This is a genomic window from Aneurinibacillus tyrosinisolvens (assembly GCF_001015055.1).
GTDB classification, from domain to species: Bacteria; Bacillota; Bacilli; order Aneurinibacillales; family Aneurinibacillaceae; genus Aneurinibacillus_A; species Aneurinibacillus_A tyrosinisolvens.
Genome location: NZ_BBWZ01000041.1, coordinates 1 through 40,851, shown reverse-complemented (window position 1 = coordinate 40,851; position 40,851 = coordinate 1). Strand labels below are relative to the sequence as shown.

Annotated in this window: 43 protein-coding genes and 2 pseudogenes; 6 read left to right on the top strand and 39 right to left on the bottom strand. The window is 47.4% G+C overall.

What is annotated here, in order from left to right:
- Positions 1-343 precede the first annotated feature (343 nt).
- The 6 genes from MBEAL2_RS23495 to MBEAL2_RS23470 form a co-directional block, all read right to left on the bottom strand.
- On the bottom strand, positions 344-1,213 hold the full coding sequence (locus MBEAL2_RS23495) for an alpha/beta fold hydrolase (protein WP_047154666.1): 870 nt from the start codon (positions 1,211-1,213) through the stop codon (positions 344-346).
- 202 nt (positions 1,214-1,415) lie between these two features.
- Positions 1,416-1,625, bottom strand: a complete 210-nt coding sequence (locus MBEAL2_RS23490; protein ID WP_047154665.1) for a hypothetical protein — start codon at positions 1,623-1,625, stop codon at positions 1,416-1,418.
- 120 nt (positions 1,626-1,745) lie between these two features.
- On the bottom strand, positions 1,746-2,591 hold the full coding sequence (locus tag MBEAL2_RS29670; protein ID WP_052947950.1) for a cell wall hydrolase: 846 nt from the start codon (positions 2,589-2,591) through the stop codon (positions 1,746-1,748).
- A gap of 69 nt (positions 2,592-2,660) precedes the next feature.
- Complete coding sequence (locus MBEAL2_RS23480; RefSeq protein ID WP_047154664.1) at positions 2,661-3,437, bottom strand: DUF4931 domain-containing protein; 777 nt, start codon at positions 3,435-3,437, stop codon at positions 2,661-2,663.
- Between the two features lie 48 nt (positions 3,438-3,485).
- The gene (locus tag MBEAL2_RS23475; protein ID WP_047154663.1) at positions 3,486-4,262 is read right to left on the bottom strand and encodes an SGNH/GDSL hydrolase family protein; all 777 of its coding nucleotides are present in this window, start codon (positions 4,260-4,262) and stop codon (positions 3,486-3,488) included.
- A gap of 39 nt (positions 4,263-4,301) precedes the next feature.
- Positions 4,302-5,357 carry a DNA polymerase Y family protein gene (locus MBEAL2_RS23470; protein ID WP_052947949.1) on the bottom strand — a complete coding sequence of 352 codons (1,056 nt, stop codon included), beginning with the start codon at positions 5,355-5,357 and terminating at the stop codon, positions 4,302-4,304.
- Positions 5,358-5,509: 152 nt separating this feature from the next.
- Here MBEAL2_RS23470 and MBEAL2_RS23465 point away from each other — a divergent pair, with 152 nt between their 5' ends.
- On the top strand, positions 5,510-6,106 hold the full coding sequence (locus MBEAL2_RS23465; RefSeq protein ID WP_047154662.1) for a DedA family protein: 597 nt from the start codon (positions 5,510-5,512) through the stop codon (positions 6,104-6,106).
- Positions 6,107-6,234: 128 nt separating this feature from the next.
- Here MBEAL2_RS23465 and MBEAL2_RS23460 read toward each other — a convergent pair whose 3' ends face one another.
- Both MBEAL2_RS23460 and MBEAL2_RS23455 read right to left on the bottom strand, forming a co-directional pair.
- Complete coding sequence (locus MBEAL2_RS23460; protein WP_047154661.1) at positions 6,235-6,597, bottom strand: cytochrome-c oxidase; 363 nt, start codon at positions 6,595-6,597, stop codon at positions 6,235-6,237.
- Between the two features lie 141 nt (positions 6,598-6,738).
- On the bottom strand, positions 6,739-7,461 hold the full coding sequence (locus MBEAL2_RS23455) for an SIMPL domain-containing protein (RefSeq protein ID WP_236692991.1): 723 nt from the start codon (positions 7,459-7,461) through the stop codon (positions 6,739-6,741).
- A gap of 158 nt (positions 7,462-7,619) precedes the next feature.
- Here MBEAL2_RS23455 and MBEAL2_RS23450 point away from each other — a divergent pair, with 158 nt between their 5' ends.
- Both MBEAL2_RS23450 and MBEAL2_RS23445 read left to right on the top strand, forming a co-directional pair.
- The gene (locus MBEAL2_RS23450; RefSeq protein WP_047154659.1) at positions 7,620-8,165 is read left to right on the top strand and encodes a 5' nucleotidase, NT5C type; all 546 of its coding nucleotides are present in this window, start codon (positions 7,620-7,622) and stop codon (positions 8,163-8,165) included.
- Positions 8,166-8,239: 74 nt separating this feature from the next.
- On the top strand, positions 8,240-8,413 hold the full coding sequence (locus tag MBEAL2_RS23445; protein ID WP_236692990.1) for a hypothetical protein: 174 nt from the start codon (positions 8,240-8,242) through the stop codon (positions 8,411-8,413).
- Between the two features lie 121 nt (positions 8,414-8,534).
- Here MBEAL2_RS23445 and flgM read toward each other — a convergent pair whose 3' ends face one another.
- The 9 genes from flgM to MBEAL2_RS23400 form a co-directional block, all read right to left on the bottom strand.
- Positions 8,535-8,792, bottom strand: a complete 258-nt coding sequence (flgM, locus tag MBEAL2_RS23440; RefSeq protein ID WP_047154657.1) for a flagellar biosynthesis anti-sigma factor FlgM — start codon at positions 8,790-8,792, stop codon at positions 8,535-8,537.
- A gap of 75 nt (positions 8,793-8,867) precedes the next feature.
- Positions 8,868-9,680, bottom strand: coding sequence for a metal-dependent hydrolase (locus MBEAL2_RS29665; protein WP_269082513.1), 813 nt, complete (start codon positions 9,678-9,680; stop codon positions 8,868-8,870).
- 1,064 nt (positions 9,681-10,744) lie between these two features.
- Positions 10,745-11,155, bottom strand: a complete 411-nt coding sequence (locus MBEAL2_RS33200) for a hypothetical protein (RefSeq protein ID WP_236692989.1) — start codon at positions 11,153-11,155, stop codon at positions 10,745-10,747.
- Positions 11,156-11,329: 174 nt separating this feature from the next.
- On the bottom strand, positions 11,330-12,262 hold the full coding sequence (rbsB, locus tag MBEAL2_RS23425) for a ribose ABC transporter substrate-binding protein RbsB (protein ID WP_047154656.1): 933 nt from the start codon (positions 12,260-12,262) through the stop codon (positions 11,330-11,332).
- A gap of 46 nt (positions 12,263-12,308) precedes the next feature.
- On the bottom strand, positions 12,309-13,250 hold the full coding sequence (locus MBEAL2_RS23420; protein WP_047154655.1) for an ABC transporter permease subunit: 942 nt from the start codon (positions 13,248-13,250) through the stop codon (positions 12,309-12,311).
- Between the two features lie 2 nt (positions 13,251-13,252).
- Positions 13,253-14,743: a sugar ABC transporter ATP-binding protein gene (locus MBEAL2_RS23415; RefSeq protein ID WP_047154654.1), complete on the bottom strand. Its 1,491-nt coding sequence runs from the start codon at positions 14,741-14,743 to the stop codon at positions 13,253-13,255.
- Between the two features lie 18 nt (positions 14,744-14,761).
- Positions 14,762-15,157 carry a D-ribose pyranase gene (gene rbsD / locus MBEAL2_RS23410; RefSeq protein WP_047154653.1) on the bottom strand — a complete coding sequence of 132 codons (396 nt, stop codon included), beginning with the start codon at positions 15,155-15,157 and terminating at the stop codon, positions 14,762-14,764.
- Positions 15,154-16,077 carry a ribokinase gene (gene rbsK, locus MBEAL2_RS23405; protein WP_047154652.1) on the bottom strand — a complete coding sequence of 308 codons (924 nt, stop codon included), beginning with the start codon at positions 16,075-16,077 and terminating at the stop codon, positions 15,154-15,156. Before rbsK ends, rbsD begins: the two co-directional genes overlap by 4 nt.
- 3 nt (positions 16,078-16,080) lie before the next feature.
- Positions 16,081-17,064, bottom strand: a complete 984-nt coding sequence (locus tag MBEAL2_RS23400) for a LacI family DNA-binding transcriptional regulator (protein ID WP_047154651.1) — start codon at positions 17,062-17,064, stop codon at positions 16,081-16,083.
- Between the two features lie 222 nt (positions 17,065-17,286).
- On the opposite strand from MBEAL2_RS23400, the gene MBEAL2_RS23395 reads away from it, so the two are divergent.
- Positions 17,287-17,475, top strand: coding sequence for a hypothetical protein (locus MBEAL2_RS23395; RefSeq protein WP_047154650.1), 189 nt, complete (start codon positions 17,287-17,289; stop codon positions 17,473-17,475).
- Between the two features lie 223 nt (positions 17,476-17,698).
- On the opposite strand, the gene rarD is transcribed toward MBEAL2_RS23395, so the two are convergent.
- Complete coding sequence (gene rarD / locus MBEAL2_RS23390; RefSeq protein ID WP_082130127.1) at positions 17,699-18,652, bottom strand: EamA family transporter RarD; 954 nt, start codon at positions 18,650-18,652, stop codon at positions 17,699-17,701.
- Between the two features lie 141 nt (positions 18,653-18,793).
- On the opposite strand from rarD, the gene MBEAL2_RS23385 reads away from it, so the two are divergent.
- Complete coding sequence (locus MBEAL2_RS23385) at positions 18,794-19,132, top strand: ankyrin repeat domain-containing protein (RefSeq protein WP_052947947.1); 339 nt, start codon at positions 18,794-18,796, stop codon at positions 19,130-19,132.
- Between the two features lie 59 nt (positions 19,133-19,191).
- On the opposite strand, the gene MBEAL2_RS23380 is transcribed toward MBEAL2_RS23385, so the two are convergent.
- The 4 genes from MBEAL2_RS23380 to MBEAL2_RS23370 all read right to left on the bottom strand — a co-directional run bounded on the left by MBEAL2_RS23380 (position 19,192) and on the right by MBEAL2_RS23370 (position 21,755).
- Positions 19,192-19,656: a CD3072 family TudS-related putative desulfidase gene (locus MBEAL2_RS23380; protein WP_047154649.1), complete on the bottom strand. Its 465-nt coding sequence runs from the start codon at positions 19,654-19,656 to the stop codon at positions 19,192-19,194.
- Entirely contained in the window at positions 19,646-19,912 is a 267-nt protein-coding gene (locus tag MBEAL2_RS32505; protein WP_201780847.1) for a hypothetical protein, read from the bottom strand. Before MBEAL2_RS32505 ends, MBEAL2_RS23380 begins: the two co-directional genes overlap by 11 nt.
- A gap of 34 nt (positions 19,913-19,946) precedes the next feature.
- On the bottom strand, positions 19,947-20,228 hold the full coding sequence (locus MBEAL2_RS32500) for an ECF transporter S component family protein (protein WP_201780846.1): 282 nt from the start codon (positions 20,226-20,228) through the stop codon (positions 19,947-19,949).
- A gap of 201 nt (positions 20,229-20,429) precedes the next feature.
- Positions 20,430-21,755, bottom strand: a complete 1,326-nt coding sequence (locus tag MBEAL2_RS23370) for an amino acid permease (protein WP_047154648.1) — start codon at positions 21,753-21,755, stop codon at positions 20,430-20,432.
- Between the two features lie 516 nt (positions 21,756-22,271).
- Here MBEAL2_RS23370 and MBEAL2_RS23365 point away from each other — a divergent pair.
- A complete protein-coding gene (locus MBEAL2_RS23365; protein WP_152667904.1) occupies positions 22,272-22,643 on the top strand; it encodes a hypothetical protein in 372 nt (123 codons plus the stop codon).
- Positions 22,644-22,903: 260 nt separating this feature from the next.
- Here MBEAL2_RS23365 and MBEAL2_RS23360 read toward each other — a convergent pair.
- From MBEAL2_RS23360 to infB, 17 genes and pseudogenes are all read right to left on the bottom strand, one after another.
- A pseudogene (locus MBEAL2_RS23360) lies at positions 22,904-24,573 on the bottom strand (ribonuclease J).
- Between the two features lie 190 nt (positions 24,574-24,763).
- Positions 24,764-25,633 carry a 4-hydroxy-tetrahydrodipicolinate synthase gene (gene dapA / locus MBEAL2_RS23355; RefSeq protein ID WP_082130126.1) on the bottom strand — a complete coding sequence of 290 codons (870 nt, stop codon included), beginning with the start codon at positions 25,631-25,633 and terminating at the stop codon, positions 24,764-24,766.
- An 11-nt stretch (positions 25,634-25,644) separates the two neighbouring features.
- Entirely contained in the window at positions 25,645-26,871 is a 1,227-nt protein-coding gene (gene dapG, locus MBEAL2_RS23350) for an aspartate kinase (RefSeq protein WP_047154647.1), read from the bottom strand.
- 10 nt (positions 26,872-26,881) lie between these two features.
- Entirely contained in the window at positions 26,882-27,931 is a 1,050-nt protein-coding gene (locus MBEAL2_RS23345; RefSeq protein WP_047154646.1) for an aspartate-semialdehyde dehydrogenase, read from the bottom strand.
- A gap of 73 nt (positions 27,932-28,004) precedes the next feature.
- Positions 28,005-28,603, bottom strand: a pseudogene (locus MBEAL2_RS23340) (dipicolinate synthase subunit B).
- Positions 28,600-29,499, bottom strand: a complete 900-nt coding sequence (gene dpsA / locus MBEAL2_RS23335; RefSeq protein WP_047154645.1) for a dipicolinate synthase subunit DpsA — start codon at positions 29,497-29,499, stop codon at positions 28,600-28,602. Before dpsA ends, MBEAL2_RS23340 begins: the two are co-directional and overlap by 4 nt.
- Positions 29,500-29,682: 183 nt before the next feature.
- A complete protein-coding gene (locus MBEAL2_RS23330; protein WP_047154644.1) occupies positions 29,683-29,937 on the bottom strand; it encodes a YlmC/YmxH family sporulation protein in 255 nt (84 codons plus the stop codon).
- A 177-nt stretch (positions 29,938-30,114) separates the two neighbouring features.
- Positions 30,115-30,561: a dUTP diphosphatase gene (gene dut / locus MBEAL2_RS23325; protein WP_047154643.1), complete on the bottom strand. Its 447-nt coding sequence runs from the start codon at positions 30,559-30,561 to the stop codon at positions 30,115-30,117.
- The gene (locus MBEAL2_RS23320; protein ID WP_047154642.1) at positions 30,551-31,813 is read right to left on the bottom strand and encodes a M16 family metallopeptidase; all 1,263 of its coding nucleotides are present in this window, start codon (positions 31,811-31,813) and stop codon (positions 30,551-30,553) included. Before MBEAL2_RS23320 ends, dut begins: the two co-directional genes overlap by 11 nt.
- Positions 31,814-31,872: 59 nt before the next feature.
- A complete protein-coding gene (locus tag MBEAL2_RS23315) occupies positions 31,873-32,826 on the bottom strand; it encodes a polysaccharide deacetylase family protein (protein ID WP_047154641.1) in 954 nt (317 codons plus the stop codon).
- Between the two features lie 142 nt (positions 32,827-32,968).
- Positions 32,969-35,077, bottom strand: a complete 2,109-nt coding sequence (locus MBEAL2_RS23310; protein ID WP_047154640.1) for a polyribonucleotide nucleotidyltransferase — start codon at positions 35,075-35,077, stop codon at positions 32,969-32,971.
- 135 nt (positions 35,078-35,212) lie between these two features.
- The gene (rpsO, locus tag MBEAL2_RS23305) at positions 35,213-35,482 is read right to left on the bottom strand and encodes a 30S ribosomal protein S15 (protein WP_047154639.1); all 270 of its coding nucleotides are present in this window, start codon (positions 35,480-35,482) and stop codon (positions 35,213-35,215) included.
- A gap of 129 nt (positions 35,483-35,611) precedes the next feature.
- Complete coding sequence (locus tag MBEAL2_RS23300; RefSeq protein ID WP_047154638.1) at positions 35,612-36,556, bottom strand: bifunctional riboflavin kinase/FAD synthetase; 945 nt, start codon at positions 36,554-36,556, stop codon at positions 35,612-35,614.
- On the bottom strand, positions 36,557-37,492 hold the full coding sequence (truB, locus tag MBEAL2_RS23295) for a tRNA pseudouridine(55) synthase TruB (protein ID WP_047154637.1): 936 nt from the start codon (positions 37,490-37,492) through the stop codon (positions 36,557-36,559).
- Positions 37,489-38,487 (bottom strand): DHH family phosphoesterase, encoded by a 999-nt coding sequence (locus tag MBEAL2_RS23290; RefSeq protein ID WP_047154636.1) that lies wholly within the window; start codon positions 38,485-38,487, stop codon positions 37,489-37,491. Before MBEAL2_RS23290 ends, truB begins: the two co-directional genes overlap by 4 nt.
- The gene (gene rbfA, locus MBEAL2_RS23285; protein WP_047154635.1) at positions 38,484-38,846 is read right to left on the bottom strand and encodes a 30S ribosome-binding factor RbfA; all 363 of its coding nucleotides are present in this window, start codon (positions 38,844-38,846) and stop codon (positions 38,484-38,486) included. The genes MBEAL2_RS23290 and rbfA overlap by 4 nt, the downstream gene beginning before the upstream one ends.
- Before the next feature lie 28 nt (positions 38,847-38,874).
- The coding region (infB, locus tag MBEAL2_RS23280; RefSeq protein WP_152667903.1) for a translation initiation factor IF-2 at positions 38,875-40,851 on the bottom strand (1,977 nt) is incomplete at its 5' end.

Here is a 40,851-nt window from a genome sequence, read left to right as displayed (position 1 = left end):
CTGTTGCCGGATAAAAATATAACTCGCACACATTCGAAGTTTCACTGTTCAGTTTTCAAGGAACTGTTGTTTCAGCGTCATCCGCTCGTTCAAGCGGCGACTTAACTATCTTATCAAATCACCAGGCAGATTGCAAGTACTTATTTTTCCCAGCATTTCTTTCTTTCATACAAAGTATTTTTTCTCTGCTTGGCGACAGAAATAAATTATAACATAAAACCAAGAATGTATCAACATTTATTTTTTAATTACATTCTGTCAAAACTTTTATCTCTTAAAGCGACAAGTAATAATGTACCATAGACATAAGAAACGTTCCACAGGTAAAATCATCCTATTAGTCCTAATCTGATAAACCCAGCAAGAAATGAAGAATATAGCCGTTAACCTCTCGCCATTTCTCTTCATGAACAAAATGCCCGCCGTCCGGTATTGTTATTAAAACCGAATTTTTTATTTCTTCGTGCAGTCGCTTGGTGTCCGTGAGAGGAATGATCCGATCCTGCTCCCCTCCAATAATTAGCGTCTGGTGTCTAATCTTGCTGTAATTTGCTTTTTCAAAACCAAAATCGAACTGTCTGAACAATGCCATATAAGCGTCTTCCGTTCCTAACAAGAATACAGGGCATAAACAATCCCGGACTTCTTCATCGGATATGGCTTCCTGATTATAATACGCCTGCCTTACAATCGGGAAAAGTATCTCATCTTGCAAAAATTTTTTCCTTATATATTGCCGTACAAAAGGAAAATACATCAGATAGGCAAGAATACGTAAGGAGGAAGCAAGATTGTCCCGGTACCCGGAACTGGAAATGAGCACAAGCTTCTTTAACCGCTCCGGATACTGCAACGCCAAACGAAGGCCAATTTCTCCTCCCATAGAGCTCCCTGCATAATCAACGCTGTTCAGCCCCATCGTATCCAGAAAACGGGCAACCATCTTTGCATGGGATGAGAGAGAGTAGTTTCCCTTTTGCGGCTTTTCCGAAAGCCCAAAGCCTTTTAAGTCCAAGGCATATACCTTAAAATGCCGGGCCAGCTCATCTATATTGTACCTCCATGTATATGAATAAGCGCCCAAACCGTGGACAAGGAGCAAAGGGGGGCCTTCCCCTTTCACTATGTAATGAAGGCGGACTCCGTCAACTTCAATAAATTCACCTATGGTTATTCCCGGCCGTAACATACTGCGTTCTATTTTGTGGCGCATAGCAGCTACCTCCTCTACAAACATCGGTTTTCTTGCCACGTTTCATTATTATAATCTCCGTTTTTGGTTTACCACGGAATCAGCAAAGAAACCATTCTAAAATATGCTCAAGAGGGGGCAAATGACCTCTCTGTCAAAGCCAGCCTCCCGCGCCGTAGACAGAGAGGTTTTCTTTATGCGGGCCGCAATCGGCTCCCTTTCCTCATTGCCAGTATAAAAATGTATACTCTTCCCCCTCTTCTTTCTGCTCCTCCGCTATTTCACTCATATACCTGTTTTCCCCTGGTGAGAAGCTTTCCGTAATTCGAGGGTCCTGCTCCTGCAAATCGGTGTTCTCGCCGGGGGAAAAAGTAGCTTCCTGAAGTGTAGGCACTGCCTCCCGCTTCTTTTTTTCCACTCGCACTCTGGGCATTTTTCTCTCCTCCTTTCCTACTCGTAGGTTTCCCCGTACGGTAGGGTTCATACTGACCCACCCACTCATACATACATACGAAAAAACCCGGACAGTAAGCCTGTCCGGGTATAGCATACATTATTTTGCAAACACATGCTGGCCGATCGTAACCGTTACTTCATGGTCACGGACCCACTGGTTCGCGGTTTTCACGGGATTGTAGAAAATAATCGCATTGCGGCTCGGATCCTGCCCGCCCAACGCTTCTCTTACAGCCGCCTTCGTATCTTCCGAAGGGGTTACGCTGTAAATCCGCTTATCCTGAACAGGTGAGTACTGGTAATAATCCGTCCCCTTCAGATGGTAAACCTGGAAAATGACGCCCTTGATTGTTTTTGGCCAATCCGGACTCTTTACCCTGTTAAGCACAGAAGCAGCTACGGCGACTTTACCTGCATGCGGCTGATCGCCCGATTCCGCTTCGGTCAATTGATACAACCAGTACACATTATCATCGTTTTGCGCAATGCCTGCACTTTTTGGTGCGGTCTGAATCGTACAAATTGAGGCTGATTCATCCCAGGACACTTTTGCTCCAAGCTTCTCCGCCACATAGCGAAGTGAAACGTATGTACCATCGGCGCGATCTGTTGTCACCACGGAAAAATAATCACGCTGCCACTTTCCTGATTGGGGTGTGTAATAATCTGCATAATTTTTCCCTGACGGCACGGCGATCAACAATCCATCTTTACTGAAAGTAACTGCTTGATATTTCTCGCTCCAATTCACAACAGCTCCCATGTTCCTAAAAAACAAAGCAGGTACAAGCACACTCTGCTGTTGTCTTATGGTCTGTGTCTGAACAGCTTTCCCGTCAACGCTTACTGTAGTGGCAGCGCTCGAATAAGCAAGCACCATCCCCGGTATTGCCATCAAGACAAGCAGAATAGATAATAATACTACTGCAGTTCTTTTTTTCATTATTTCCCCTCCCTTACCTAGATTGTAATGGAGAGGGTATATTTTTATCTATTATGAATATGCACCAGTTCAGGTTATATTTGTAAAATAAATAGACTGGACGCGCTGTACAACATCTTCCAGGTTGTTTGGAACCTGCACAATGGAATACCCCATAAGATACGGGGATCCCGGAGCCCGCAGGACGATTTTTGCCATCACTTTTCCTGCAAGGCGGTAGAAGAAAATATTATAGCTCTGAAACCTTTTGTTCATATGATTTAAGATGAAATGAATGGCAACCTGTATGTAATCCGCCATAGAATCGATTGCGCCCATGTCGGAAAGCACGATATTGAACTCCGTAAACGCTGCCCGAGGATACTTTGATAAGTTAAATTCAACACCCGGCTGCCGGTGGATGGTGTATCCCTCAAAATCCTGCTCTGTCACATGCTCCCGGTAGTCAACGTCGTTTAGCCCGACGATTTGCATATGAGCATGTTGAATTGAGCCTCCGGAGTGAACCCCGTGGTTTTTAAAAAGGATAACCGAGCGGTATTTCCTGCTCTTCTCAATTTCTTCCCACTGGCCGATAGCAAACCGCAGCAACGCATGCAAATGCTCTTTGCCGTACGTTGACAAATCTTCGTCACACGCATCGGTTTCAATTAATACCATCTGATATGCATGATCTAAAGTTTGAAATTTATTTTCAATTAATAGGAAAGGGTCCTCCTGACGTATCACGACCCCTTCCCGGAAGATGGTTTCCCTGTCACAGAACGGGCATGCTGAATCTCCTCCCCCGTTCGTCATTGGTTTTCCTCTTGCAATATTTGTTCGAAAGGTCATGTATGTTTTCATGTCAGCATCCTCGTATTCGTTCATGATTTGTTTACGGTACTTTTTATTTTACCCATTTCGCTGTTTGTGGAAAATTTCCTGCTGCATTGCCTTCCAGGCTTCGCCCGCCATGACTTTATACCCTTCCGGTCCGGGATGAATGTCCTCAGGATTCGGGATATATACATCCGCATGCCTGCGGATTGAGGCTGCTGTCGGCACAAAGGTTATTTTTTTATCCTGCGCCGTTTTTTGAAGAATGCCGTTCAGGGTTCCAATCAACGGCTCTATCTGCGCCTGTGCCTCTTTAACTATATGAGGGAACGGCTGGTAGTAGCCGATAAGGTATACTTTTGCCTGCGGATTTAACGTATGAAGCGTGTCCAGGATTTTCCCGGTATTTACTTGTATCGTTTGTAAAGCAGCAAGCACTTTAAATAAATCAGGTACCGCTTTCTGTTCCTGTATACTAAAATTAATATTGCGCAAAATATCATTCGCACCCACATCAAGTGTAATGACCTGGGACTGGGCAACTGCAGCCTTGATTCCATTCTTATTTGAAAGAAGATCATTCAAAACATCGGACGTTGTGTACCCGGAGACGGCGTACTTTTTATTAAAGGAACCAAGCAGGCCTGCTTTTTGAAGGTCTGCCGCTATATAATCCGCATAGCCTTTGTCCCACTGGCGGTAAGGAGTTTGTCCGGCAGCGAGAGAATCGCCGAGCGCCAGATAATTTATTTTTTTGCCTTTAGCTAGATACGCAGGGGAGATAAGGGCAATAAGAAGTATAAAAAACAGGCACCATACGGCTGTTTTTTTCTTGATGAATAAAGTACGCACCGGTTGTTTACCTTCTTTCTTTGTTAGTATTAAGTAGTATTAAAAAGAAAACTTTAACTGCTCAAACTCTAACTCTACCAGGTTGTTGAGCCGGACCCCAAGCAGGCGGACCGGACGCTCGGAAAAATACTCCGAATATAAATACATAGCAATCCGGTACATCTCTTCCGCATCGTCAGTCGCTTCTTCCAGGCTGATACTCCGGGATAATGTCTGGCGGTAATCAAACTTCACTTCGATCGACACGGTTTTTGCTTTCTTCTCCTTCTTCCGTAACGTTGCCGCGAGTCTCTCACAGAACTCCTGCACTGTTTGTTTAATTAGCGTCGTTTCTGTTACATCAAATGGAAACGTACGGGATGCGCCAATGCTCTTCTCCCCTTTTTTTCGTTCCGGATTGACGCGGGAGTAATACATACCATTAGCAGCAAGATGCAAATATTCCCCTTTCTTGCCATATAAAGCTTTTAATTGCCCGTCAGGCACAGCAGCCAGCTGGCCGATCGTATGAATGCCTCTTGCTTTGAGCCTCGCTGCTGTCTTTTCTCCGCACCCATGAAGCTTCGATACGGCCTGCGGCCAGAAATAAGACTGGAACTGCCTGGTTCCCATCTGAACGAATCCCCTGGGTTTTTTTACGTCCGCACACATTTTGGCAATCACCTTATTCGGGCCTGCCCCGATGCTGCACGGGATAAGCAGTTCGTGCTCCAGCTTTCGCTGGATGTAGGCAGCCACTTCTTTAGGCGGATGCCCTTTCTCTACGAGGCTGGTTATATCAAGATAGGCCTCATCAACAGAAGCAACTTCGCATGGCGCAATCCGGGATAGAAAACGCATGATCGTTTCCGAATAACGGCGGTACATGATGTGGTTTGGAGGAACGAAAATAGCATCAGGGCAGCTTTTTTTCGCTTCATAATATCTCATTGTTGTATAGACGCCCTTTGCTTTTGCTTCGTAACTGGCCGCCACTACGATCCCTCTGCGTTTCGCGGGGTCTCCGGCTACGATGACCGGCTTTCCCCGCAGCGCTGGATCCTGGCTTTGGTGTACAGAAGCAAAGAAGGAATTCATATCACATAGTAGAATCATCGCTTTCACCCTGCTATACTGCTAGAATAGTAGTTTTAGTTTACCTATCTTATTCTAACATGGCAATCGCGATCCCAGCGTTTTTTCCCTGGTGAAACATTTAGCCGCTGTGTACCGTTTAAATGATGGACAAATCTTTATGGGGGTATGGAATGAACGTTGATACGCTTGTCTCTTTAGTTAATCAGTATGGCTATGCAGCTCTTTTCTTCTGTTTATGGCTCGGCATCGTTGGGATGCCGATTCCTGATGAAGTGGTGGTGATGACCGGCGGTTTTGTTGTGTCCGCCGGCCTTCTGGATCCCGTTCCAGCCTTTCTCCTCACGTACCTTGGAGTCGTATCCGGCCTGTCGCTCGGATATTTTCTTGGCCGCTGGATGGGACCGCCTGTGTTAAAAAAGCTGCATAAAAAGAAAAACATAGAGAAATATCTGAATAAGTCGTATGGCCTTATTAACCGATTTGGATCCTATTCGTTATGCATCAGTTATTTCTTTCCGATTGTCCGGCATCTGGTGCCTTATCTTGTAGGGATCGGCAAGGTGTCGTTCAGCCGCTATGCCTGCTTCTCCTATTCAACCGGATTTATCTGGACGCTCTGCTATTTTACGATAGGGCGCCTGTTCGGCAAGCATATCGAAAAGATCGGGGCGGCAGTGCACGATTATGGACTCTGGGCGCTTGGGGTCTTCGTAATAGCAGGCGGATTGTTTTGGCTTGCAAACCAGATCCGGAGCAGGGTTGTTTAAAAAAAGGGGGACACGGTTTCCCGTGTCCCAAAGTTTATATTATAAAGGGGGTCAATTACTTATCTTTATTGTACCCCCCTTATGTTTCGAGAATGTTACAGCGATATGAAAAAAGTATTACCATTTCCTTACGACACATTTTTGAATACATTGACCGTAAAAAGAAGAACGCCAACAATAGTGACAATCGCTCCGATGGCAATGACCGCTTCGAAGGCAGGGTTTCCCAGTGTTAAACCCAAAAGGCCGATCATCATAACCGGCAGCCCGACATTATGAAGCCAGAAGTGCAGTGTTCCAAGACGGTGCTGCGCAGCAGCAGGAAACAGATGATAAATAAGGCCTGCAATCGCCAGCGAGGCCCAGCCCAGGAGTGCCAGGTGCGCATGGATTCCTTTGAATTCGAAATGCTGTGTCATCGACATGTACATTCCGAAGAGAACGGCGATAAGAAAGTAGACGGCAGCAATTTTGATTAATCGAACGCCCATCCTCTATTCCTCCCTTCCTTTAAAATCACTTTCACTAATCTCTATGACAAAATTTCATCAAATAGTCGAATCTTTTTGGCATACAGTAAAAGGAACCGGCCACAAAAAATGCCAGGGAATTATTCTCCCTGGCTCGTAATTTTAATACGAATACGTTACCGTCACGTAGTTTTCAATTTTCATCGTCCCAATGTGTACTTCAGTATCGCCCGCAGCTGGTTTGGCTGCTTCTTGTTTTGTCGAACTGGCGTCCATATAAATTGGGCGCGGCGCCGCTCCGTTTTCGTTCATCTGAATAATCTCTTTTATTTTGACACCTGCCCGCTTCGCCATCCGGTCAGCTTTTACCCTTGCATTATCGATGGCCTTATCGAGTGCCTCTTCCTGGTACTGGTCTATTTTTTCTACGCTAAACTGCACGCCTTCGATTCGGTTAGCCCCGGCTGCCGTCACTTTATCAAGCAACGTACCCACTTTATCCATTTTATAGTACGTAATCTGGATAATTTGCTCCACCTGGTAGCCTTTCATCTGCTGTTTTTCTTTTTCCCACACGTAATTCGGATTGATGGCAAAACGAACCGTTTTTATGTTTTCTTTTGGAATTCCGAGCTCTTTTAATGCTTTGTTGATGTTTACAAACTGTTTTGAATTTGTATCCTGGGCTTCTTTCGCCGTACTGCCTATTGTCTGCACACCAAGCTGGATATAGGCAACATCCGGCACGGCCTCAATTTCACCTTTCCCCGTCACTGTAATCGTATGGGCTAAATTCTCCGCAGCGTACGTTTGTGTATTGCCTATGAACAACATCCCGCTAAGAAGCAGCAAACAGAGCAGCCACTTTCCCCATTTTACCTGCATCACTCAAACCATCCCCTTTTCCTGTTTCATTCATACTTTATGACGTGCCCTTATTCTTCTTTGTTGCAGGGCAAATTAAAAACAGGCATCTTCTCTTCACGAGCAGAATTTTGCTGTATAATGAAAACAATTAGTAAATAGCAAGGAGCACGGTAGCAATGGAACAGCACAAAAAAGTTCTTCTTCTCGACATGGATGATGTTACAGTGGAACAAACACTGACCTGGGTGCAGCGTTTGTATGAAAAAACAGGTATTCTTTACGATCGGGAAGAGTGGAAAGAATGGGATTTAGCGAACATTTTATCACCGGAAGTTACGAAGATGATTTTCGAAGAAATTAACAGAGAGCCGAAGTTCTTCTATAATCTCCCCGCAAAGGAAGGCGCCATTGAGGGCATCGAAAAGCTAAGCCGTTTTTATGACGTCGTATTCGTATCTGCCGGGGAATATTATTCCTATGAAGATAAATACCATTGGATTGAGAAGCACCTTCCGTTCCTGCCCCGCCCGAATCTTATCCTCACCCATCGCAAAGATTTAGTCATCGGCGATGTGCTCGTAGACGATGGGCCTCATAATATCCTGACCTCACCGGCCAAAACGAAAATTATTTTCGATAAACCGTGGAATAGAGCCTTAAAGGGGTTTCCCCGCGTGGCTCACTGGTTCGAGCTGGTGGACAGGCTTCTTCCTTCCACCTAATTTTATGGCCCGCCTGCATGACTAGGCGCTACAGCAACGGGAATAATAAAGGAAAAAGAGAGGGAGGGAACCTGATGAACCTTATCATGTGGATTGTATTGATTTTTCTTGCCCACGCTGCTTTATATTTGTTCCTCGGAACACCGCACTGGCTCGCCACTACACTGCTGGCAACGGCCGTCTGGGCAGCCGTGCTTGTCTTATTTCGCACCTTTTTCGGACAAAGAAAAAAAGAAGGAGCCAATTGACATCCTCCCCCACCTACATTTCATTTAGAGGTGGGGGATGAATCGCTATGAATGATAAAAAATAAAGGAAGACACCGGATTCGGCTGCCTTCCTTTGTTTGTATGATTCACGTTAAGAACGCTATATCACATCAAGCATCTTTTTTGCGATGAGCGTTGCGTCCACTTTATATGTTCCGTTCTGTACCTGCTCTTTAAGCTCGGCAATCCGCTTCTTGCGCTCTATTTCCGCTTCTTTCACTCGCTGCATATCCTGTGCAGCTGTCGATATCTCAAGCTGATCCCGGCTGCTCTTCTTTGTCTTTATATCTTCTTGTATGTTCTGCGGCCGTTTATAAGGATTCATAGAAGATATCGGATTTGTGTAGTTAATTTTCATGCAGATCACCTTTCCGTATATTCGCTATGTTTCTTTACCCTAACTTCCTTCAAACGAAACGAGAAAAATCAAAAGTTACAAAAAAAGTTTTATCACTGACTGAGGGATATGGAAGATGTCGAGGCACAATAGAAAAACAAAAACACCGCTCAGAGTAACAACCGCCATTTCTTTCCGGCTGTCTTTCTTTGTCCGGATTAAAGGCACCTTAAAATGAAGCGGAAACGGGTATAAATACCGCACCCCTGAAACGGTTAATGTGTCTGCCAGTAAATGAGACAAATAACCGGCAACGCCTGCAAGAAACAGTCCGTGTACATGAAGCGCTTTTTCCGCTCCGTACCAGACAAACCCCCACGCCGCAACCGCCCAAATTGTATGCGAATACGTACGATGGGCAAAATGGGGAACGATCGAGATAAAAGCCCCAAGCACGAGAATCCATGTAGAAGTGGAATGGAGCACTTCATATGGAATGTGGCGGAGTGCAAATACGCCCTCACCTAATTGCTGGAACACGCCCGCACCCATAATTAACACGCCGATAAGCGTAACCATCCATTTCCGTGATGCATTATCCTGGAGAATAAAGCCGACCCCAAGAAACAGCAAACCAATGAAGGCCGTCAGAAATTGCATGTTATGGCTGTGGCGGAAGTAGCTTAGAAGGATGAGCGCAACACCGGTATATCCGGAAACAAGGCGAATGAGCCTCAGCGGCCTGTCTGTAAGCTTTCTCGTTAGAATACCGTCGGAATCCAAATCCGGTATAACGGCCGATACAGCTGCCAGCGCTGTTAGTTCCAGTCCGGTAAACATGTCCACACCCGCCAGTTTGGCTGCTGCAACTCCACTCATAATCCCCAGTGCCAAATGGCTTCTCCCCATCATTAGCTTATCACACCTCTCAACCATGAAACAAATGTACGTATTTTCTCTCCCAATTATACCTGTTTAAAGGTTCATTGTATAACCATGAAGAAAAACAAGCCCATGAAAAAGCTGGCGTTTACAGTAAAAAAATGCCTTAAGTTTGCTGGCTGTTGACTATCCGTTACATACTACCATCCCCCGGAACCACCGTATGGCTGGCCTGCGTGATGAGCAACGACGAGCATAGTAAGCATGATTTTGAGATTGTCTAGAAAATGGTATCGATTTTTACTTGTCGTTTTCAGTGACAGTACCCCCCTAGATAAAAAGCATATAGCATAATTGGAATATTTAACCAACTGCCTCTCTGGTTATAAAATAGTTTTATACATTTGGTCAACAGGAAGAACAAGGGAAGATTGTCGGGAACATTACAGTGAGCGAAGAGAGCCCATTACGGCTGATACTCGAATCAGCGAATACAAAGATAAGGTAATCAAGAGTTTCGAGCTTAGAGTGGGAAATGTGATAAAAAGTTGGTGCTACCCCCTAATTACTTCTAAGAGGGCTTATTTCCTATAATTATTCTAACTAAACAGCCTTAGTCCGATAGAAGTTCGGACTAAGGCTGTTTAGTTATTTGTATTTGTTACTTAATTTGATTCATCTTTTCTTTTCTTTTTGTTTTGCTTAATTAAATCTACTAAAACAATCAAAGCCAGTATAAAAACCGAATGTATTAAAGGTTTAACATAGCTGGATTCATCGTAGATAAAGTAAGCTACTATGAAGTTGAGTATGAAAGTAATAAAGTACCCCAACATTTAATCATCTCATCCCATCTCAGAAATAGGGTTCTACTATAGTAGATTTTCTTTCATCTATTACAAGGTTACCTCCAGTATAATTTGAATTTTTTGTAACTCTTATTTCTTTTCTAATTTGATAGTCTCCTATGAAAGTACCGTTCATATCAAATTTTCCAGGACCTAGTTCTCTGTAGTAGTATTTAATAGCGAAATATAAGTTTTCTACACTAGTGTTTATGAAATAATAGGCCCCGAATCCACCAGCAGCGGCTATAGAAATTTTATATGGATCTGGTAATCCACCAGATTTTGCCCACTCAATAACGGCTGCTGACAAAGCGGTTTTTGTTGCTGCTTGAAATTTTTTGAAGTATAAATGTCATACGTACTCATGTGTACATAGGCAGTTGGATAAGAAGTAGCAGCTATAGCCATATTGTTGATTTGCGACTGTGAGCTAAGCAACTTATTGACCTCAGCTATAGATTTAGGTGATGTATCGTTTAACTTTACATTACCATCTACCATCTGAAAGTCAATATTGTTTTTCTTTAAGATATTGATAATTCTTTCATTGGGTACAGATGGGGCTTTTTCATTGACTTTAGCGGCGGCAGCAACAGGGACACTAAAAACTACCAGAAGACAAATGGAAAGCAATAGAGCATACAACCTTTTCATTCCCAATCCCTCCAATTATAAGTTTGTATTACATCTTCTATTATAAATTGGGGAGTATACCTTTGATTTAAAAAGAGTCACAAGTTTGCACTCACTACGCCCCCTTATCCGATGACAAAAAAACAGCCTCATCTCCGGGATAAGCCAGAGATAGGCTGCCTTCTTCGCCACTTCTTATTTTTTTGTAATAAGCTCTAATTCAACTGGAATCGACTTCTCAACCTTTTCCCCGGCTGCTGCCTTCTTCGCTGCTTCTACAGCGTACTTCCCGATTAATTCAGGCTTTTGTGCCACCGTCGCGTTCATTTTTCCGTCGTTTACCGCTTTCACTGCATCATCTGTTGCGTCAAAGCCGACCACGACAACGTCCTTCAAACCAGCGGCTTCGATTGCTTTTAGAGCACCGAGTGCCATCTCATCATTGTGGGCGAACACTGCCTTAATATCTTTATTTCCCTGCAGAATGTTCTCCATTACGCTGAGGCCCTTCGCACGGTCAAAATCTGCCGGCTGTTTCGCCACGACTTTAATTCCGCTTTCTTTATCCATCACGCTGTGGAAGCCCTCTCCGCGTTCACGGGCTGCAGAGGAACCTGGAATTCCTTCAAGCTCAACAACATTGCCTGTCTTTCCAATCTTTTGCAGGATATATTCACCGGCCATCTTCCCGCCGGCTTTATTGTCAGAAGCGACATGGGAAACAACCTCGCCGCCGTCCGCGCTGCGGTCAACGGTAATGACTGGAATGTGCGCGTTGTTTGCGGATTTAACAGCAGCCGTAATGGCTGAAGAATCGGTCGGGTTTACAAGAATGACATCTACCTTTTGCTGAATCAAGTCTTCAATCCCTGAGATTTGCTTGGCTGGGTCGTCCTGCGCATCAACGGTAACGAGCTTGATGTTGTTTTCTTTTGCCGCTTTCTCTGCTCCGTCTTTCAATGTGACGAAGAACGGATTGCTCTGGGTTGAAACAGCAAGGCCGACTGTGATTCCTTCTTTCTTCGCCGTCGTAGCGGCTTCTTTACTGCCTGGCGCCTGTGTTGTACACCCGGCCAATAAAGATATACCGAGTAAACCGATTCCTAATCCTTTAGCTAACTTTTTCATTTTCATGCATCCCCTTTATCGTAAATAATGTAATAAAAACCTCTTGTTAATTGGCTTTCTTACGGTCCAGGAGAACCGCAAGCAGGATAACTGTCCCTTTTACAACCTGTTGGTAGAAGGACGACACTTCAAGCAAATTGAGTCCATTGTTCAGTACACCGATAATCATCGAGCCAATGAGCGTACCGAAAATCCACCCTCTCCCGCCGGAAAGGCTTGTCCCTCCGAGTACAACCGCCGCAATGGCGTCAAGCTCGTACCCGACTCCCGCATTCGCCTGGGCCGAGTTTAAGCGTGAGGTAAGAATAATTCCCGCCATCGCGGATAGGAAGCCGGTAATCGAGTAAATCACTATTTTTACGCGGTCCACTTTAATTCCGGACAGAACGGTTGCCTCTTCATTTCCGCCAATGGCGTAAACCTGGCGGCCGAACGTTGTTTTTCTCAGGACAAAATAGAGAAGAATAAAGAATACCAGCATCCAGATAACCGGAACCGGAATTCCAAATAGGTAACCGGCACCCATGAGCGTAAATAAATTACTATCAAATCCGGTAATCGGACGGCCATCTGTATACACAAGAGCAAGCCCCCGGAAAATCGTCATCGTAGCCAGCGTGGCGATAAAAGGGGCTACCTTTCCTTTGGAAACCAGTACGCCATTAATCGCTCCCATAAACGCTCCCGCCGCTAATCCGAGCGCGATGGCAGCCACCGGACTCGTGCCGTCTGCCATAAACCCAGCTGTCAGAGCGCCTGACAGCGCGAGAATCGAACCAACCGATAAGTCGATGCCTCCGGTCAAAATAACAAAGGTCATCCCAAACGCAATGAGTGCATTAATCGAAACCTGGCGCAAAACATTTAAGATGTTATTTAATGTCAGGAAATCTGAACTCATTATCGCGAGAATCATCGTGATAATGAGCAATCCGATAAACGGTCCAAGCTTCTGCACATTAAGTGAAAATGATTTTTTTTGAGCCATGTTTATTTCCCTCCTGTAGCCGCATGCATAATCGATTCCTGGGTCGCCTGCGCCTTGTCCATAATCGCAGCGATTTTCCCCTCATGCATGACGATAATCCGGTCACTCATTCCAAGAATTTCGGGCAGTTCGGAGGAAATCATGAGAATCGTTACACCATCCGCGGTCAGCTGGTTCATAATTGTATAAATTTCCTTCTTTGCGCCGATATCTACTCCGCGCGTCGGTTCGTCAAGGATAAGCACTTTTGGTTTAATCCCGAGCCATTTGCCGATAACGACCTTCTGCTGATTTCCGCCGCTTAGCGATTTTACGGTCTGTCCGGCGTCTTTTGCTTTCACGTTCAACCTCTGCATCATTTCTGATGAAAGGCGGTTTTCCGATGCTGCAGACATAATCCCCCGCCTTGAAACCGAACCAAGGTTGGCCAGTGACATGTTTTCCCGCACAGATAGCCCGAGAATAAGGCCCTGGCTCTTCCGGTCTTCCGTAACGAATCCGATCCCGGCGCGGATTGCGTCCGACGGATTATGGATCGTCATTTCTTTTCCATCAAGCAGGACGGTCCCGCTTTTTTTTCGGTCTGCCCCAAATAACAGGCGGGCGATTTCCGTTCTCCCCGAGCCCATGAGCCCTGCAATCCCGACAATTTCTCCCCGTCTCGCAGTGAAGCTGATACCTGACAGCACCTTCCCCTCGGTCACGTTTTCAACGCGCAGTCTCTCTTCCCCGATGGCCGTTATCCGTTCCGGAAAACGTTCCCCGATTTCACGGCCAACCATCATGCGGACAATTCGCTCCAAATTCGTATCCTTAATGACTTCCGTGCCGATAAACGAGCCGTCCCGCAAAACTGAAATCCGGTCACACAGGGCGAAAATCTCCTCCATCCGGTGCGAAATATAAACAATGCCGACACCCTGTGCCCGAAGCCCGCGAATGACCGTAAACAAGGCTTCAATTTCCTTGTCGGTAAGCGCGGCGGTCGGCTCATCCATAATGAGAACCTCTGCGTTTATCGAAAGCGCGCGGGCAATCTCCACCATCTGCTGCTGCCCGATGGACAGTGTTCCGGCTTCTGTATCCGGATCAATCGCAACACCGAGCCGCTCCAGGTATTCTCTCGTTTTTTTCTTCATTTCCCGCGTGCGGAGGATGCCGGTCTTCCCGTAGCACAAATCGCGCCCGAGGAACATATTTTCCGCAACGGTTAGCTGGGGAATGATATTCAATTCCTGGTGGATGACCGCAATGCCCATCTGTTCCGCTTCCTTCGGGTTCGAAAACCGCACTTCCTTGCCGCGGACAGCAATCGAGCCGCCGTCGCTTGTGTAGATTCCCGTCAAAATCTTCATGAGTGTGGATTTACCTGCACCATTCTCGCCCATTAAAGCGTGGATTTCTCCTTCCTGCAATGAGAAAGAGACATTTTTTAGCACCGCTACGTTTGAGAACGATTTGCTTATGTCTTTCATTTCAATAAGGTTCGTCATACCGGAACCTCCCTTTACTTAAAAAATGACGCCGGACTGGAGAATGATGTTGGCGTAGGGTGTGTCTTCCCCTGTTCGAATGACCGCTTTCGCATTGCTTGTCAGCCGCTTGAATTGTTCGTGCGACACATAGGTCATACCGGCATCCGGCATGAGCTGCACAATTTGCTGCTCCACTTCCGGATTGTTCTGTTTAATTTCCTCGGCCAGTACGGCTGCCTCCACTTGCATTTCCTCTAACACAATTTCGAGCGTTTCCATGAAGGAAGGCGTTCCTCTCTTCAAAGCCAGATCGATCCTTTTTACGCTGTCGGGGATAGGAAGCCCACAATCACCAATCACGATCGTATCCGTGTGCCCAAGCCTGGAAATAACAGATGTAATCTCGCTGTTCAATGTTCCTTGTTTTTTCATATGCTTCTCTCCATTTGCTGTATAAAATTGTCTACCTGATCTTTTGTCGGCATGCCGCTCTGTGCGCCAAACCTTGTCACGGAGAGAGCGCTTGCAGCTACTGCATACTTCGTCGCTTCTTCCAGGCTTTTTCCTTCTGCCAGCATAACGGCCAGCGCACCGTTGAACGTATCGCCGGCCCCTGTTGTATCCATGACCTCAACCTTTCTTCCCGGCTCGTGGCCAACAGAGCCATCAGGAAGCACATAGTAGGCTCCTTCGCTTCCTTTGGTCATGACGACTTTTCCAGGGTATCGCTGCATAAGCGAGCAGTAATCTTCGGCCTGTTCCCCTTCCGCCCCTGCCATAATGGCAAGTTCGTGTTCGTTTGGCGTTATGAACGATACCTTATCCAGCAGGTTTTCCGGTAAGCGAACGGCCGGAGCCGGATTCAGAACGACCGGGACGCCGTGCTTATGGGCAATATTGGCGGCGGCTTCCACCGTTTCAAGCGGGATTTCTAACTGGAGAAGGACGATATCGGAATGCTGGATGATCGTCTCAAGTGCGGCAACTTTCTTTACCGTTAATTCATGGTTTGCGCCGGGTACAACCACAATGGAATTATCTCCGTCCTGCACCGTTATGGAAGCAATCCCGGTTGCCGTATGTGTAACCGGTTCCACATAATCCATTAAAATATGCTCGGTCAGCAGGTAGTGTACAAGCTCTCTTCCGAATCCGTCGTCCCCTACACAGCCAACCATCGTCACTTCCGCCCCAAGCCTGGCGCACGCCACTGCCTGATTGGCTCCCTTGCCACCGGGAAAGGTTGAGAAATTTCTCCCCAGTACCGTTTCTCCTATCGCGGGAACCCTGGGCGTTTCGGTTACCAGGTCCATATTAATGCTTCCTATTACCGTAACTTTACTTTTTTTCATCTGCTACACCTTCCTTGTCGTTCCGCCTTCGACCAATTGAACCTCCAGCTGATGATAAATCGTCTCCAGAGGCTGGTTTTCAATAAGCTTAATTAGCATCCGGGCGGCAATGGCTCCCATGTCGTAGATTGGCTGCGCGATCGTGGTTAGCTCTGGATAGGTTATCCTTCCCATCGCAATCCCATCGAAGCCGATAATCGAGAGAGCGTCCGGTACGGATCGATTTAAGAACCGAGCGGCCTTTAGCGCGCCGATTGCCATTAAATCGTTCCCGGCAACAATGCCGTCAAGGTCCGGATTTTCGCGCAATAAGCGGACAGTTGCCTCAAATGCCCGGTTTGTTTCATAGTTCCCGTCCACAATTAGGCTGCTGTCAAACCAATCCGCTTGCCGGACGAGGTCGAGGTATCCTTCACACCGTTCATTCGCATTCATTACTGTTTTCGGCCCTCTGATATGCCCAATTTTTTTGCAGCCGCACTCCAGCAGGTATTCAGTCGCCATTCGGGCGCCTTTCCTGTTCTGTGAAACAACCGTCGGAATCGTCGGTTCAATCCCCCGGTCAACTACCACAACGGGCACGTCCAGATTTTTTACGTCATAGAGCGGAAGGCCGTTCGACGCCAAAATAAACCCATCGATATATTTTTGTTTTAAAACCTCAACATACTGCTTTTCTTTGCCGGGTTCTTCGTCGGAGTTGCACAGGATTATCGTATAGCCGTAGAGCTGCATGACGTCTTCCACGGCTCTTGCGAGTTCCGGGAAAAACGGGTTTGTAATGTCCGGTACGATAAGACCGATTGTACTCGTCTTTTTATTTGATAGGCTTCTGGCTACAAAGTTAGGCGTATAATTTAGTTCCTTAATCGCCAACAGCACTTTTTTCTCGGTTTCTGTATGGACGTAGCCGTTTCGGTTGAGCACCCGTGATACGGTTGCAATGGAAACACCCGCCAGCTTTGAAACATCGCGAATGGTAGCCATTTCATTACTTCCTTCCGATATGTGTAATCGGTTACACATTCCTTAAAAAAATATAAAAGCGAGACAATAAGTAACCGGTTACACATATAGTACTCTTCCCGCTTCTTTTCTGTCAATACAATTTTTTATCTCTACAATAAACAAAGTATTCTGTCTGCAGTCGCTTCTCTAAGGAAGGTTTTTCCTGCCGCCTGTCGAATAGGAGGATAAGGAGGTGAGTTCGTGGCTACATACATTGTGAATGCAATCTCGAAAGAAGTTCATATTAGCACGAATACGACAGCCCATTGTTACATCTCTTCCATCAAAGACAACCACCGAATCGATACCGACATGGATTATGCCAAAGTGTACCCAAGCCGATTTAACGGCTGCCCGTACTGTTACAAAGAAGCAGCAGTAAAAGCTTAAATCCATGCGAAAAAGGAAGGCATACATGCGCCTTCCTCCTTTTATTTGCTCTTATATTGTTATTCAGCCCTCGCGTAAACACGCACTTCTCCAAACCGGACCACCTGGTATTCCAGCATTTTTCTCATCGTTTCCGGGTTTGTATGAATCCTGTCATGGTGTTTCTTGCATACCGTAACGAGATTCCTTACATCATGAAGGCCATTTTTAAGATTAAAATCCGTTATTTGGTTAATTCTCTATATTGCCCAGGCTTCTTCGGCGATTTTGCCTGCAGACCGTGCATGAACTTCGTATAGGAGAGTGAATACAGCAGCAGCCCGCACCAGATAAACCCGAAACTTACTGCGTGTGTTGCTGTGAATGCCTCTTTAAAGATAAAGACACCGAGCGTCAATGTGATAGTCGGGGAGACATACTGAATAAATCCCATTGTCGATAGCGGAACCCGTTTAGCCCCCTCCGCAAACCAGAGAAGCGGCAGCGCGGTTGCGACACCGGAACCAATCATGAGGAGCATGGCGCCCAGAGAAGACTGGCCGAAGGCTCCTGTCCCGCTTGTTTCTAAGGAAGCGAGATAGAACAACGCCACAGGCATAACGAAAATCGTTTCCAGCGCGAGTCCTACCATTGCATCCACTTTCAGCATCTTTTTTGCAAGTCCGTAGAAGCCAAACGTCACGGCCAGCGACAGAGCAATCCATGGCATCTTGCCAAACTGGATAACCATAATGGCAACACCGATGGCCGCCAGCACGAGTGAAAATATTTGAACCCGGCTCAACCGTTCCTTTAGTACAATAAGGCCCAGTGCCACACTGAACAGCGGGTTAATGTAATACCCCATGCTCGTTTCAATAACGTGGTTATTATTTACGGCCCAGATGTAAATAAACCAGTTTGCGCTAATAAGCAGTGAGCAGGCAAGAATCGAGAGCCGGTTCGTTCTGCTCGCTGCCGCCTCCTTTAGTTGGCCCCAGCGCTTGTAAAAGAATAAAAGAATCGCAACAAAAATAAAAGACCAGAAAATTCGGTGGGCGAGGATTTGGCCGGATGGGACGTCTTTCAGAAGGTGCCAGTATAGAGGAAGCAGCCCCCACACTACATAGGTCACAAATACATACCATATCCCTGCTTTTCGGCTCGCGGCGCTCGTTATATCCGTTTCGTTACTCATCTTGTGTTTTCTTCCTTCCTCTCGTTCTCCATATTTTTGTCAAGATTTTTGTGCTTCTATATAGTGACAAACTATATTTATTAGGTTTCCCCTGCCCCGGTTCAAGCAAGCCCTGTCAGCAAGCAAACGTTAGGCCAATATTTGCTTATCGCAGCGGATAAAAACAACACGCAGGCGGTGAAAGAGCTGCTCGCTGCCGGAGCGGAACCGAACGGAAAGGACAGCTTTGGCCAAACTCCGCTCTTCTATGCCAGCGCGCACGGCAATAAAGAAGCGGTAACAATGCTGCTAAAAGCAAAAGCGAACCCTCATCTCAGTGACAAAGACGGGTTCACTCCTCTTATTATAGCAAGCGGGTACGGAAAAATAGAAGTAGTAAAACTCCTGCTCGCAGCAAAAGTGAATATAAACTGCAAAAACAAGGCAGGTGTGACCCCGCTTATGCTGGAAGCACACCGGAAAAAGCTCCAAAAATCATAAACTGAACGTTGTACGCCTTACAGCGAAAAAAGACTGCAGCCTGGCCAGGCCGCAGTCTTTTACTTCATTCTATGCTTATCCTGTTGAAAAACCGGATCCTCGACTGGCGGTAAATACCACCAATCTTCAAAGTGAATATGCCTTTCCTTAAGCAGCGTTTGGAATTCTTCCATGAACACACCCCTGCCTGGATCACAGGATGGGCTACGCCCGATTCCTACCGTTCCAACGAGTTCATAGCCATTCTCATCATACTCCTGAAGCTGGCGCACAACGGGCAGCAGAATCTCCCGGCAGTGCCGGCGGTATTCCACTGTATCGTATTCCTCATAGGTCATCGGCGGACGGTTGATTCCGAGATATGTAAACTCCGGACAGGGCAGCTGCACCATTCCGTATCCTTTTTCGATCGCCCAGGAAACGACGGACGGAATCGCTCCCATGGCGCGGGCTTCTTCTGCAATGACAGTGTTCTGATTCAGCAGGCAGTGGGACAGCACTACGATTTTTTTGCTACGATCCAATGCTTCTCTCTCCTAGTGCCGCTTCGTATTTCTTCTCAAAGAAAGCGAGCCGTATTATTACCATAATGAGCAGGCAGGTGCCGATTTTGTCCACAAAATTGGAAGCAATCCGTGACAGGAACGTGGATGTAAACATATCTGACCCTGTCGCTCTTAACCAGAGCACAAGCAAATCGGTGCCGCTCCCGTTTAATCCTCCATAAACCGCCACCGCAATCGGCGTGCCAATAAGCGGGGCGACAATCGAGAGAATCACCCCGGTGCCGGCCGCAACGTACCATTTCCGAAAATCATACTTTCTGGCGATAAAACCAACGATAAGACCAATGACAAGATTGACAATAAAAAAAGAAAATATCCTTCGGACTCGTGATCATTCCCTGAATGACATTCGTGAGTGTCCCCGCGGCCGCAGCCCACCACGGCCCGCAAAGAACCGCAACGAGAACGGTCCCGATCGTATCCAGAAACAAGAGTGGAATTTTTAGCACCTGAGCCAGCGTTCCACCAAGGATGTTAATTCCAATACCAAGCGCAGAAAAGACCATCATGGTTGTACGTGACATTCTCATTTATACCCCTCCTTTCTAGAAAATCCTTTTCACTGAACTCCATTATTATACGATTGATACGGAAGAAGGCACAAGCAAATGCTCGCCCATTATCATCCTATGTACGGTTCCCCTTCATTATCCAGAAATAAAATGAAAAGGGCCGAACTTCCCTGGTGAAATGAGAAGTTCGGTCCTTTGATTTTAGATCGGTTATGTTAACTATAAGCTTGTTCTCTTGCGTGAAAACAAGTAGGAAACTCCAACAAATAGCATGGCAGCAACGCTTATCAGTGTCCCATAAAGCGGAGACGTGACGGCCACACCGATGAAAATAACAATAAGTGCCAGGAAAGCAACAAAGCTGCCGAGCGGAAATCCCTGCCCGGTATGCGTCATCCGGCTTCGCACATGAGCAAACGCTAATAAAATCCAAATAATTAGCACAGTATAGCCAGGAATGACCATTAAATAATCAAACGTTTTTCCTTTCGTAAAAAACGCGATAATGACACCCACATACAAAAAAGAGATACTGACAAGGAGTGCACGTGTAGGCACACGCCGCTCTGATAAGAAAGCGAGAAACTTCGGTGCCTGGCCGGACAGCGCCTGGCTGTAAAGCATCCTTGAAGCTGCGTACATCCCTGTGTTCGTTGCGGACAAAACAGCTGTCAGCATCACAAAGTTCATAATATCAGCGGCATAAGGAATGCCAACCGCCTTGAACACCGTAACAAAGGGACTTTCTGTGCCGGAAAGGCCATTCCATGGCACAAGGCTCACGATAATGAGAATGGGAAGTACGTAGAAAACTAAGATCCGCATGATAACCCCGCGCGCTACCCGTGGCAGTACCTTTTCAGGGTTCTCCGTTTCACCCAGCGTCATGCCGATCATTTCACTTCCGCCAAAAGAAAACATGACAACCAGCATCGCCGAAGCCAGCCCCTGTATTCCATGGGGAAAGAATCCGCCGTTTTCGGTCAAATGTTGAAAACCAACGGCCGGGTGGTGTTCATAACCGGTAAACAAAATCGTTCCGCCGAGCAAAATAAATAAAATCAAGACGGCGATTTTCAAACCTGCCAGCCAGAATTCTGTTTCCCCGTACACATTTACATGAAGTAAATTAACTAGAGTAATCACAACGGAGACAAGTAAGGATAGAACCCAGAGGGGTACATCATGAAACCAGTATTGTAAAAACAGGGCCGCAGCCGCTGTTTCGGCAGCCATAACCAAAACCCAGTTCAGAAAATACATCCAGCCGGAAAAATACCCGGCAAACCTGCCAAGCAGCGGCTCCAGTAAATCCCGGAACGTTTTGGCCCCTGGGTTCTGTACCGCCATTTCGGCCAGTCCCTTCATAACAAACAGTAAAATAATACCGCCAATCATATAATCTAACAGCACACCTGGCCCAGCCATTCCGATCGATGTACTGCTTCCTTTAAACATGCCCGCGCCAATCGCTCCGCCGAGCGCCATCATCATAATATGGCGCGCTTTAAGACTGCGGGACAATTCTCGTTTATCCGTGCTCATATAAACTCTCCTCTGCTCTGCTGTCTATGCTGTATTAGTTTATACATCAAGTATTACCCTATCATACTTTGCACTTTATTGCGACCGGATTGTTTTGCCTGATACAACGGTTTATAACGGATAAGCGTACTTTATTTTCCTCTATTGGTAAATGGGTTCTGTGCGCAGTAAGAAAGGGCTTGTACGCTGTAGCATTATAAATATTATTACGCAGTATTTTACTACTTTTATTTTTATAATACAGAAGAGGAACGATTTCTCAAAATATTGGCCTTTTGAAGAGCAGGTACAATGAAAAACAAAACCACTCATACTGTATTAAACTTCCGTTTTAGTAAACATTAACATTGAATCAATTCCAAATTACGGAGGATGCCAAAATGGATAATCAAAATGATAATACTACAAATAGTAGCCAAGGAGATAACCAACAATAAGAAGGCTAGCTCCCTTTAACGAATAAAATCTTTATTAATGGAAAACATAACCATTAAAATAAAAACTGGGGGTTATGTCTTGAGAAGATTGTTTATGTTAAGCTTTGGAATTAAATTAATTCTTTGCCCATTGGCTGTTATATTATCCTCTTATATATTCCCGGGTATACGCTATCCTTTCCTTTATCAACCCATTGCTATAGGTGTTGTTTTAGCTGGGGCGGGAACGATAATCGAATCTGCATTTTTAAGACGAGGGACCCTTTGGATTACTACTGGAGTTGAATTCATTATGTTTGCCCTTCTTATTTACTTCCTCACGTTAGCTTTCCGTGGGGCTGATATTACATTTTCTGCTGCCATACTTACTGCCGCTATAGTGATAATCATCGAATATTCTATACATCGCTGGTTGATTCGGAATCGGGAAACACTCAAGTCACAGAAATAACTGTAAAGAACCACAACCGGCTTCGTTCCTCCCCCTTGCTCTCCCTTCTGTTTTCAGGAGGGATTTTTTATTGCTCTTTCCCTTCGCGCCACTCAACCAGCGTCTTTGTTGCTTCGTATACGCCATTGCTTACGTTCATCTTTTTAGATATAAAAGAGCAAAGGTGGTCAAAGCGTGGCCAAAGACGATTTTCACAAATTAAAAAGAGCCGAAAACCCTTGATATACAAGGATTCCCGGCTCGTATTGACTGGCTTAGAATTACACTTCCATAATAATGGGCAAAATCATCGGGCGTCTGCGCGTCTGCTCATACAGGAATCTTCCCAGCGCATCACGCACATTTGTTTTTAATGACGACCATTCATTCACGTTATCTTCCATGCAGCGGTTAAGTGTCTGGCCTACAATTCGATTCGCTTCCTCAAGCAATGCTTCTGATTCACGAACATACACAAAGCCTCTGGATATAATATCCGGCCCTGAGAGAATCGTTCCATTTTGTTTGCTCAATGTAACTACAACAACTAAAATACCATCCTGGGATAAAAGTTTCCGGTCACGCAGCACAATATTGCCGACATCACCGACGCCCAATCCATCGATTAACACGATTCCCGAGTGAACCTTCGGACCGTAACGGGCTTTTCCTCCATTAATTTCTACAGTATCTCCATTGTCAAGTAAAAAAATATTTTCCGACTGAACACCACATTGTTCAGCTAAAATGGCGTGTTGGCGAAGCATTCTAAATTCCCCGTGGATAGGAATAAAGTACTTCGGTCTCATGAAATTCAACATGAGCTTTAATTCTTCCGCGCTCCCGTGGCCGGATACGTGGATATCGCTCCCGTATATAACGTTGGCCCCGATGCGATACAGTTGGTCTACCGTTCTGGCGACGTACTTCTCATTGCCTGGAATTGGCGTCGCGGCAATTAATACAGTGTCGCCCGGTAAAATGTCAACCTTCCGGTGAGATGAACGAGCCATCCGGGTCAGCGCCGACATCGGCTCTCCCTGGCTTCCTGTAGATAGGATGACAACCTTCTCAGCGGGAAGCTTGTTAATCTCATCTACGTCTACAATCATCCTTCGGGAACGTTCAGGTAGCCCAGTTCCATGGCGATATTAACAACATTTACCATTGAGCGGCCGATAACAGCTACTCTTCGATCGTAAATCACCGCGGCATCTACAACCTGCTGGATCCGGTGAATGTTGGAAGCAAACGTAGCGACAATAATACGCCCTTTGCACTTATGGAAGTGCTCTCCAATCGCTTCTCCCACTTCACGTTCGGATCCGGTGTAACCGGGACGTTCTGCGTTCGTGCTGTCGGAAAGAAGGGCAAGGACACCGCGCTCTCCGATTTCCGCCATCTTGGCGAGATCTGCCATCTGGTTGTTGACAGGCGTCTGGTCAAACTTGAAGTCACCCGTGTGGACCACATAGCCCTCCGGTGTATCAAGGCAAACCCCGACAGTATCAGGAATGCTGTGGTTCGTCTTAAAGAACGATGCTGTAAAACAGCCGAGCTTCACTTCTGATTTATTATTAATCAGGTTCAGCTTCGCTTCTCCAAGGAGACCCGCTTCCTTTAGCTTCCCTTCGATTAATCCAAGGGTAAGCTTCGTAGCATATACAGGTACATTCACATGGCGCAGCAGGTAAGAAAGACCGCCAATATGGTCTTCATGCCCGTGTGTAATGAGGATGCCCCGTACCTTGTCCTTGTTTTCTTGAAGGTACGTAATGTCCGGAATGACAATATCGATGCCAAGCATTTCTTCTTCTGGGAATTTAAGCCCCGCATCGATGACCACGATGTCATCCAGGTACTGAATTACGTACATGTTTTTGCCAATTTCGCCCACGCCGCCCAAAGCGAAAATTGACAAAGCTTTCTGGTTAAGTTTAGACAAAATCATTCCTCCTATATTCAGTTGTAGTTACATCTAAACAAACAATAATAAAAGACCGCACCAGTCACTTGTCAATATTATACATGATAGTAAGAGCAAAACACAAGGGCTATTAACACTTACTATTTCCTTGAGAAAAGGGCGATATACAAAAAGAGCAGGGAGAATGGCTCCCTGCTCTTTTTTACCAATTTTGTTATACGAGTAAACTTTTTATAAAGTCATTTTCCCTGTCGGTAAGTGGAACGAGCGGCAAGCGCACGCTTCCGGTGTCGATTCCTTGCAACGCAAGCGCTGCTTTGACCGGCGTTGGGTTAGCAGCAATAAAAATCCCCTCGAAAACCGGCAGCAGCTTGCGGTGCAGTCCACTCGCTTTTGCTACATTTCCATCGGTAAAAGCAGCAATCATCTCCGTCATTTCATTGCCAATCAAATGGCTGGCTACGCTCACAACGCCTGCTCCCCCGATGGACATGCACGGCAGGGTCATCTTGTCGTCCCCGGTGTACAGGACAAAATCATCCGGTGTTCCGTCGATGATGAATGACATCTGGCTCAAGTCACTGCTCGCTTCCTTGATCGCCACAATGTTTTTTACATCATTGGCGAGCCGTATCGTTGTTTCCGCCGCCATATTAATAACAGAGCGGCCCGGAATGTTGTAAAGCATAACTGGAAGCGCAGTCGTCTCGGCAATCGTCTTAAAGTGCTGGTACAGCCCCTCCTGGGACGGCTTGTTGTAATACGGAACGACGAGCATAATGCCGTCGACACCTGTTTCAACCGCTTTTTGCGTCATTTCAATCGAGGCGGCGGTACTGTTGCTCCCGGTTCCGGCAATAACAGGAATGCGGCCATTTACGATTTCGACCACATGGCGAAACAGTTCGATTTTCTCCTGCCCTGTCAGTGTCGGTGATTCTCCGGTTGTTCCCGCTACGACCAGCGCAGTCGAACCTGTCGCAATTAGGTGCTCCACGAGCGCTTCCGTTTTTGCCCGGTCTACACGTAGTTCATCATCAAATGGTGTTACCATCGCTGTTAATAATCTTCCAAAAGTAGCCACGTTTTTCCTCCTCAAAATTGCACCTTATCCAGGTCGAACGTTCTATGTAGGGCGCGCACCGCCTTCACCATATCCTCTTCCCGGACGAGGACCCAAATCGTTGTATGCGAGTCAGCCGACTGCAGAATTTGAATATCTTCCTTCGTTAGCGCCTCCACAATGCGCGCCATAACCCCCGGTACACCGGCCATTCCCGCCCCAATTGTAGAAACCTTGGCGCAGTGCGGCGTCAGAGTGGGTTCATAGCCCATTCCTTCCAGAATCCGGGCGGCTTTATCCGCAAGCTCGTCATGCACAGTATAAGCGACTCCGATTGGATTGACATTAATAAAATCAACGCTGATATCATTCTCAGCCATCGCCTTAAATACCTTCATCTGCAAATCATACTGGCCTTCTTTTGCCATAACTTTAATTTGTGTGACGTTAGAAACGTACGCTATACCTGTAATCAGCCGGTCGTTGATTTCTCCGGCAATCCGGTTCAGTTCTGCAACGCTCGTTACAAGCGTCCCTTCATCATCAGAAAACGTCGACCGCACCCGGATCGGAATGTTCGTTTGCATCGCGATTTCAACCGCACGCGGGTGAAGCACCTTCGCTCCCTGGTATGCCATATTGCAAATTTCCGAATAGGTAATCGTGCTGAGTGAGCGCGCTTCTTCCACAATGCGCGGGTCGGCCGTCATAATGCCGTTAACATCGGTAAAAATATCGACCATTTCCGCCTTGAGCGCAACACCGAGCGCTGTGGCTGACGTGTCGCTGCCTCCGCGTCCGAGCGTCGTCGTATCCCACTCCGTCGTTCTTCCCTGGAAGCCGGTAACGATAACAACTTTGCCTTTCTCCAGCTCCCGCACAATACGCTCCGGGTTGATCGTCGCAATTTGCGCGTTCGCATACTCATCATTTGTAAGTATACCCGCCTGTCCGCCCGTCAGTACAGTTGCTGTAATCTCTTTCGCATTCAACATGCTGGCGAGGGTAGCAGCGGAAATAATCTCTCCGCAGGAGAGCAGCATATCCTGCTCCCGGTTTGGCAGAGAATCACCGTTCTCTTTAATGAGTTGAAGCAGCGTATCGGTTGCGTACGGGTCCCCGCTTCGGCCCATTGCCGAAACGACGACACATACGCTGTATCCCTTTTCCAATTCACGTCGGATATGGGCGATCGCACGTTCTCTCTTCTCCGGAGTCGTCAGAGATGAGCCTCCAAATTTCTGTACAAGTATTCTCATGCTGCTCTCATTACTCCTTGATTAAATTGCGTTTTACAAGCTCCTCGGCAATCTGGACCGCATTCCAGGCGGCACCCTTCAGTAAATTGTCGGAAACAATCCACATGTGAAGCCCGCGCGGATGATCCAAATCCCGACGAAGGCGGCCGACAAAGGTTTCAATTTTATCCGCCGCATCGATCGCCATCGGATATACTTGTTCTTCAGGATTATCCTGAACGACGATTCCCGGTGCGTTCTCCAGCAGTGAACGAACTTCAGCGAGATCATACTCGTTTTTCAATTCTACATATACGGACTCCGAGTGGCCTTTTACAACCGGAACGCGCACACATGTCGCGGACACCGCAATGGTTTCATCGGAGAAAATTTTCTTTGTCTCACGAGTCATTTTCATTTCCTCGTTTGTAAATCCGTTTTCAAGGAACACATCGATTTGCGGGATCGCATTAAATGCCATTTGATACTTTTGCGGCAGTGAGCCTACAGGCAGAATTTCTTTTTTCACTTCATTGCCGTGAAGAACTGCTTCTGTTTGATCATGAAGCTCCTGGATCGCTTTCGCTCCCGCACCGGACACGGCCTGGTAAGTGGAAACGATGATGCGTTCCATACCGTATTTCTCGCGCAGCGGTTCAAGGGCAGCAACCATTTGAATCGTGGAGCAGTTCGGATTGGCGATAATGCCGCCATGCTGCTCCATCGCCTGCGGGTTTACTTCCGGTACGACAAGCGGAACGTTCGGATCCATCCGGAACGCGCTCGTATTGTCAATGCAAATGGCTCCGCGTTTTGCCGCTTCAGGGGCGAGCTTCTTACTCACGCTTCCGCCTGCGCTGAACAGCGCGATTTGCACGCCCTCGAACGCTTCCGGTGTTGCCTCTTCAATGGTAAGCTCTTCCCCGTTAAATGTCACTGTTTGCCCGACCGAGCGGGCCGACGCCAGCACTTTAAGAGACGCAAGTGGGAATTGCCGCTGCTCCAGCATCTTCAGCATCTGTTCTCCTACCGCACCTGTGGCGCCGACAACTGCAACGTGATATCCATTCTTTTTCTCCATCTTTCCCACTCCTTTACGATCGTCTATGCGAATTGCACAGCTTCTGTTTATTTTTATAGAAATAGCAAAATTGCTATTGCATATAACGGTATTTTTCAACGAGCACCGGCTGCAGCTGTCTTCCTTCAAGCGCAGCTTCGCATGTTTCTTTAATTAGTTCCATCCGCGCAACAAGCGAATTCGGCTTTTTATCGGGTGCATCCTGCCCGTATGGGACGAGATAAATGTTTTTAGTAGCAGTAGCTTCGCAATATTGGCTGCATTCAGGCCCAGGCCGTCATTTGTGGAAATCGCCAGCACAGCCGGCCGCAAATTCCGCAGCGTCGCTTTTGTAGCCATCATGACCGCACTGTCGGTCACCGCATTGGCAAGCTTGCTGAGAGACGTTCCGGTACACGGCGCAATCACCATAACGTCAAGGCGCTTGGAAGGTCCCAGCGGCTCTGCGTCTACAATGGAAGAGATAATTTCATTGCCTGTAATTTCCCTGAGCTGCCTCTGCCAGTCACTTGAATCTCCAAAACGGGTATCGGTTGTCGCCACGGTATGGCTAATGACCGGTACAACCTCAGCGCCCGCTTCTACCAGCCTTCTAACCTCCGGCATGACTTCTGCGAACGTGCAATGCGAGCCGGTTAAGCCGAATCCTATCGTCTTTCCTTTCAAATTCATGGAGCTTCCCTCCTGTTTACCTTTTGATCAAAAACAAGCCGGGACAACGTATTGGCTATAATCTGTCCGGCCGTTTTCGGCGCAACGATTCCGGGTAAACCAGGAGCGAGTATTGCTTTAATTCCCCGTTTTTCCGCATAGCGGAAATCTGTACCACCCGGCTTAGAGGCCAGGTCAATAATCAAGGCGTGGTGCTGCATGTTCGCAATGATCTTCGCCGAGATGACGAGATCGGGGATCGTATTAAAAATAAGATCCGCATCATCGACATGGTGGCTCAAATCCTGGATGTAAAAAGGAGTCAAACCCATCTCAAAAATCCTCGCCAGATCCGATGATTTCCGTGCGCCAACGCGCACATGAGCTCCTAAAGCGTGCAGGGCCCGGGCCATCGATATCCCTACTCTTCCGAGGCCCAGCACCAGGCTGTTCGAGTTGTGAATCGTAAAATCCGTGTTCTGGATTGCCATCATCAGGGCACCTTCTACCGTCGGGATGGAATTGTAGATCGCTACATCATCACGGTCCATCAACTCATGCAGCTGCAGGCCGCGCCCTATCGCCAGCGATTTTAAGTAGCCCCGGGCCATCCCCGTGTAAATACAGCAGTAGGAAGGGAGCACCATAAGGTGTTCTTCCTTCAGCTGGAGAGGCTTAGAGGAAAAAATGCTCTCTACATATCCTTTATCATCCGTACCTACGATTGGAAGAATGAGTGCATCCACGTTCTGTAAAACTTCAGGAGAGAGCGGACGCTTGACAGCGCCGTTAAAATTGCTCTCCAAATTGTCAAAACCAATCAACGTAACGGTGGCATCCAGTTCGATTAGTTTCTTAATTACTTCAAGCTGGCGGGCGTCTCCACCGATGAAGGCAGCATGAATTCCCGTTAGCATTTGATAACCCCTTTCAGACCATTTTACTGCAAACCTGCGCTAAGATAAAGCATGAAAACATCTGCAGCACTGCTGTTTACCCGGAATTCGTTGCATTTCTACCTCATCGTATTCGCTTTTGCCGCCCCTTGTGACAGACACCCGCCCATAAAACTCCCAATTGTTCCGCTAACTTTTATTTTTTTACTCCGAAGTTTTCGATTTCTCATTCATTTCAATAATAATTCTTTCGCTCCCAATCGTGCGAATCGACTTCCACGGAATCGTAACCTCTTCTTTTTTTCTCCCGAGGGCAAGAAAGCTGCCCACGGGGATAATCATCGATAGAATCGCGCCCGTCTTCGGGTCGATGACAAGGTCTGATTGTCCGACGACGCCAATTCTCTCTCCGTTATCCAAATCAATAATTTCTTTTCCACCCAGTTCACTGTACCTCATTGTTTTTCCTCCTTATATGCCGGATAAGCCGTATCCGGTTCAAAATTCACCATCTGTATAGCTTTATTAGCGGAACCGCGGGAAATATGCCCGTCTGTGTAAATAAACGCAAAAAGACCGGCTCCACTGCTCTGCAGCGTCCGGTCTCGTCGTCTTCTACGTTTTCACTGTATGTCGTTATATGCCCGTATGCCCAAAGCCCCCGCTCCCGCGTTGGGTCTCTTCCAAACGGTCAACAAGCTCAAATTCAACGTGGGGCACCCACTGAAAAACAAGCTGCGCAATCCGCTCCCCTCTCTGAACCGTGAACAGTTCGCTTCCATGGTTGATCAGGATGACGCCGACTTCCCCTCTGTAATCGGCATCGATCGTGCCCGGCGAATTCAGCGTCGTAATCCCTTTCTTGTATGCAAGACCGCTGCGTGGGCGCACCTGGGCTTCCAGATTGTGCGGCATCGCCATGGCAAAGCCGGCCGGAATCAGCGCTCTCTCCCCTGGAGCCAGCACTGTGCTCTCTTTCACAGCCGCGCACAGATCAAAGCCGCTGGCGAGATCTGTCATTTTTTTCGGCACACCGATATCTTCGTTTCCCGGCAGAACCGTAATTTGTACTTTAGCGTCCAACAAACACGTCCCCCTTAATATAATCAGGGATCGTTTCAAGTGGACTGACAAGCGCTACTGCCATCGGATTGGTAAAAATACGGTCCGTTACCTGTTTCACACTGTGCACTGTCACTGCTTCCACCAGGCGAATGATCTCATCGAGTTCTAAATGACGCTGCAGGAGAAGCTCATTCTTGCCGAGCCGGCTCATCCGGCTGCTCGTGCTTTCAAGGCTGAGCATGAGGCTTCCCTTGAGCTGCTCTTTCCCTTTGTGCAGTTCATCCTCGGTAATCCCATGCTGGCGCAGCCTGGCTGTCGTGTCAATCATCACGTTGTACACTTCCTCCAGCTGCTTCGTAGCCGTTCCTGTATACAGGGTAAACGTTCCCGCTCCCTTAAAAGCAGAATGGTAAGAAAACACGGAATAGGCAAGACCGCGCTCTTCCCGAACCTCCTGAAACAGGCGGGAACTCATGCTGCCGCCAAGAACGTTATTCATGAGAATAAGAGAATAAATATCCTCATGCCCAACGGAGTACCCGGGGAAAGAGAGGCAAAGATGAGCCTGTTCTGTCTCCTTCGTTCTCCAAATCGAACCGGCTGTAAAATCGGGAGTCCGGTCCTCGATGAGCTGGATAGGGGTGCGCTCATACCCGGAAAAATAACGGGTGATTTCTTCGAGCAGCCCGTCAGGGACATTGCCGGCCACTGTAATGACCGTTTGATCCGGGGTGTATCTTCCCTCTATGTAACGAACAATATCGTCCCGCTTCAACCCGTTCAGCACATCCTCGGTACCGAGAATGGCATAGCCGAGCGGGTCATTCTCATAGCACGCTTTTGCGATTAAGTCGTGCACGAGATCATCTGGCGTATCATCATACATTCTAATTTCTTCGATAACCACGTTTCGCTCTTTGGCAAGCTCCTGTTCATCAAACACGGAATTGAAATACATATCCGCAAGAATTTCCAGAGCGCCCGGCGCATGTTCATCCAAGACACGCGCATAGTAGCATGTGTATTCCTTTGATGTAAACGCATTTACGTTTCCGCCAATTTGATCGAACGCTTCCGCAATCTGTTTGGCTGAACGCGTGGTTGTACCTTTAAACAGCATGTGCTCGATAAAATGGGAAATGCCGTTCCATTCTTTATTTTCAAATCTTGAGCCGGTGCCAATCCATACGCCTAGAGCAACCGACCGTACTGTGGGGATTTTTTCAATGATAACCCGCACCCCATTCTTGAGGGTGTATTTTTCTATCACTACGCTTGCCTCCTCGGATTCAACATACATATTTTTTTACTATAACAAACTTGCGCTTTTCACTCAATAGCAGGAACCCGTTTCGACGATATCGTCTCGCTTACCGTACCGAGCAACAGCTTCTTCCCTTTAATATATTGAATTAATCTTGGCAGTGTGTTGGCTGTCGATTCGGTGGGATGCATCAAAATGAGCACACCGTTCCCGATTTTCGGTGATACGTTCCGGAACCATTGCTCCGAAGATGGTTTTCTCCAGTCAATCGTATCCGCGGTCCACAGTATCGTTCTTAATTGATAACGCGCCGCCATATCTACGACTCTCTGATCATAGTCTCCGGACGGTGGAGCGAAAAGAGATGGGACGACCCCGGTCGCTTCCTGAATGACTGTGCTTGTTTTTGTAATCTCCTGTTCAATGCGCGTCAAAGAAAGCTTGCTCATGTTCGGATGGCTGTAAGCATGGCTGCCGATTTCGTGGCCGGCTTCTACAATCTTTTTCGCTTCGTCCGGGTACTTCTTCGTCCAGCTCCCATCAAGAAAAAACGTTGCCCTTACTTTTTCCTTCGCAAGCGTTTCAAGGATGGCCGGAAGATACTCATTTCCCCAGGCCACGTTTATCATGAGAGAGACCATCGGTTTTTGCATGTTGCCACGGTACACCTCAGCAGGCTCCAACTCCTCAAGCTGGGTTTCCGGTTCGACTTCTTTATAAACAAGCAACGCCTCATTCCATACACCGGCTTGCTTCATTTTTTTCAGCGTTCCTGCCTCATCAATGACCAGCCCATTGTAACCGGGAACCCCTTTCCAAATCGGGTCGATCCGGCCGTTTACCGGGGGAATATCCTTCGTTCTTTTTAGCTGCTGAAGCTTACTTTGCCATTCCCCTGCTACTGTTTCCAGTGCTGCCCGATCCGCCTTTTTTGATGATATATACAAAGTAACCGGGACGGAATCGATTGTTTTATAGAGCAAAAAAAATAAAAATACAAGTACAGCTACCCGCTTCACAGCACATCACTCCCGCATCGATATAGGTTTGTACCACTCTATGCGCTGCTGGCGGGAATCATGTATGAAAAAGGGAATCGAGCGTTACGGGCATAAAAAATAGCGACTGACTTCACAAAAAATCATGTCGCTATCGTGCGTATTATTCTTTTGCTTTTTCTTCGGCTTCTTTCTGCTCCTTGAGCAGTACCTTGCGCGAGAGATTGACGCGGCCCTGGTTATCAATCTCAGTAACCTTGACCATAATCTGATCACCGATGGAAACGACATCTTCCACTTTCGCCACGCGTTCTTCAGCCAGCTGGGAAATATGGACAAGTCCGTCTTTTCCGGAGAACAGTTCAACGAAGGCACCGAACTTCTCAATGCGTTTCACTGTGCCGAGGTATACTTGCCCTACCTGGACCTCACGCACGAGGTCTTCGATGATTTTCTTCGTTTTCTCATTCATTTCGCTGCTAATGGAAGCGATGTACACGCGGCCATCCTGCTCGATATCGATTTTAACGCCCGTCTCTTCAATAATTTTATTGATGATTCGGCCGCTCGGTCCGATAACATCACGGATTTTATCCGGATTGATACGCATGGTTGTAATTTTCGGCGCGAACGGAGACATTTCTTTATTTGGTTCCTTAATCGCTTCTTCCATGCGTTTCAGGATGAACATCCGGCCTTCCCGGGCCTGTGTTAATGCTTCTTCAAGAATCTGACGGTTAATCCCCTCGATTTTGATGTCCATCTGCAGCGCGGTAATGCCCTGGTGGGTACCTGCTACTTTGAAGTCCATATCTCCAAGGTGGTCTTCCATCCCCTGAATGTCGGTTAATATCGTTACGTTATCATTATCCTTAACTAGACCCATGGCAATTCCAGCTACCGGCGCTTTAATGGGTACACCGGCCTGCATCATTGCCAGCGTACTGGCACAAATACTCGCCTGGGAGCTGGAACCGTTCGATTCGAGTACCTCAGAAACGAGGCGGATGGTGTACGGGAATGTATCCTCGTTCGGGATGACCGGCTCAAGCGCCCGTTCTCCAAGCGCTCCGTGCCCGATTTCCCTGCGGCCTGGCGGGCGAAGCGGACGTGCTTCTCCTACGCTGTATGGCGGGAAGTTGTAGTGGTGCATAAACCGCTTCGATTCTTCCAGCCCAAGACCGTCAAGAATTTGCACATCGCCCAGCGCACCAAGCGTACATATGCTGAGTACCTGTGTCTGCCCGCGTGTAAACAGGCCTGAACCGTGTGTACGGGGCATCAGGTCCACCTCACAGGAGATTGGACGAATTTCGTCAATAGCCCGTCCGTCCGGACGAACCTTGTCCTCTGTGATAAGGCGGCGCACTTCATCCTTCACAATGTCGTGGAGCACTTCATTAATGGCCTTGGCATCTTCCGGGTAAACTTCCGCGAAATGAGCAAGGGTTTCCTCATTAATCGTATCAATTGCGTCATAGCGGGCCTGTTTTTCCTCAATTCGAACCGCTTCCACAAGGCGTGCTTCTGCGTAATCTTTTACTGCCGCTTCAATTTCGGCATCAACCGCATGCAGCACGACTTCCACTTTTTCTTTTCCGACCTCAGCTGCGATCGCTGAAATTTCTTTTACGATTTTCCGGATTTCGTCATGGCCGCGCATAATGGCTTCAAGCATGACTTCTTCCGGTACTTCGTCAGCTCCGGCCTCCACCATGTTAATCGCGTCGTATGTACCTGCAACCGTTAAATTAATGTCGCTTCTCTCCATTTGCTCGACCGTCGGGTTAATGACAATTTCACCATCCACGCGGCCGACAATCACGCCCGCAATCGGCCCGTTAAACGGAATATCAGAAATGCTCAGTGCAGCCGACGTACCGATCATGGCAGCGACTTCTGTGGAGCAATCCTGGTCGACTGATAACACAGTATTTACAACCTGAATTTCATACCGGAATCCCTCTGGGAATAACGGACGAATCGGCCTATCGATTAAGCGGCTTGCGAGCGTTGCTTTCTCGCTCGGGCGTCCTTCTCGTTTAATAAAGCCTCCGGGTATCTTACCTACAGCATAAAGTCGTTCTTCATAATTAACCGTTAACGGGAAGAAATCCAGCGGTGATGGATTCTTCGATGAGGTGACTGCGCTCAAAACGGCTGAATCGCCATAGCGTACAAGAACCGCCGCGTTTGCCTGCTTCGCAAGTCTGCCGTATTCAATCGACATCTTCCGCCCGGCCACATCAAATTCAAAAACTCTTGGTTCCATATAAAGAGGCCTCCTTTCTTGATTCAACAAAAAATATTTCGTCATTTTTCTAGTATTTCCTGCAAACCCTAGAAATAAAAGAAAAATTTACTATTGTAATTAAACATGAAAAAAGCGGGGAATCCCCGCTTTTGCTTATCGGCGTAAGCCTAACTTGGTAATCAGATCACGGTAGCGAGCTACGTCTTTATCTTTAAGATAAGCGAGCAAGTTACGACGCTGACCAACCATTTTCAAAAGCCCGCGACGGGAATGGTGGTCTTTCTTGTGAGTGCGTAAATGATCGTTCAGGTAATTGATTTTTTCCGTTAGGATAGCGATTTGTACTTCCGGAGAACCTGTATCAGATTCATGAGTACGGTATTCTTCAATCAACTGTTGCTTGCGTTCTTGTGTTAAAGCCATCCTGTTCACCTCCTCTTTCGTATCCCCAATGCCCCAGAGCGCCGTTGGTGAATCGGCATTCCAAGCCACGGTTTAAAACTTACAAAATAAACTATATCATATTTCACTCCAAGAGTAAAGGCTTGTCCGCTATGCGGTCACGTATTTAGAAAACTGCGCTTTTGCTGTCACAACATCCTGCTTAATCTGGGAAATGAGCCCATCAACACCCGCAAATTTCTGTTCCTCACGGATGAAAAACAAAAATTCCACAGCGAGCACTTGATCGTACAAATCCCCGGAGAAATCAAGGATGTGCACCTCCAGCGATTTTTCTTTCCGCTCATTTTCAAACGTAGGCTTGATCCCTACGTTCATTACGCCGAAACACTCTCTATCGCCAATCTGCACTCTCACACCATACACTCCGTTTTTCGGAACAATGTAAGGGGATGCCAGCTTTAAATTAGCGGTAGGAAACCCGATCGTTCTGCCTCTCTTTTCCCCGTGTACAACGGAGCCGCGGACAGTGTAAGGGCGGCCGAGAAACTGGGTCGCCTCTTTAATTTTCCCACTATATAAGTATTCCCTGATAAGCGTACTGCTCACCTTCTCGCCGAATCGATTAATCGGAGAGATAACGTCCAGGCCATATCTGCCCTGCGCGTGGTTTTGCAGCGTAAAGGCGGTGCCAAGCCCTTTATGGCCAAATGTGTAGTCAAAGCCGACAACGACATGGCAGGGGCGAAGACGCAGTAAAAACTCATCAATGAAATCTTCGGGATAAACAGCGGCAAACGAAATATCGAACTGAACGACATAGGCGATTTCTACACCCATCACCTTCAACTGCTCCAGCTTTTCATCAAGCGGGGTTAAATACTGCGTGTACCCGCTCTGTCCAAGTATTTCCCGCGGATGCGGATCGAAGGTCATAACAGCGGCGGCAATTCCAAACCCTTTTGCCAGGTCAATTGCCTTCTGAATCACCCTTCGGTGCCCGACATGTACCCCATCAAAGTAGCCCATGGCAAGCACGCATTCTGTCCCTTCAAAATCCGACGGCAGCGGATAGTGCAAATGTCTAACTTCCATTTATGCCTCCCCCTCCGGAAACACCCTGACTGGCTTTGATTCCACACCTTTTTCTCTGTCTATTTCTGTTACTTCATGCAGCGCAAGGAACGTCCCATCCGGCGCATAGAGCCGAAGCTTATCTCCCACCTGCCAGGCATCAGGCCGAAGATGGCGCTGGCTGAGCCCGTTTCGGATCGCCTGCACCCTTCCCGCCGGTATGTGCACCGCCGGATACTGAAAAAGCGCGTGATCGAGCGGGTACAAAAGCTTCTGTAACCCCCCCGCAGAAACCGCAGCCTCTACTTCTTCCAGCGTGACACACTGTGCCAGTTCGAACGGACCGCTCCTTAGCCTTTGTAAATAAGACATATGAGCCGGGTACCCGAGCGCCCTGCCAATGTCGGTACACAATGTCCGCACATAGGTGCCTTTTGAGCAAGTTACCGTATACGTAACAGCCGGATATTCCGTATGTAAATTTATCTCTTCAACAACTATGTCGTAAATCGTTACAGGACGTGCTTTACGCTCTACGGTCTTTCCCTCGCGTGCAAGTTCATGCAGCCGTTTCCCGTCTATTTTTACCGCCGAATACATCGGAGGAATTTGTTCAATATTCCCAATAAAGCGATTTATAACAGAACGAATCTGCTCCTCATCCAGGGAAGAGTCGATTGTTTTTGTTTCCAGCACCGCGCCGCTCGCATCTTCTGTGTCGGTGGAGAAACCGATGGTAAGCGTCGCCCTGTATTGTTTGGGCGCATCATGCAAATAATCCGCAACCTTGGTTGCCTGGCCGATACAAATCGGGAGGACACCTGTCACATCTGGATCCAATGTGCCGGTATGCCCGACTTTTTTTGTGCGGGCCAGTTTACGAATCTTCATGACACAATCATGTGAGGTAAAGCCCGCAGGCTTGTAAAGGGGCAAAATTCCGGATAACACATTCATCCCCTCCTGCCTGCTTCCTGCAGCGCTTCGCTCACTTTTTCTTCCACCCGTTTTTTTGCTTCTTCGATGGAGCCATGTATCGTACAGCCTGAAGCGCGCACATGCCCGCCGCCGCCAAAGGCAGTCGCAATCGCTGCCACATCTACCTGGCTGCGGGAACGCATGCTTACTTTTATTTTTCCATCGGGCACTTCCTTATATAAGATGCCGACTTCAATGCCTTCCACATTGCGCGCATAGTTAACGAGGCCTTCTGTATCTTCCCCCGCTGCGCCTGTTTCCCGCATATCGGCCAGGGTGACCGTCATGGAAGCTACCTGATCCTCATCCGTAAATTCAAGGGTTTGTAACGCCCGTTTGAGAAGCTCGAGGTGAGGTTTTGTTATCGCCTCAAGAACCCTTTCGGCAATCGCTCCCGGAGCTACACCATGTGAAAGCAAGGAAGAAGCGGCCTGCATAACATGCGGAGTCGTATTGGAATAACGGAACCCGCCTGTGTCGGTCAGCAGTCCGGTGTACAGGCAGGTCGCTAATTCCTGAGTCAGCTCCACTTCCATATGCTGAATCAAATCAAAAATCACTTCCGCCGTCGCCGCAGCATCCACCCGAACAAGGTTAACGGTACCGAATAAATCATTGGTCGGGTGATGATCGATATTGAGCAGGTGATAGCCCTCCGCAAACCAATCTTCCACCCGGCCCACTCTGGAAAAGTCAGCACAATCGCACGTAATGACGACATCATGCGATGTAACTTCCTTTACAGCATCGGCGTTTTCAATTCCCATCGCTCCCGGCAAAAACATGAATTTATCAGGGGTGGTCCCCTCATTAACCAGAGTAACCTGCTTGCCCAGTTGCTTTAAAAGCCAGCCCATGGCAAGCAGAGATCCAGTGGCATCTCCGTCGGGGTTTACGTGATTGACCACAAGAAAATGCTCATTCTCCGTAATAAAACGGGCCGCTGCCTCAAGGGATGCCTGAATCTCGCTCATTCTTCCTCTTCCCCTTTGGTTTTATTTATCTCTGTAAGAAGGGTTTCAATGCGGCTTCCATAGGCTACCGACTCATCGATTTTGAATACAAAATCCGGGGTATGACGAAGGCGGACCCGGCGGCCAATCTCGGTCCGCATAAATCCTTTCGCCTTATCCAATGCCTTTAACGTATCGTTGCGCTGATCCTCATTTCCAAGGACGCTAATAAATACCTTCGCCTGCGAGAGATCGCCGGATACCTCCACATCTGTAATGGTAACAAAACCGATGCGCGGATCTTTGATTTCACGCTGAATTATCTGGCTTAATTCTTTCTTAATTTGTTCGCCTACACGATTCGTACGGACATTACCCATCTATGTCACCTCGTTTTGCTCGCAGGGATTATTGAGCGATTTCCTCCATGACAAATGCTTCGAGGACGTCTCCTTCTTTAATATCGTTATATTTCTCAATTGTAATACCACACTCATAACCCTGTGCAACTTCTTTTGCATCATCTTTAAAGCGTTTTAGCGCATCGACTTTCCCTTCAAATACTACAATGCCATCCCGGATAATGCGGATACCGGCATCCCGCTGGATTTTCCCATCGGTTACATAGCAGCCGGCGATCGTACCGACGCGGGAAACTTTAAACGTCTGCCTTACTTCCGCCTGGCCGATGATCTTTTCCTGGTAAACCGGCTCAAGCATACCTTTCATCGCTGCTTCGATTTCTTCCATTACCTTGTAAATAATACGGTGAAGACGAATGTCTACTTTTTCTGCTTCCGCAGTCGCACGCGCATTTGGCTCAGGACGTACGTTAAAACCAATCACGATGGCATTGGAAGCGGAGGCGAGAATAACATCCGATTCGGTAATTGCGCCAACGCCGCTGTGGATGATTTTCACGCGAACGCCTTCTACATCGATTTTCTCAAGCGAGCCGCGGAGTGCTTCAACCGATCCTTGAACATCACCCTTGATGATTACGTTGATGTCTTTAATTTCACCTTCCTTAATCTGGTTAAACAGATCATCCAGTGATACACGGGCAGAAGCGCGCAATTCGCTTTCACGACGTTTAACCGAACGGCGTTCCCCAACCTGGCGGGCGGTTTTTTCGTCTTCAAACACCATAAACTGGTCACCGGCCTGGGGCACATCGTTCAATCCTGTAATTTCTACCGGTGTAGACGGCAGCGCTTCTTTAATGCGCCGTCCTTTATCGTTTACCATGGCACGAATACGGCCAAACGCTGTTCCGACAACTAATGGATCTCCGATTTTTAACGTTCCGCTCTGTACGAGAATCGTTGCTACCGGGCCACGGCCGCGATCGAGCTCGGCTTCAATGACCGTGCCGCGCGCTCTTTTGTTCGGATTCGCTTTTAACTCCTGGACTTCCGCCACGAGAAGAATCATCTCAAGGATATCATCAAGACCTTCATGCTTTAACGCAGACACATGAACAAAAACAGTGTCGCCGCCCCAATCTTCCGCCACGAGACCATGCTCGGTTAACTCCTGCTTTACACGATCCGGGTTAGCGGCCGGCTTATCCATTTTGTTCACAGCGACGATAATCGGCACATTGGCTGCTTTCGCATGGCTGATAGCTTCTACTGTTTGTGGCATAACACCGTCATCGGCAGCTACGACAATAATTGCAATGTCTGTTACCTGGGCTCCACGGGCACGCATCGTTGTAAACGCGGCGTGGCCTGGGGTATCGAGGAATGTGATTTTCTTTCCGTGTCTTACAACCTGGTAAGCACCGATATGCTGCGTAATACCGCCGGCCTCTGTTGACGTAACATTGGCCTCCCGGATCGCATCAAGAAGCGTTGTCTTTCCATGGTCAACGTGACCCATAATCGTTACAACTGGCGGACGTTCCTCCAATGTATCCGGTTCATCCACTTCTTCAATATTTTCAAAATCATTGTAGTCGAGCTCAATTTTTTCTTCGACTTCAATTTCAAAATCCGCTGCGATTAAATGGATCGTATCAAGGTCGACTTCCTGGTTGATTGTCGCCATAACGCCAAGAGCAAAAAGCTTCTTGATAATTTCGGAAGGCGCCTTTTTCATTTTCTTGCCCAGTTCCGCTACGGTCATCGGACCTGATACGGTGATTTTATCGACCTTCACTTCAGGCTTCGGCGGCTGTTGCTGAGCTGCCGGACGCTGCCTGTTGTTATTGTTGCGGTTGCGATTTTGATCCGTCGATTTTTTATTATCTTCAAAGCGCTTCGGACGCCCATTTGATTTTTGGGTTGTTTTTCCGCGCGTTTGATCGTTGCGATCTTCGCGGACCGGTTTCGCTGTCGCTACTTTCTGATTGTTGCCTCTTGGCTGGTTATTTCCACCGGA

Bases quoted from the DNA above. Each gene is read 5' to 3' on its own strand.
- truB (WP_047154637.1), bottom strand. From the start codon at position 37,492: ATGAATGTGTTATCCGGAATTTTGCCCCTTTACAAGCCTGCGGGCTTT.
- MBEAL2_RS23415 (WP_047154654.1), bottom strand. From the start codon at position 14,743: ATGACGAACCTTATTGAAATGAAAGACATAAGCAAATCGTTCTCAAAC.
- rpsO (WP_047154639.1), bottom strand. From the start codon at position 35,482: ATGGCTTTAACACAAGAACGCAAGCAACAGTTGATTGAAGAATACCGT.
- MBEAL2_RS23420 (WP_047154655.1), bottom strand. From the start codon at position 13,250: ATGGCTCAAAAAAAATCATTTTCACTTAATGTGCAGAAGCTTGGACCG.
- MBEAL2_RS23470 (WP_052947949.1), bottom strand. From the start codon at position 5,357: ATGATTCTACTATGTGATATGAATTCCTTCTTTGCTTCTGTACACCAA.
- MBEAL2_RS23455 (WP_236692991.1), bottom strand. From the start codon at position 7,461: ATGCAGGTAAAATGGGGAAAGTGGCTGCTCTGTTTGCTGCTTCTTAGC.
- MBEAL2_RS29670 (WP_052947950.1), bottom strand. From the start codon at position 2,591: ATGAAAAAAAGAACTGCAGTAGTATTATTATCTATTCTGCTTGTCTTG.
- MBEAL2_RS23450 (WP_047154659.1), top strand. From the start codon at position 7,620: ATGGAACAGCACAAAAAAGTTCTTCTTCTCGACATGGATGATGTTACA.
- MBEAL2_RS23460 (WP_047154661.1), bottom strand. From the start codon at position 6,597: ATGGGCGTTCGATTAATCAAAATTGCTGCCGTCTACTTTCTTATCGCC.
- MBEAL2_RS23495 (WP_047154666.1), bottom strand. From the start codon at position 1,213: ATGCGCCACAAAATAGAACGCAGTATGTTACGGCCGGGAATAACCATA.
- MBEAL2_RS23490 (WP_047154665.1), bottom strand. From the start codon at position 1,625: ATGCCCAGAGTGCGAGTGGAAAAAAAGAAGCGGGAGGCAGTGCCTACA.
- rarD (WP_082130127.1), bottom strand. From the start codon at position 18,652: ATGAGTAACGAAACGGATATAACGAGCGCCGCGAGCCGAAAAGCAGGG.
- flgM (WP_047154657.1), bottom strand. From the start codon at position 8,792: ATGAAAATTAACTACACAAATCCGATATCTTCTATGAATCCTTATAAA.
- MBEAL2_RS23445 (WP_236692990.1), top strand. From the start codon at position 8,240: ATGAACCTTATCATGTGGATTGTATTGATTTTTCTTGCCCACGCTGCT.
- rbfA (WP_047154635.1), bottom strand. From the start codon at position 38,846: ATGGGTAATGTCCGTACGAATCGTGTAGGCGAACAAATTAAGAAAGAA.
- MBEAL2_RS23345 (WP_047154646.1), bottom strand. From the start codon at position 27,931: ATGGAGAAAAAGAATGGATATCACGTTGCAGTTGTCGGCGCCACAGGT.
- MBEAL2_RS33200 (WP_236692989.1), bottom strand. From the start codon at position 11,155: ATGAAAAGGTTGTATGCTCTATTGCTTTCCATTTGTCTTCTGGTAGTT.
- MBEAL2_RS23400 (WP_047154651.1), bottom strand. From the start codon at position 17,064: ATGGCTACCATTCGCGATGTTTCAAAGCTGGCGGGTGTTTCCATTGCA.
- rbsK (WP_047154652.1), bottom strand. From the start codon at position 16,077: ATGAAAAAAAGTAAAGTTACGGTAATAGGAAGCATTAATATGGACCTG.
- MBEAL2_RS23480 (WP_047154664.1), bottom strand. From the start codon at position 3,437: ATGAAAACATACATGACCTTTCGAACAAATATTGCAAGAGGAAAACCA.
- MBEAL2_RS29665 (WP_269082513.1), bottom strand. From the start codon at position 9,680: ATGGGGAGAAGCCATTTGGCACTGGGGATTATGAGTGGAGTTGCAGCA.
- rbsD (WP_047154653.1), bottom strand. From the start codon at position 15,157: ATGAAAAAACAAGGAACATTGAACAGCGAGATTACATCTGTTATTTCC.
- dpsA (WP_047154645.1), bottom strand. From the start codon at position 29,499: ATGCTAACGGGAATTCATGCTGCCTTCATCGGTGGAGACGCCCGCCAG.
- MBEAL2_RS23330 (WP_047154644.1), bottom strand. From the start codon at position 29,937: ATGAGGTACAGTGAACTGGGTGGAAAAGAAATTATTGATTTGGATAAC.
- dapG (WP_047154647.1), bottom strand. From the start codon at position 26,871: ATGAGAATACTTGTACAGAAATTTGGAGGCTCATCTCTGACGACTCCG.
- MBEAL2_RS23370 (WP_047154648.1), bottom strand. From the start codon at position 21,755: ATGAGCACGGATAAACGAGAATTGTCCCGCAGTCTTAAAGCGCGCCAT.
- MBEAL2_RS23310 (WP_047154640.1), bottom strand. From the start codon at position 35,077: ATGGAACCAAGAGTTTTTGAATTTGATGTGGCCGGGCGGAAGATGTCG.
- MBEAL2_RS23290 (WP_047154636.1), bottom strand. From the start codon at position 38,487: ATGAGCGAGATTCAGGCATCCCTTGAGGCAGCGGCCCGTTTTATTACG.
- MBEAL2_RS23465 (WP_047154662.1), top strand. From the start codon at position 5,510: ATGAACGTTGATACGCTTGTCTCTTTAGTTAATCAGTATGGCTATGCA.
- rbsB (WP_047154656.1), bottom strand. From the start codon at position 12,262: ATGAAAAAGTTAGCTAAAGGATTAGGAATCGGTTTACTCGGTATATCT.
- MBEAL2_RS32500 (WP_201780846.1), bottom strand. From the start codon at position 20,228: ATGAGAATGTCACGTACAACCATGATGGTCTTTTCTGCGCTTGGTATT.
- MBEAL2_RS23300 (WP_047154638.1), bottom strand. From the start codon at position 36,556: ATGGAAGTTAGACATTTGCACTATCCGCTGCCGTCGGATTTTGAAGGG.